The organism is Corynebacterium pelargi (genome assembly GCF_014635485.1).
Classification (GTDB): domain Bacteria; phylum Actinomycetota; class Actinomycetes; order Mycobacteriales; family Mycobacteriaceae; genus Corynebacterium; species Corynebacterium pelargi.
Map to the genome: position 1 here is coordinate 488,075 of NZ_BMCX01000002.1, position 57,179 is coordinate 545,253.

The following is a 57,179-nucleotide window of genomic DNA, read 5'->3' on the forward strand; positions in this document are numbered from 1 at the left end:
TTTATTCTTGGCCTGCGTGGCAGGGGAGAAGAAGATATTAGGGAAATCGCCGCAGGCCTACTTGAGCAGGTAGAAAGCGATGAAGACCTCGATGGCTATATTGAGGCTCTAAGCTAGAGCAGAAAACATCGCATCCCATAGACAAAGGAAACCAAGGTTTTGACTGACTACCGCATCCGTGACATTCACCTGGCCGATGCTGGCCGCCACCAGATTCGTCTCGCCGAACACGAGATGCCGGGGCTGATGCAACTGCGCGAAATGTACCGCGAAGAGCAGCCCCTGAAGGGCGCACGCATCGCCGGATCGATCCATATGACGGTACAAACTGCTGTGTTGATCGAAACCCTCGTCGCCCTTGGCGCAGAGGTGCGCTGGGCATCCTGCAATATCTTCTCCACCCAAGACGAAGCGGCAGCCGCCGTGGTGGTGGGCAAAGGTACTCCCGAAGATCCCCAGGGTGTTCCCGTATTCGCCTGGAAGGGCGAAACCCTTGAAGAGTATTGGGATTGCGTCAATGAAATCTTCTCCTGGGGCGATCGCCTGCCCAATATGATCCTCGACGACGGCGGCGACGCCACCATGGCCGTGATCCGCGGCCGCGAGTATGAACAGGCCGGTGTAGTACCACCGAATGATGAGCAGGATTCCGATGAAGCTCAGGCCTTCAAGGCCATGCTGCGTCGAGTGCTTGAAAGCGAGCCTGGCAAGTGGGGCAAGATCGCCGAGTCGGTCAAGGGCGTGACGGAAGAAACCACCACTGGTGTGCACCGCCTCTACCACTTCGCAGAAGCCGGCGAGCTGCCTTTCCCCGCCATGAACGTCAATGACGCGGTGACCAAGTCGAAGTTCGACAATAAATACGGCACCCGCCACTCCCTGCTCGATGGCATCAACCGCGCAACCGACGCCCTCATGGGCGGCAAGAGCGTGCTGATCTGCGGCTATGGCGACGTGGGCAAGGGCTGCGCCGAGGCCATGGACGGCCAAGGTGCTCGCGTGAAGGTCACTGAGGCTGACCCCATTAACGCCCTGCAGGCACTCATGGATGGCTTCCCCGTCGTGCACGTCGACGACGCCATCGCCGATGCCGATATCGTGATCACCGCGACCGGTAACCGCGACATCATCTCCTTCGAGCAGATGCTCAAGATGAAAGATCACGCCATTTTGGGCAATATCGGACACTTCGACAACGAGATCGACGTTGCCTCTTTGCTGCACCGTGACGATGTCACCCGTGTGAATATCAAGCCGCAGGTCGATGAATTCACCTTGCCCAATGGCCGCAGCATCATCCTGCTTTCGGAAGGTCGCCTGCTCAACCTCGGCAACGCCACCGGCCACCCGAGCTTTGTCATGTCCACCTCCTTTGCAGACCAAACCCTGGCGCAAATCGAGCTCTTTAATAACGACGGCTCCTACGTCAATGAGGTCTACCGCCTGCCCAAGGTGCTTGACGAGTTGGTCGCGCGCATCCACGTCGAGGCCCTCGGCGGAACCATCACCGAGCTCACCAAGGAGCAGGCAGAATACATCGGTGTGGACGTCGCAGGCCCCTATAAGCCGGAGCACTACCGCTACTAATGATTGTTGCGATTGAGGGAATCGACGGCGCGGGCAAAAACACCCTCGTTCAAGCCCTGCGCGAACAGGTCGATGCCGAATACCTGGCATTTCCGCGCTATGAAGATTCCGTGCATGCAAAGCTCGCCCAGGCAGCCCTCTATGGGCGCATGGGCGATCTCAGCGACTCGATTTATGGCATGGCCACGCTTTTTGCACTCGATCGCCTTGGCGCACGAGAGCAACTCGAACAAGCAGCACAAAGCTCAGAGATCCTATTGCTGGATCGCTACGTGGCGTCCAATGCCGCCTACTCCGTGGCGCGTGCTCAAGATCCAAGCCTTGCCCAGTGGGTAGCGGATTTGGAATTCGGGCAGTTCGAGCTACCGCGTCCAACGCTGCAAGTACTGCTTGGCACCGATGTTGATTTGGCAGCGCAGCGCGCTGCGGCGCGGGAGATCCACGATGCAAGCCGAGTGCGCGATCAGTACGAATCCGATTCCGGGCTCCAGCTTCGCACCGCCGAGGCCTATGCCAACCTGGCACAACAGCAGTGGTTCTCGCCGTGGATGGTGGTGGATCCTGCTCAGCAACCAAGCGCGGTGGCCACAGCAGTGCTGCAAGCATTGGGCCAATAAAGCTCACAACCCAGCCTGTTGTAGCGGGAGCACTCATTGGCATCGCGCATAGCAGCGATTGCAAAACAGTGACAGTGTGTTTTGCCTGGCATGTGCGCACGGTAGGCTAAGAGGGTCTGAGCAACGCAGAAAAGAAGAAAGGGTGGCCGTTAAATCCATGCCCCCAAAAATCCTCGTCGTCGATGATGATCCTGGCATCTCTGAGATGCTGACCTTGGTGCTCCAGGCCGAGGGCTATCAAACGGTAGCTGTATCCGATGGTGCCCAAGCCGTGCCGGTATTTCAGCGCGAGCAGCCGGACTTGGTGCTGCTCGACTTGATGCTGCCAGGGGTCAATGGCATCGACATCTGCCGTATGATCCGTCGGGAATCCTCGGTGCCCATTGTCATGCTCACCGCAAAGACGGACACCGTCGATGTGGTGCTTGGCCTTGAATCGGGCGCCGATGACTATATTTCCAAGCCTTTCAAGCACAAAGAACTCATCGCTCGTATGCGTGCGCGCTTGCGTCGAAGCGAAGACGAGCACCACGATGTGTTAGAAGCAGGGGATTTGCGCATCGACGTCCCCGGCCACCAGGTCACCCGCAATGGTGAGGAAATTCAGCTCACCCCGCTCGAATTCCAACTGCTCGTGGAGCTGGCTTCGCGCCCAGGCCAAGTATTTAGCCGAGAAGAACTGCTGCAGAAGGTGTGGGGATACCGCAACCCCGCCGATACTCGCCTGGTCAACGTCCACGTGCAGCGTCTTCGTTCCAAGATTGAAAAAGACCCAGATAATCCGCAGATCGTCTTAACTATCCGCGGTGTGGGTTACAAGATCGGCTAAGGAGCACAAGGCCATTTCTGGGCTGATTCACCGAGTACGCCACGCACTAGTAGAGCGCTGGCAAACCAGCGTTCAATACCGCGTGTTGGGCACGATTATTCTTGCCTCCGCTTTTGTGCTGCTTATTTTGGCCATGTTCGTTACCAACTTCCTGGTTGGTCGGTTCATGGACGCCAAAGAAGAAATCGCGGCACAAGAGATCGACCGCGCGCGTGTGGCCGTGGAGGAACAAATCGCTGCCACGGGTGCATCAAGCCCCTTGGATGTTCGACTCAAAACTGCCCGTGCCGCCATTGTCTCGCGGGCGGTAGAAGGCCAGGAGCAGGCCGTCTACGAGCCGGTGATCTTGGTCAATGATCCAGGCGGTGAGGTGATCTCCGCCCCCGAGGGCTACCGCATCCCTGAGCGTTTGCGCAGCTTTGTCGCCCAGGGGCAGGTAGCAAGCCAATACGCCACGATCAGAAGAAGCGACGATTCCAGCTACAAGGCCTTAATCATCGGCACACCGACCGACGCCGAGGTGCCCAACCTCCAGGTGTATCTGGTGATGTCGATGGAAAACGACGAGGCCACATTGGCCATGCTGCGCGGTTCCTTCGCAGGTGCGGCCATCTTGTTGATTGTGCTCTTCGTGATCATCGTCTGGGTGGCCACCAATCAGCTCATTACCCCGGTGCGCTCAGCCAGCCGCATTGCGGAACGTTTCGCCGATGGGCATCTGCGAGAAAGAATGGTCGTCGATGGCCGAGACGAAATAGCGCGCCTTGCCATGAGCTTTAACTCCATGGCCGATAGCCTGTCTAAGAAGATTCAGCAGCTCGAAGAATACGGCAATTTCCAGCGTCAATTTACCTCCGATGTCTCCCATGAGCTGCGCACACCTTTGACCACGGTGCGTTTGGCCGCCGATATGATCAACTCCGAATCGGAGGAGTTTGCACCGCACACCAAGCGTGCCTCCCAGTTGCTTGTTCAGCAGCTCGATCTCTTTGAAGACCTGCTCAATGATTTGCTGGAGATTTCGCGTTACGACGCCGGCGCTACGGAACTTTCACCGACCCAACTCGATATGCGCGAATGCATCCACTCTGCCTGGGATCAGGTACGCGCCCTGGCCAAGGAACTCGGTGTGCAAGTCACCTTCGTGCCAGAAGACGATCCGTTGCCAATGGTGGGCGACGCCCGGCGTATCGAGAGAATTCTGCGCAACCTCTTTGCCAACGCTGTGGACCACTCGGAAGGTAACCCAGTGGAAATCCGTACCGCCATGAGCGCGGATGCCATTGCCGTGACTGTGACTGACCATGGCGTTGGTTTGAAACCGGAACAAGAAGAGCTCGTCTTCGAACGTTTTTGGCGCGCAGATCCCTCGCGCGAACGCCACTCCGGCGGCACCGGTTTGGGCCTTGCCATCGCGCTCGAAGATGCCCACCTGCACGGCGGCACCATTGAAGCTCGCGGCAATATCGGCGTGGGTTCCACCTTCAGGGTGCTGCTGCCTCGCACACCGGGTGGCGAGATCAACCAACCTCCCTTGCCGCTGCATGCGCCTGAGAGCAAGGAACGCCCCAGCGAGGGCATTAACCTCAGCGAGGAGGATCAATGATGAAGCGAATTCCGATGCTCTGCGTAGCTACTGCTGCCGCCATGGCGCTGAGTGCGTGTATTTCTGTGCCTTCAGAAACTGATCCGCAGGCGATTAGGAGTTTTGAACAAGAACAACCCTCTAGCTTTGAAGGGCCAAAAGAAGGCGAAGCACCAGACCTTTTGCTTCGTGATTTCTATAGCGCCAATGCTTTAGCCGAACAGCAATACCGGGCGGCGAAAAGCTATATGAGCAAAGAAAAAGCCGAGTCGTGGGCGCCAAGGCCAGACATTCTCGTGCTTGATCGCATCGATGTGAATTCCGCACCCCAAGACGATGAAGAGCCGGGGCGCACCTATGAGGTCACCGGCACTATCGTCGGTGAGGTAAGCAAAGCGGGAGCCTATCAGCCCCGCAAGATGCCGTTTAGGCAAAACGTTCGGCTTGAAGAAATTGATGGTGAGTGGCGCATCGTCGACCTGCCAAATCAAATCATGGTGGAGCGCAATGCGTTTCGTAACCACTACACCATGCGCAATGTTTATTTCTTTGATCCCAGTGGCAGCCGTTTAGTAGCAGATCAACGATGGATCTATAACCGAACGGGCTCGCTCGACTCAGCACTGCTGTCACTGCTCATTGAAGGCCCCTCCGAGTGGCTTGCCCCCGGCGTCATGGATGAGCTGCCAGCGGATGCCACCTACGCCGGTAGGCGCGAGGGTGTGTATGAATTTAGTGGCCTGACTAATCTCAGCTCAGACGCGATGCGCAGGCTTGCGGCCAGTATCGTCTGGACCTTGGGCATGGCAGAAATCGGCGGCCCCTACCACCTGGCATTTGATGGCAATCCGGTGCGCTCCAGAGACACCGAGGATCCCGACCTCACCGTGGATAATTTCGCCGAATACAACCCCCAGGCCACCGGCAACAGCTTCGATACTGCCTACGCGCTACTCGGTGGCCAATTGGTCAATATCAATGGCGGCAGAATCAACCCGGTAAATAAGCCGATTGGTGAAATTGACGCTATTGAATCCATCAGCATCTCCGGCAAGAGCGATGCTGTTGGTGTGGTGCGAAGCTTTGGCCAGGGCGATGATCGTGAATCTGAGCTGCTGATCGGCACCATGAATACGCCTTTAGAAAGTAAGCTTCGCGCGCGAACCCTGACCAAGCCCACCTTTGAGCCAACGGCGTCCTCGCTGTGGACTGTGATTGATGGGCAAAAGATCGCCCGCGTGGCGCGTTCGAGCGATAATGGCGAAATCGTCCAAACTGAAGTTGATTCGGAGTCTTTGGGCGAGCACAGCGATATCTCGGTGTTGCAGCTTTCTCATGCCGGATCCAGGGTTGCCATCGTGATGAACGGCAAGGTCTATGTGGGCGTGGTGGCTAGGCCGAACGTTGGTGAACGCAAAGTGACCAACGTGATCGATCTTCTGCCTGGTTTTGAAGACACGATCATCTCCTTGGACTGGCAAGCAGATGGCACCCTATTGATCGGTACCGCCAACCCAGAAGCACCAGTGTGGATCGCAGCCCCAGACGGATCAAGTGCCACACCGCTGCCCGGAGCCAACCTTGATGCTCCGGTGGTGTCGGTGACGTCTAATAGCTCCACGATCTTCGCCACCGATGCCAGAGCGACGATGCAGATTCCGAAGGATCTGCAGGAGGCGAATTTCTGGCGCGAGGTGGCCGGCATCGAAGGCGTGCGCGCACCTGTGGTGGTTCCGAACTAGTACTGCCTTCCTCTTGCAGGTGCCACTGAGTGGCCTTAACCTCAAACTGAGCTTGGGTGCCGATGGGGTATCGGCACCGTGGCAAGCACGTTCGATGCCTGTGGGGGTGGGGGTTATGAATATCCGAGGTGTGCGCGCAGCGTTGTTGGCACTGGGGGAGTTGTGCCTGCCGCGGTGCTGCGCAGGATGTGCGGCACCTGGGGTGTCCTTGTGCGCGCAATGCAAACAGCACCTCAGGCACCCACCGCAGCGGGTGAGCACCAGGGTGTTACAGCATGTGCCGGTGTATTCCCTCGGTGCCTACGGTGGTGTGCGTTGCGCGATGATCCTTGGCATGAAAGAGCGCGGGCGTATGGATATGTGCGCGGTATTCGGTGCGGTGCTGGCTGCTGCGGTTGGCACCTTGGAGGCTCAAGGGCGCGTGCCCGAGGGGGTGTGTTTGGTGCCTGCTCCAACCACCGCGAGCAATGAGCGAGCAAGGGGTGGGGATCCGGTATTTCTTTCCTGCAAGGCCAGTGGTATTCCAAGTGCGCAACTGCTGAGGCACACCAAGACGGTGCGTGATTCCGCCGGGTTAAGCGCTGTGCAAAGAAGAATAAATATTTCCGGTGCTGTGCAGCTTTTGGGCACCGTTGATGCGCCGGTGCTGCTGGTAGATGACGTGATTACCACCGGTGCAACCCTGTCTACTTCCGTGGCCGTGCTGCAAAGCGCAGGGGTAAAAGTATCTGCCTGCCTGGGGTTTTCTCATGCTTGAAGGTGGTGGGCCTTTTTGGCGCTAGCACCAAGTGCTTGGATTTGGTGGCTGTAGCAAAGAATCTGCCAACGCTGAGAGCGAACAACATTCTATGGCGATGGGTGCAAAACTACGGGTATCCTTAATGGTGAAAGTTCACCCCGCCCGGAGGGGGTCTGTCAGAGGTTTTCTCCAAGGGCGGACAACATAAGGGAGGTACGTGATTATGACCACGCCTGATGGCTCCAACGAGGTGTTGAGCCCGGACGTCAAGGTGTCAATCACCGGCCGCAACGTCGAGGTTCCCGAGCATTTCGCGGAACGAGTCAATTCCAAGCTTGCCAAGATTGCGCGTTTGGATCCTACGCTGACGTTCTTCCACGTCGAGTTGCAGCACGAGCCGAACCCTCGCCGTGCAGATAACTCTGATCGCATTCAGATCACCGCTACCGGCAAGGGCCACATTGCCCGTTCTGAGGCCAAGGAAGACAGCTTCTACGCAGCGCTTGAAACCGCGCTGTCTCGTATGGAGCGTTCGCTGCGTAAGGTCAAGGCTCGTCGGTCCATCTCCCTGTCCGGCCACCGTGCTCCAAAGAGCACCGGCGAGGCCGCCGCGGAGTTGGTGCGTGAGGCCGAGCAGGCTCGCGCCAAGGATCAATACGATGAAGATCCCTATGCTGATTCCGTCGAAGATGTGCTGCCCGGTCAGATCGTGCGCACCAAGGAACACTCCGCCACCCCGATGAGCGTGGATGATGCGCTATCTGAGATGGAGCTCGTGGGTCACGACTTCTACCTCTTTGTCAATGAAGAGACTGGTCAGCCTTCGGTGGTGTACCGTCGTCACGCCTATGACTATGGCTTGATCTCTTTGAGCAACGACAAGGCATAAGGTCATCTGACGCTTGCTTTGAAGCCGCACCCGGATTGCTTTTCTGAGTTAGAAGATGCTCAGAGGTATCCGGGTGTTCGTGCTTTTCACAGACCCAAAACGTACAATACCTACGTTGATCGCAATTACCTTGCAAAAATTAGCCAATAGTTAAAGGAACTGTGCACGTGCTTGGACTTTCTAAAATGCTTCGCGTCGGTGAAGGGCGTGCGGTAAAGCGCCTGAAAAAGATCGCCGAAAGCGTGCTCGAGCTCGACGAAGAGTATTCGGCTCTGAGCGATGAGGAACTCAAAGCCAAAACTCCTGAGTTCCAGCGCCGCATTCAAGAAGGCGAATCCCTTGATGATTTGCTGCTCGAAGCCTTCGCCACCGCCCGCGAAGCCTCCTATCGTGTGCTGGGCCAGAAGCACTATTTGGTGCAGGTGATGGGCGGTGCCGCCTTGCACTTTGGCAACGTAGCCGAGATGCGCACCGGTGAGGGTAAAACCCTGACCTGTGTGCTGCCCGCCTACCTCAATGCCCTAGAGGGCAAGGGTGTGCACGTGGTGACGGTGAATGATTACCTGGCCAAGCGTGACGCAGAGTGGATGGGTCGTGTGCACCGTTGGCTCGGCCTGGACGTGGGCGTCATTTTGTCTGAGATGCGCCCGGAGGAACGTCGACAAGCGTATAACGCCGATATCACCTACGGCACCAACAACGAGCTGGGCTTTGACTACCTGCGTGACAATATGGTCCGCTCGCTGGACGATCTGGTGCAGCGCGGTCACCACTACGCCATCGTGGATGAGGTCGACTCGATCCTGATCGACGAGGCACGTACCCCGCTGATTATCTCCGGCCCGGTGGACGGCTCATCGCAGTGGTACTCGGTATTTGCCCAGCTTGCGCCGCTGATGAAGAAGGACATTCACTATGAAGTGGATGAACGCAAGCGCACCATTGGCATTAAAGAAGAAGGCGTTGGTTTTGTAGAAGACCAGCTTGGCATCGATAACCTTTATGCCCCCGAGCACTCCCAATTGGTGAGCTACCTGAATAACTCTTTGAAGGCCAAGGAGTTGTTCACCCGCGATAAGGACTACATCGTGCGCAAGGGCGAGGTGCTCATCGTGGATGACTTCACCGGCCGTGTGCTGGCTGGGCGTCGCTATAACGAGGGCATGCACCAGGCGATTGAGGCCAAAGAGTCGGTGGAGATCAAAAACGAAAACCAGACCCTGGCCACGATCACCCTGCAGAACTACTTCCGCCTCTACGACAAGCTCGCCGGCATGACCGGTACCGCTGAGACTGAGGCAAGCGAGCTGCACCAGGTGTACAAGCTCAACGTGATGGCTATTCCTACCAACCGCGAAAATCAGCGCGAGGACATGACCGACCTGGTGTACAAGACCCAGGAAGCCAAGTTCGAGGCCGTGGTGGAAGATATTGCCGAGCGTGTGGCCAAAGGCCAGCCGGTGTTGGTGGGTACCACCTCGGTGGAGCGTTCGGAGTACCTGTCCAAGCTGCTGCAGCGTCGCGGCATTAAGCACAATGTGCTCAATGCGAAATTCCACGAGCAAGAAGCCCAGATCGTAGCTCAGGCAGGTCTGCCGGGTGCCGTGACCGTGGCTACCAACATGGCCGGCCGTGGTACCGACATCGTGCTCGGTGGCAACCCCGATATCATCGCGGACCTGAACCTGCGTGAGCGTGGCCTCGATCCCGTGGATACCCCGGAAGAGTACGAGGCTGCGTGGGATGAGGAGCTCGCCCGAGTCAAGGCTCGTGGAGCAAAGCTTGCCGACGAAGTGCGTGAAGCAGGCGGGCTGTACGTCCTTGGTACCGAGCGCCATGAATCCCGACGCATCGATAACCAGCTTCGTGGTCGTGCCGGCCGCCAGGGTGACCCGGGAACCACGCGTTTTTACCTCTCCATGCGTGACGACCTCATGGTGCGCTTCGTTGGCCAGTCCATGGAAAACATGATGAATCGCCTGAACGTGCCGGACAATGTGCCGATCGAGGCCAAGATGGTGACGAACTCCATCAAGGGTGTGCAAACCCAGGTGGAGAACCAGAACTTTGAGATGCGTAAGAACGTGCTCAAGTACGACGAGGTGATGAACGAGCAGCGCAAGGTGATCTACCGCGAGCGCCGCGAGATCCTTGAGGCTGCCGATATTGCCGATAACGTCCAGCACATGATCGACGACACCATCAATGCCTACGTCGATGGTGCTACCGCCAATGGCTACGTGGAGGACTGGGATCTGGATTCACTCTGGCATGCCCTTGAGTCGCTCTACGGCCCGCGCGTGAGCAGCGAGGAATTGATTGAGGGCAGCGAGTACGGTGCTCCCGGCGAGCTCGGCGCTGAGGATTTGCGTGAAGCGTTGCTTGACGACGCCCACGCCCAATACAAGGAGCTCGAAACCATGGTGACTTCTGTCGGTGGTGACGCCCAGATGCGCAACCTTGAGCGCATGGTGATCCTGCCGGTGATCGACCAGAAGTGGCGCGAGCACCTCTACGAGATGGACTACCTCAAAGAGGGCATTGGTTTGCGTGCGATGGCGCAGCGCGACCCGCTGGTGGAATACCAAAAAGAAGGCGGCGACATGTTTAACGCCATGAAAGACGGCATCAAGGAAGAAACGGTGCGTCAGTTGTTCATGGTGCGTAAGCAATTCGAGCAGCAGGAGCAGCCCACCTCCGCCGAGTAATCGCGGCTGAGCTGCTAGAGCACCCTCAGGCTTCGCATGCGAAGTCCGGGGGTGTTTCCCATTGCGGGCTCAAATTGGGCGAGGTAGCCAAAGCAGCGTTGCTGGCTTGTGGCACTGCCCACCGCATCGATTCTTTGGCCTTGGATGCGCAGGTGTAAGGATTCGAGCTTCACGGAGCTATCGATGCGTTGCCCACCCACTAAGCGGGCGGTGATATGCCTGCGCACCTGTTCTGCGAAGTGTCGCTGCTTCAAGCTGGCCACCGCCCGCATGCCCGCGGCCACCTCAAGCGCGTGCTGCAACATGCTGCTGGCTTGTTGGCGAAGTGCAGGGTCAATTGCGGGCACGGGGTGGCTGATGGCCTCATGGGGCTTCAGCGGCGCTGGTGGGAGTTTCTTTAAAAGATTCCTGCCGGGGATCGCGACCAGCATGTAACCTGAGTCTCCTTAGGGTCGGTGACATGAGCTTTGGCAACGAATCCGCTTGACGGCGCGTGGGCAGGCGCTGGCAAGGAGTGATATGTGCAAGAATAACGGCAAAACTAGGAACAATCTATCCCAAGGTGTGATGACTTACGATGCGTGGACTCATCGTTGATTATGTGGGCGTGCTCGACGGCTCAGAAGAGTCGCAGCGACGTTGGCAGCAACTGCTCAGTGCGCTCAAGGCCGCCGGTATCGGCATTGCCATTTTGTCCAATGATCCAGGCGGCCCCGGTGCTGCTCCGATCCGTGCCTTCAAAGACCGTGGGCTTGTCGACGCTGTCGTGCTCTCCGGGGAGATCGGCGTGGAAAAGCCCGAGGCAGGTGCCTTCGAGTTTGCAGCCGAGGCCATCGAGCTGCCCATGAAGGACTGCGTGATGGTTGATGATTCCATCCTCAATGTGCGCGCTGCGGTAGACAATGGCTTGGTTGGCGTCTACTACCAGCAATTTGACCGTGCCGTGGTGGAAATTACCGGCCTGTTCGGTATTCAAGGGGAGTTCTAGTGCGCGTCTATATTCCCGCCACCTTCGAGCTTCTACGCACCCTTGCCGAGGAAGGCGAGGTGCCCGTGCGTTCCGGCTATGCCTTTGGCGTAACCCCTGCGCTGCGGGAGTTTTATACCTCCGGTGACGAAGAAGAAATCGCGCATTCTGCCTTCGAGGATGCTGCCTTGGCATCTATTCGGCTGCTGGCCATTGGCGATGAGATGCACCCTCATCGCCGCGCGGTGATTTCGGCGGATATCCCCGATGCTGCCATCACCTTTGTTCCTGACCTAGGGGAGTCGGTAATGCAGGTGGATCCGGCCGTGATCTCCTTTGATCAGGTGGCCGCTATCCACGTGGATACCCAAGGCAATGAGCAGAGCACTGCTGCTGCCATCGAGGTGATTGATCAAGCCGATCTTGGTGTAGAAGATGCAGAACTGTGCGTGGGCGATGCCCTGGATCAGTTCATGGCGTGGTACGACCCAAGTGAACTTTCTGCACTGGTGCAGCTAGCCTAGCCCCATTGACATCTTTGCGCAGCTTGCGTAGGGTTACGGCATCGTAACTATTTCGCTTGCAAAGCAAAGGTGAATCTTTCATGGCGGTTTCTCGCACACGCGACCGTCTCGCTGCAATGCGAGGCCTCCTCAAGCGTTTCACTACGCCCTTGCTGCCAGATGATTACTCGGCAGTGCTCAATCCCTTATGGTCCACCAGGGAACTGCGCGGGCGAATTGAAGAGGTCCGCCGTCATGGCGATGTCGTCCTTTTAGACATCACTCCCGGTTGGGGAGTGCCCACGGACTTTCAACCCGGACAATATATCGGCATCGGTGTCGAAATAGCGGGCCGATATATCTGGCGTAGCTACTCTTTAACCAACGCGCCCAATAGCAACCAGGGTCGTTTTTCCATCGCCGTGAAGGCGGTAGAAAAAGGCAAACTCTCCAATCACCTCATTGGCTCTGCAAGCCCAGGCACGGCCATTCGGATCGCAGCACCCGCCGGGGATTTCTACCTACCCCATCCCGTGCCTGAGAAAATTGCCTTCATCACCGCAGGCACCGGCATCACCCCGGTGATCAGCATGCTTCGAGGCATGCAAGAACGAAAAGAATTCGCATCAAGTGACGTGGTGCTGCACCACAGCGTGCGAAGCCGCGATGATCACGTCTTTGGCGAGGTCCTTGAGCAGTTCGCACAAGATATCCGCATCATTATTCGCGAAACCTCCACCGAAGGCAGGGCGAAGGCTGAAGATCTTGAACAGCTCGTGCCAGATCTGCGCCAGAGGGAAATCTTTGCCTGCGGGCCTGCAGAAATGCTGGACCACTGGCACCAGTGGGCTGGCGAGGACGTGGCCTTGCACAGTGAGCGCTTTAGCCTCCAGCGCACAAGTGACGCCGAAGGTGGGCGGATTGAGTTTTCCAATGGCTCCCAACACACCGCAGCAAGCGGCACCACCATCTTGGAAGCAGGAGAAGCAGCAGGAGTGCCCATGCCCTTTGGCTGCCGCATGGGAATCTGCCACACCTGCGTGCGACAACTCGAAGAAGGCGAAGTGATCGACCTGGTCAGCGGTGAAACCCATGAATCAGGCGAGCGGGTGCGCACCTGCGTGAGCGTTCCCAAAGGCGATATTCGCATCCAGGCCTAACACACCCCAAGAAGCTGCACACAAGAATCAGAGACGGAGCAACCCATGGCGATTGACAACATCAGAGCCTATTCACACCTCAGCGATGAGGATATTCAAGAAATCGGCAGGCGCCTCGATGCCATTAAGGCCGAAGTGACCCAAGATCTAGGCGAGCGCGATGCGGCCTATATTAAAAACCTCATTCGCTTCCAACGCACCCTCGAAGTAGCCGGACGCGGCGTGCTGCTGTTAAGCGGCAAGAAGAAGGCCTGGGTGGCTGGCACCACCTTGTTGTCATTGTCGAAGATCCTTGAAAATCTTGAGATCGGCCACAACGTGCTGCATGGCCAATGGGACTGGATGAATGATCCCGTGATCCACTCCAGCACCTGGGAATGGGATCTGGTGTGCCCATCGTCGCAGTGGATGCATTCGCACAACTACGTCCACCACACCTATACCAACGTCATTGGTATGGACAACGACGTGGGATATGGCGTGTTGCGCGTGACCCGCGATCGCACCTGGACTCCAATGCACGCCTTCCAGCCTGTGATCAACACCGTGCTGGCGAGCCTCTTTCAGTGGGCAGTGGGCTACTACGATGTCGAGCTTGGCAAGTACTTCGCAGGCCGGAAATCCTGGGATGAAACAGCCGAGAAGTTTTGGGAGACCACCAAGAAGGCAGGCCGGCAATCAGCCCGCGACTACCTGCTCTTCCCAGCACTTTCAGGGAAGAACTTCGTTCATACCCTCAGCGCCAATGCCACCGCGAATTTCGTGCGCTCACTGTGGGCCTATGCCGTCATCTTCTGTGGGCACTTCCCCGATGAGGCAGAAACCTTTAGCAAGGAGCAGTTTAAAAACGAAGACCACAACGAGTGGTATCTGCGCCAAATGCTTGGCTCTGCCAACTTCCACGGCGGGAAAATCCTCACCATCTTGTCGGGCAATCTGAACTACCAGATCGAACACCACCTCTTTCCCGACATGCCCTCAAACCGCCTTGCCCAGGTGGGGCGCAAGGTGCAGGCATTATGCGTGGAATTTGATCTGCCCTATAACGTGGATAGCTTTCCCAAACAGCTCGCCAAGGTGCAAAGAACCTTGCTCAAACTCAGCTTGCCCAATAAATACCTGCGAGCAAGCCCGGATAATGCCCCCGAGGTGCGCTCAAATAAGGCCTTTGAGCCCATTGAGCATCAATTATGGGTAGGCGCTAAGCACGGCGTGCGCAAGGGCTTAAAAACTGGCCTGAAGCTGCTCAAAGAGCTAAGAAAGCGCGTTTAGTAAGTCTCATTGGATCGCAGTGCCACCAGAAGTTTTCGCACTGCTTCCACGCGCCTGCCGGTGGGGGAGTCCGCCTCAAAGTCATCGAGTGCGCACTGTGGATCCGCCGGTGGGCCAATATGCGTACAGCCGCGAGGGCACGCCTCAATCGCCTCTCGAAGATCATCGAATACCTCAACCACGGTATCGGCCTCCACATGGGCAAGACCGAAGGATCGAATACCAGGGGTATCAATGATCCATCCACCCTGAGCAAGCTCAAGAGCCACCGCCTGGGTGGAGGTGTGGCGGCCTTTGCCTACTCCTGAAACCTCACCAGTTTCACGTTGCGCCTCTGGAATAAGGCGATTGACCAAGGTGGATTTACCCACACCCGAGTGCCCAATCAGTGCCGTGCGTTTGCCCGCCACCTGCTGCATCACAGGCTCCAAAGGATCATCGACACCGCAGAGCAGCACCGGCACATCAAGGGTTTCGAATTCGGCGGCAAAGGCAGCGGGATCGGCAAGATCGGATTTGGTCAGCCCAATGATGGGCTGAAGGTTGCCTACGAACGCGGCCACCAAAGCACGCTCGATAAAACCAGCGCGTGGCTCGGGATCGGCCACCGCAGACACAATGAGCAACTGATCGGCATTAGCCACCACGATGCGCTCATAAGGGTCGGTGTCATCGGCGGTGCGCCTGAGCACGGAGGTACGTGGGGCGAGTTTGACGATCCTGGCCAGGGAACCGGGGCGACCAGAGGTATCGCCCACAATGCCAACCCTGTCACCCACTTCAACGGGGGTGCGGCCCATCTCGCGGGCCCGCATCGACACCACCGGCTGATGCTGCCCATCGAGAACAACACCCCACCTGCCGCGGTCTTTGCTCACCACCATCCCGAATTTTGCATCCTTATGTTGGGGACGGTCCTTGGTGCGAGGGCGCGAGCCTTTGCCGGGGCGGATTTTCACATCGCTTTCATCCCAACGCCTGGCCATTTAGCACTCCCTCGAATCGATCATCGCCTGCCACATCTGTGCAAAACCAGGCAGGGTCTTGGCGGTGGTTTCAATATTTTCAACCTCCACACCTGCAACCCGCAAGCCGATAATCGCCCCGGCGGTAGCCATTCGGTGATCGGCATAGGAATGCCACTGACCTTGATGCAAGGCCGCTGGTTGGATCTCCAGGGCATCCGGGTGCTCGATGCATCGCCCCCCTAGCCGGTTGATCTCGGTGGCAAGGGCAGAAAGTCGATCTGTTTCATGCCCGCGTAGGTGCGCAATATTGCTTAAACGGCTAGGGGTTTGAGCCAAAGCAGCCAGCGCAGCCACCGTGGGGGTGAGCTCGCCGATTTCCCCCATATCTTTTTCAATACCCAAAAGGGCCCCACGCTCTGGTCCAGTGACGCACAGGTTTCTGCCACGACGTTCGATCTGGCAGCCCATTGCTTCTAAAATTCCGCGGATCTGATCGCCAGGCTGGGTGGTGCTCTCAGGCCAATTGGCAATGCAAACCTGCCCACCGCTAACCGCGGCTGCAGCCATAAAGGGCGTGGCATTGGAGAGGTCTGGTTCAATCAACCACTCCCGCGCCTGGATCGCTCCGGGCTGCACTTCCCAGACATGCGGCTCGGGTTGGGCTACCTCCACTCCCGCCTCGCGCAGCATGGCAATGGTCATATCGATATGCGGCATGCTCGGTAGGTGCGAGCCGATGTGGCGGATGCGCATTCCTTGGGCAAAGCGTGCTGCGGAAAGCAGCAGCCCGGAAAGAAATTGTGAGGAACTTGAGGCATCAATGTGTACCTCGCCGCCTTGGGGTTGGCCATCACCATGAACCGAAAACGGCAAGGTGTTGCCGTCTACTTGCACACCGAGGCTTCTCAAGGCGTTCAAAATGGTGTCCATCGGGCGGGATTTCGCCTGCTCGTCGCCGTCGAAAAGCACGGTGCCTTGAGCAAGGGCTGCCACCGGCGGTAGAAAGCGCATGACGGTGCCGGCAAGGCCACAGTCCACGGTGCCGCCGTGGAAGGGTGCCGGGCTCACGCGGATGACGTCGCCTTCCTCGATGTCGGTGCCCATCGCTTGAAGGCCAGCGCACATCAGGGAGGAATCTCGGCTTTGGAGTGCGCCACGGATCGTTGAAGGCCCATCAGCTAAGGCGGCAAGCACCAGGGCACGGTTGCTCATTGACTTCGAACCAGGCACAGCAACCGTGGCGCGAATGGGGGTCTGAACATGCGGTGCATTCCAAAACTTCGGCATTGTTCCATAATAAAGGCTATGTGCGGACGCTTCGTGTTATTTACCACCGAGGATGCCCTCATCCAGGCTGCCGGTGATGCCTCAGGCTTTGCAAGGATCACGGCACCCCAAGGATTACCTCGTGCGCGCTATAACGTTGCTCCAACAACGCCGATCCCCATCTTGAGGGCACAAAGCGCCCAAGAGGCGAGCCTGGAACCTGCGCGTTGGGGATTGATTCCGCACTGGAAACAGGACGACTCAGGGCCTGCACTCTTTAACGCGCGGGCAGAAACCGTGCGAGAAAAGCCGAGCTTTCGATCTGCATTCCGCCATGGTCGCTGTGCCATCCCCATGGACGGCTATTACGAATGGCATAACAAGCAGCCCTATTGGATCAGCACCGGGGAGCTGATTTGGGTGGCGGGATTGTATGAAGACAACGATGGGCAAGTCAGTGCCACGATGATCACGACCGAGGCGCGCGAACCACTGGATTGGATTCACCACCGAATGCCGCGCTTTTTAGCTGCCGAGCAGATCCAGCAGTGGATGCTTGGCAGTGACGAGGAAGCCGCCCAACTGCTAATACCGGGGCCAACCCAAGGCTTTGAGGCTCAACCGGCCGATCCGGCGGTGGGCAATGTGCGAAACGACTACCCGGAGTTACTCCAGCCAGCCGGGCTGTTTTAGGCAAGAATGTCGGCGACTTTGGCGTCTAAGACCTTGAGAAAGTCCTGAGGCGTAAGCCCAATATCAAGGCCGCGTTTCCCACCTGAGACATAGATGCGCTCGAAGTCGAGGGCACGGGAATCTAATACCGTGGGCAGGCGACGCTTTTGGCCAAATGGTGAAATGCCACCGGGGATATAGCCGGTGCTGAGCTGAGCTTGGTGGGGATCGGCCATCGTGGCTTTAGAGGCGCCGAGGGCTTTGGCCATCGCCTTGAGGTTCAAGCTATTGGCCACTGGCAGGCATGCAACCGCCAACCCCGAGGTTGATTTACCGGAAAGCTCCACGATGAGGGTCTTAAACACCTGTGTTTCGGGGAGGTTGAGCTCTTGGGCTGCTTGGGCGCCGAAGTTAGTGGTGCCGGCTTTGAAGTGGTGCACCGTATGGGCAATATCGGCTTTGATAAGCGCATTGAGCGCCGGAGTTGGTGCATGTTGTCGTTTCGCCATGGAGCCATTGTTACACCTAGACTCGAAAGAGATTCGAACACCTAAGGGAGAACTGTGGCTGAAAACACCAAAGAGCTACACGAGCGCTTTGAAGCTGAGGCGTTGCCGTTGCTCGACCAACTCTATGGCGGTGCGCTGCGCATGACTCGGAATCCGGCCGATGCCGAAGACCTGGTGCAAGAAACCTATATCAAGGCGTTTCAGGCTTTCGGGAGCTTTCAGCCTGGCACCAACCTCAAGGCATGGCTGTACCGAATCATGACCAACACCTACATCAACTCCTATCGCAAAAAGCAGCGCCAGCCTTCTCAATCTTCGGCCGAAGAAATTAGCGATCACCAACTATTTGCCACGTCTTCGCACGATTCCACCGGATTGGAATCTGCCGAGGTGGAGGCGCTGAAGAACCTGCCCGATAAAGACATCGCAGAGGCGATGAACAATCTTTCGGAGGATTACCGCATGGTGGTGTATTACGCCGATGTGGAAGGCCTTGCCTATAAGGAGATCGCTGAAATCATGGGTACTCCTCTAGGAACGGTGATGAGCAGACTGCACCGTGGAAGAAAGCAGCTCCGTGAAGCGTTGAAGGACGTAGCAGCAGAACACGGCATTGGTGTTGCAAGTGCATCAGGTAGTGCCAACGGCAAGGGAGTGAAGTAAATGAACGGCATGCACCGAGATTGCAATTGTGCAGAGATTCACGCCTCTATGTTTGCGCTCTTAGATGAAGAACTCAGCGCCGAGGACTGCGCGCGTTTGCGTGCTCACCTTGAGGCATGTCCGGGATGCGCTGAGCGAGTGGCCGCCGAGGTGGAGTTGCGCTCCCTGCTGCGACAATGCTGTTGCGCACCGGCGCCTTCGCGCCTCAGGCAAAAGATTACGTACTCCATCCGTGTGGAACGGCGAGAATACTAAAAACAAGTGATGCCCCCAGCGAAAGGCTGGGGGCATCACTGCGCTTGTCGGCTTATTAAGCGTTGGGGCGCTTGCCGTGGTTTGCGCTCTTCTTGCGACGATCCTTGCGCTTACGTCCACGCTTGCTCATGGGTACATCCTTTGCGTTTTTCTGCGGAAAAAGTAACAGCTCACTAGTGTACCGGCTGGCACATCGGCTAAGAAATTTAAAACCCCACTACCTTGCATCCGTGGTGCAGGCAGTGGGGTAGTGGCCTGTATTTAGGCGGAGATGCGGGCGCGACGACCGCGGTTCTTGCGGCGCTTGAGTGCGCGGCGCTCATCTTCGCTCATGCCGCCCCACACGCCGGCGTCCTGGCCGGTTTCGAGTGCCCAAGCCAGGCACTGGGAGGTGACGGGGCAGCGGTTGCAAACAACCTTCGCTGCGGCGACCTGAGCCAGCGCGGGGCCGGAGTTGCCAACAGGGAAGAACAGCTCGGGGTCTTCGTCGCGGCAGATTGCTTCGTGGCGCCAATCCATTGAAAGTCTCCTTGGGGTGGTAGCAGTGTTGTCACTCTAGGCAGGCTCCACGGGGTGAAGCGGCGCTGTTGAGCGCCTGCCTTTGGGCACAAAAAAGCGGCGAAGCCGCAGGTTGCCCTAGAGTTTCGGGCGAGAGCATCGTGTGGGCTCGCCTCAAGTACCCAGAAAGCATGACATGTGAAGCTTCACTTGACTAGAGCTAAAGCCCAAAAAGTGTGCAAGCTCACAAAAATAAGGCGCTTTTATGCGGTTTTTTGGCTTGGGGGTGTGGCGAGCTTCGCAATCTTTAGAGGGTTATGCAGTGCTTTTGTAACAAAACAGAGATGCATGTGAAGTCGAGATGGTCAAATCTTGCCACAATCTTGGGGGTACACAGAGGCTTGCAGGTGGGCAAAATGGCATGAAAGCCTGGGCGTCGAAAAGGTAAACAAAGCGCTAATCAGAGCTAAAATCCACCCCAGATCACCCCAGATCACAGCCGCGCCACCATATGTCATATACGGCGCAATCACCCCAAGCATGTCGGCTTCGGCGCTACCCCGATCAGTGCACCGCCTGAGGGGCAACGATGAGCCTGGCAAAGAACTTCGCATCCGGATTCAAAAGCGCTAGAACAGCGAGGCGCTACACTAATGTGCTGTGAATAAAGCCCAACCTCAGCCCATGCCCCCAGCACAGGTTCGTAGTGCCGCCCTCATCGCAGCAGTGCAGTCACTGATCGGCCTTGGCTACGCAATCGTGTTGATCGTCCGTGGAATGATGGGCAAACGCGACGCCTCCATCGTCTATGAAAGTGATCAGGCCAATACCGCCGTGGGCTACGGCACCGCGATCTTTTTCATCATCGTCTTCGGCACCGTCATCTTCGCTGCCTGGCGTATGTCTCAGGGCAAGCGCTGGGGCCGCGGCCCGGTGCTCATGCTCGAACTACTCCTGGTTCCCATCACCATCTACATGTTCAAAGCGGGTGCCTGGCTGCTCGGCATCCTGGTGGGAATTAGCGCCCTGGCAGGTTTGGCCATGCTCTTTTCCGCCCCTGCCGTGCAGTGGGCTTCGGCGCGGTTTCGTCGATAAGCAAAAAGCCACGAAGCCCAAGCGGTCTAGGGATCCCTAGTCCTTAGTGCCGAGCCCCACGAGGCGGTCATCTCGCTGCTCAAGCAGGACCCCGCCCGAGACGGCCAAGGCCACCTTAGAAGCAGTGCCCTTTCGGTCCACACGGATGCTTCGCTGGGGTTTTTCTTCAATCGCGGTCTTATCCACCCCGTAGAGCTCCACGCCCGTATCGGTGGGAATAGCAAGCTGAGAACCGACCATGGTGCCCGTGCCGATCGCCTGATCAAAGATGCGAACAGGGACCAGGGTTTTGGCGTTGAGCACGTATAAGCGCGTGCCATCAAACCACTGCGTCAATCTGCCAGCGGGAGCCACCTGCGGCTGAAACACCTCGCCTTCTTGCCAAGCCTCAACCTGAGCAGAAGGCGCTACCTCCTCACTGTGCTGCTGCTTGCCCTCGCTATTGAACACATAGAAGTGCGCAGGTGATCCGGGCTCATACACGGCCACGGCCCCGCCGGCGATCCCTACCACCTGGCTGCCCTTGGCAAATTCCACCGAGGCATCAACCTCCGGCACGGAGGATTCCTCAGGATCAGGGCTTTGTAGGCGCACAAACGTATGCTCCTTGCAGGTCTCTGCCACCGCCAACAACGTCGAGCGCGTCAGCGCAGAGGAGATCACGCACTCGGGATGTGGCTGCTCATTGGGCTCTTGCTGGATATCAATTTCTCCATACACCACGGTGCGAACCAGATCCGAACGCCATAAATCAACACGCTCAGCAGATACGATCCCGGCGCGCTCCTTGGAACTAATGGGCACAACCGTGTCAGAGGCGTGCGCTGCGCGGGTGGCTTGATAGGTGCCATCGAGGCCATGAATCGCCACCACCTCACCACAGCCGCGCCCGGAGGCATAACTCAACACCGCCGCATCCCATGCGCTGGCCATCGAGCACAGCGCAGCATCGCGGGTATAGCTCCACCTGGGCTGCCCGGTAGCAGGATCGATGGATTGGACTGTCTTGCCGGTGGAATCCAGCACCACGGGATAGCCTGCGGCCAACACGGGAGCGTTGACCATCGGCGGCAGTGCTGCCTCCCATAGCGGCTCAAGGGTTGAAGGCAGTGCCATCGCTGCTTGCAGTGGCGCCGCGGGAGGCTGCTCTACGGGTTCAAGATGCGAGTCGCGGATGGGGGCTGCCCACCACACCCCGGCGACAAAAAGCACACTGGCCAGGCTGAGTGCGCCGGTGGCGAGGAGATCTCGGCGTCGTCTTCGCAGTGGTTTCATGATCGCTTCGTGGTGCGGGATCGCCGCGCCTTCGAGCGAGCACCGCCGCGCTGGCTGTCCCTGCCGCCGCGCTGTCCATCCCTGCCACCGCGCTGGCTGTCCCTGCGTTTGCCTTGGCCACGCAAAGCGGTGGTGCCGCCGCCAAGGCTGCGTTTGGGTGCGCCGATGCGGTCCTTGGCGTCTTCGGGAATATCCAGCGCCTGGAAAAGCTCAGGTGAGGTGGAAAACCACTGCGGAGGCTCAGGTGTATCGAGGCCGAGTTCATCATTGATGGCCTGCCATTTAGCCAGCTCGTCATATCCCACGAGCGTGACTGCGGTTCCGCTGTGTCCTGCGCGACCGGTGCGACCAATGCGGTGCACGTAGGTCATCGGATCATCGGGGGTCTGGTAGTTGATGACGTGGGTGACATCGTCCACGTCGATGCCGCGGGCTGCCACGTCGGTGGCCACGAGGATCTCCACGCGCCCTTCGCGGAAGGCTTTAAGTGATTGCTCGCGTGCGCCTTGGCCTAGGTCGCCGTGCACGCCTGCAACCCGGAAGCCTCGCTGTGCAAGATCTTCGGCCAGTTGCGCGGTGGAGCGTTTGGTGCGGCAGAAGATGATCGTTTTTCCGCGGCCATCGGCCTGCAGGATCCTGGCCGTAATATCGTCTTTATTCATCCGGTGGGCCTGGAATACCACCTGCTTGGTGCTGCTGTGGGTTTGAGATGCCCCAACTTCTTCTGCGCGGATATGCACCGGCTTATCTAAAAATGTGCGAGCCAGGGTGAGCACCGGCCCTGGCATGGTGGCCGAGAAGAGCATGGTTTGGTGCTGGTGGGTGAGTGCTTCGAGCAGCTTTTCAATATCGGGGAAGAATCCAAGATCCAGCATCTCGTCTGCCTCATCGAGCACGAGGATGGCGACCTGGCTGAGGTCCAGGTGGCCACGTTTATGCAGATCCAGAAGCCGTCCCGGGGTGCCCACCACCACGTCGACGCCGCGTTCGAGGGCCTTGATTTGTTCTTCGAAGGGGCGTCCACCGTAGATCGTCGTGATGCGCACGGGGGTGTAGGTGGCTGCTTTGGTGAGGTCCTCGGAGACTTGGGAGGCCAATTCGCGGGTGGGTGCTACCACGAGTGCGCGCGGGGTGCCGTCGAGTTCGGCTACGTCGGCTGCATCAAAGACCCTATCGAGCAGGGGAATGCCAAATCCGTAGGTTTTACCCATGCCGGTTCGTGCCTGGCCAATGAGGTCGCGGCCGTCTAGGGCGATGGGCAAGGTGAGCTCTTGGATGGCGAAGGTTCGGTCGATTCCGGCTTCGCGGAGGGCGTCGCATAGTTCGGCGGCCACACCGAGCTCTTCAAAGGTTGGTTGTTGGCGTTCGGCAGTCACCCTTCCGATACTATCGGGCTTGCTGCATTCAGGGATTACACTGGGTGCGTCCGAGGTTCTCTTGAGTAGTTCTGGCAACGGTTTTGCTTCGGCATACACGCTGCCTTTACAAGAGCTCCTCAAGGTATCCGATACTGACAACAATCTGGGAAGGAAATACTGCCAATGGACATCAAGATTGGCTTCAACGACTCTCCTCGCGAGCTCATCATCGCTTCGAAAGAGGATCAGGAAGCAATTGCACAGCGCGTGTCCGAGGCGCTGAGCGCCGAGCATGGCGTATTAGATCTCACCGATGAGCAGGGACGTCGCGTGTTGGTGCGCAATGCTTCTATTGCCTATGTAGAGGTCGGCACCAGCACCACCCGCACTGTCGGTTTCGCTGGAGTATAAGCAGTGGGAACCCACGGTTCGCGCCCTCATGCTCGGCGCCCGCACCCCGAGGATGCAGCGTCATATGAGCATCGTGGGGCGTCGGAAAGCCCCTTTGTGCGCTTTGCCCGCAACTACGGTTGGCGTGCCTACGCCATTCCCGTGCTGTTGGTGATCACCATTTGGGTGCTTGTCGACGTCTTCCGTGCTGAACCCGAATCGCCCACACCAGGGCAAGCCTCGGTCACTTCATCGGAATCCGAAGGGCTCGTGGGGCCAAAACCCGCTGATCAGACCGCCAAGGAAATTCCGAATACCGAACTTCCTGCCGGGGCGAAGTACACAGAAAATGGTGAAGGGACCTACCGTGTGGTGGGCAAACCCGGAGCCGAGGCCGGCGGCGACCACAAGAAGGTGTTTAAGTACATCGTGGAAGTAGAAAACGGCCTGGATTCTTCCGTCTACGGCGGTGATGATGCGTTTGCGGCGATGGTGGATGCCACCTTGTTTAACCCCAAAGGTTGGACGCACGATAAAGACTTCGGTTTCAAACACATCGACGCCAAGGGTGGGGAAGAGCCGGATCTGCGCATCCAACTCACCAGTGTCGGAACCACCCACGCACTTTGCGGCCACGACATTGAGATGGAAACGAGCTGCTTCTACTCCGATGGCGACCGCGTGATCCTGAACGAATCGCGCTGGATTCGCGGGGCAACACCCTTCCAAGGTGACCTCGGTGCCTACCGCCAGTACCTCATCAACCACGAAGTTGGCCACGGAATCGGCTACGCCAACCATGTGCCCTGCACCGGCGATGGTGATTTGGCGCCGATTATGATGCAGCAAACGCTGAGCCTTTCTAATAGCGAACTGCAAAAGATCAACAGCAAAGAGGTCTACAAAGACGACGGTGCAGTCTGCGCCTACAATCCCTGGCCTTATCCGCACGCCTAGGAAAGATCCCCATGGAAGCCCCAATCACTCAGCTCCCGGAGCATATCCGCAACGCCTTCCACGCCCCCGATGAAGAGCCCCAGCGACTCGGGGCATGGTGGGACTATGGCTGGAAAGTGGGCTCCGTGGTGTTTGCTCAGGCCCCAAGCCCGAATCGCGCCGTCTGGTCTGCCAGGGTGCGCGAAAAGCTTGAAGTAGAACACCTGCGCATCTCCCGTCCGATTCGCTCCACCGATAGCCGCTTTATCAATGCCGGTTGGCGAGCCACCACCTTCATCGAAGGTGAACCAGCCGCGCGTGCCGATGAGGTGGTGGCAGCAGCGCTGCGCCTCGATGCCGCCTTGGCTCACGTTGCCCTCAGCGATGCCCTGCGCGACGTGGACGCCAGCGATCCTTTTTCAGTGGCAGACCATGCAGCGTGGTCGCGCGATCCCGCTGCAGCGGTGATGGCGCTGTTTGGCCAAGGTGCTGGCGAGCGTGGCTTTGAAGCCACCCAACGTCGCACCCGGCGTTCGATGGCGATGCGCATGGTGGATCAGCTTGCTCCCAGATTGGTGGAACTCGATGCTGAGGTGCAGGTTTGTCACGCCGATATGCTTGCCACCACGGTGTTCCAAGGCGCCCAAGTGCCAGGTGTGTGCGACATCGTGGGCGTGGCCAGGCCCTATGGCTACTCGGCTGCCCTCGCTGCCTTCGATTCCATGGTGATGCAAGCCAGCGGTGAGGCGATTGTCCAACGTTTTGCCCATGTTGAGCACTTTGCCCAGATGGTGGCGCGAGCGGCGATCTATCGTTTGGTGCTGCACGGTATCCACCCAGAAGCTAATTCGAACAGCAGTTCTAAATTGGAGCAGACCTGTACTTCGCTGATCCGGGGTGGTTTGCCACAATAGGGCACATGCCAGAACCTAGTCCCGCCCCTTCTCCACTTTCTCTCAGGGCTGAAGTATCGGGTGCATTCAAACCACCAGCTACCCCGGAAGTCACGCTGGTCAATAGCCATAGCAGCACCGCAATCAGGGACTGGGATCTGCCGTTTTTTCAGCAACCCCGCGGCACGTGGAGGCTGCAAGGTCCAGCCGGTTCGGGGCTAAGCACCGCCTTAATCGACTTCGTGGCAACGCAAATTCTCCAAGGCACCCCGGCTCGCGAGATCCTGGTGATCACCGCATCTAAACAAGCCGCCGGTCGATTCCGCAGCGCAGTCGCCGATCGGCTCGCCCACGCCGGCCACAGCGACTATGTTGCCGATGCCACCATGGTGCGCTCAATTCACTCCCTGGCCTTTGCGCTGCTTCGCCACAGCACCGACCAAGACATCCGGCTGATTACTGGTGCCGAGCAAGATAGCGTGATCCGTGAGCTGCTGCTAGGCCAACTCGATGCAGGACCTGCAGCACTGGCCATATGGCCACCTGCGTATCGCGAAGCAGTGGGATTTTTAGGCTTCGCCCGCGATCTGCGCGATTTCCTCCTGCGCGCAGCAGAACGCGACCTCTCACCGGAAAAGCTGCAGGCACTCGGCCAACAATATGGCCAAGCAATTTGGACTTCTGCCGGTGCCTTCCTAGACGAATACGAGCAGGTGATGAGCCTTGGATCGCCGCACAACTACAGTGCCTCGGAGCTGGTAGCCAAGGTTCCGCGCGAAAGCCTTGAACAGCACCCCTGGTCGATCATTGTGGTTGAAGATGCCCAGCACCTCGACCCACGTTCAGCCGAGCTGATTCAAACCCTCATGGCGCAGGCCGATAGCGCCATTATCGCCGGGGACCCAGAACAATCGGTGTTTAGCTTCCGCGGTGCCTCGGCACTGTGGTTATCCAACCTCCCAGTGCCACCAAGCCACGACCTCGTGCTCGAGGCATCCCACCGCAACCCCGCACGCCAAAAGGTGCTGTGCAGCAACCTTGCGCGCGAACACACCTTTATTGCCAACACGCTGCGAAGAGCACACCTGATCCACGACACCCCCTGGCAAGACATGGCAGTGATCGTGCGCGAAGCAGGTGCCATCGCCCCGATTAGGCGAGCGCTCCTGGCAGCCGGTGTGCCGGCGGCCGTCGATGCCACAGATGTGGTGTTAAGCGAAGAACACATCGTGGTGGCGATGCTGCTTGCGCTCGAAGCCTTGGACACCAAACTCATGCTCAGCGATGTCGAAGCACTGGTCCAAGGCCCCATCGGTGGCGCCGATGCCATCACCATGCGCCGCCTGCTCCGCGGGCTCCGCCGCGCCGAAATGGGTGCCGGGGGCTCACGTCGCGCCATCGAGATGCTGGCGCAACTGCTGCAGCCGCAGTGCTACCCCGATAATGAAGACCTCCACTGGGCTACTGCCTACCTTGGGCCGCGAGAGGTAGAAATCCTCGAAAGGATCCAAGCGGTACTGCATGCCGGCGCTCAAGCCGAGGGAGTAGAACAAACCCTCTGGGCCATTTGGGAGGCCACCGGTTTAGGCGAGCACCTCATGGCCCAAAGTTTGCGCGGGGGTGCCATCGGCGCGCAGGCCGACCGTGATCTCGACGCCATGCTTGCGCTTTTCGACGCCGCCGGCGACTGGGTAGAACGCCGACCACAGGGCAGCGTAAGAGGCTTTGTTCGGCACATCCAAGAACAAACGCTGCCCACAGGGGTGCGCGATCGCCGCATCGAAGCCCCAAAGGCGGTGCAAATTCTGACAGCCCACGGTGCAGTAGGCCAACAGTGGGACCTCGTTGTCGTGGCAGGCATCCAAGAAGGCACGTGGCCTGCCCTGGAACAAAGCGACACCATCTTCAAACAAGCAGCGCTTATGGACCTCATCGATCGCGGCATCGAACCAGGGCTGCCCACCTCAAGGCTGAAAGAACAATTAGATGAAGAAGGCCGCCTATTCCACCTCGCCTGCACTAGAGCGAGCAAGCAGCTTATCTGCACCGCAGTAGAAGACCCAGATGCAGCAAACGGCGAGCCCTCACAATTCTTCGAGTCCTTCGATGCACCCCTACTGCACCATCAACCTATGCTCCAAGCCGAAGGCGCCCACGATCACGCAGGAGAAGGCGCTGCATTGGCGCGCAATAACCGGCTGCTTAGCGTGCCGGGCTTGGTAGCAGAATTACGTCGCGTGCTCGGCTCCCCTGATGCCTCACAGCGCCAGCGGCAGCAGGCCGCACGCCAACTCGCACGCCTTGCCCAGGCCGGAGTGCCCGGTGCCCACCCCGGGCACTGGTGGGGGATCGGCGGTGGGTCGTCGAAAAGCCCGCTGGAGGTGCATACACTTTCGCCCTCCACACTCGAAACGGCACTGCTGTGCCCACTCAAAGCCCAGCTTGGCAACGTTGATGGAAATTCTGCCGCCTTGCAAACCGGCACGCTCGTACACGCCTATGCAGAGGCCGTGTCTACCGGGGCTGATCCTGTGCAGGCGCGTGAACTCATCGCGCAGGCCCACGCAGCACAACTCGAAGGGCCTGATTGGGCACGGGAATCCAGCGAAGCCACCTTCAACCAGATGCTCGATCGCCTCGATGCCTGGCTTGAGGTGCACAATGCCGGCGATACGCTCCAAGGCGTAGAAGTGCCGGTGAATGTCGAGGTGGAACCGGACTTGAGAATCAAAGGCAAGATTGACCGGCTTGAACGCGAAGGCGATGGCCTTTTGATCGTGGACTTTAAAACGGGAAAGACACCCCCTGCAGCCAAAGCGGTAGAAGAGATGCCGCAGCTTCTGGCTTATCAACTAGCCCTTAGCCGGGGAAGCTTCGAGGAAGGGCAGGTGCGCACGGCCGAAGGCGGTGGAGAAGAAGTCGAAGGTGCGGTGCTGGTGTATCCAAAAAATACATCGGGTCGCATGACTCGCGAACAATCCAAACAAACACCAGAGACGCTGGAAGCATTCGCACAACGGCTACCAGCGGTGCTCGAATCGCTGCGCGGGCCTTTGCTTGTAGCGCGAGAAAACCGCTTGTGTACTAGCTGTGCCCTGGCTAGCATTTGCCCAGTACAGAACCCAGAAAGTGGCGTTGCGTCATGATCAACCCAGTGCAACTTTCCCAATACCTCGGCCAACCATACCCACCCACCAAGCAGCAGGCCGCCGTGATCGGTGCGCCTTTGGCATCATCACTGGTGGTTGCTGGAGCAGGTGCGGGCAAAACCGAAACTATGGCGGCACGAGTGGTGTGGCTGGTGGCCAATGGGCTTGTGGCACCCGAGCAGGTATTAGGGCTGACCTTTACCAATAAAGCCGCGCAGCAACTCGCACAACGCATCAGTGGTCGATTGACCACCCTTCGGCATTCGGCGTACTTTGATGAGCTCGACGCACTCCTAGGGGATGAACAATCCTTAAGAGCAGCGCTCGAGGTGATCGCGCCGACGGTAGCAACCTATGACTCCTTTGCCGGGCGCTTGGTGCGGGAATTTGGTTTGCTCCTGCCCGTTGAACCTTCGGCACGCATAATCAGCCGCACCGAGTTAATGCTGATCGCCCAACGCGTGCTCAAAGAGTATCGCGGTCCGATCAATAGCAACCTGACCTTTAATATCTTGGTATCGCGTCTGGTTGATCTCAACGCCGAAATGGAAGCCAACCTCGTTGAGCCGCAGGCGATTCGGGAAGAAACACACGCCTTGTTTGCCGAAGCCGATGCTGTTCCCACCGGCCGGGAATCTATCAACAAAACAGCCACGGGGTATCTGCAAAAGCAGGAAGTCCGGCTCCAGCTCCTACCGGTAGTGGAGCAATTCCGCAGCTATCTGCGCGAAGAAAAGCTCATGACCTTCAACCAACAAATGGCGCTGGCTGCCCGCCTAGCCTCCGAACACCCCGAGGTGGGTGCTGCGATGCGGGAGCGCTTCTCGGTGGTGCTGCTTGATGAATACCAAGACACCAGCTACGCCCAAAGGGTGCTGTTATCTGCCCTTTTTGCAGAGAGCAACGTCACTGCCGTGGGTGATCCCATGCAGTCGATCTATGGCTGGCGAGGTGGATCTGCATCGAACCTCGAACGCTTCCCAGAGGACTTTCCGCACGAGGGGAAACCTGCAAAGAAATACGAGCTCACCACCAGTTTTAGAAACCCTAGCAGTGTGCTCACCTTGGCAAACCAGGTAGCGGCCAGCATCTTGGGCTCTGCCCACAACCCCAAGCGCTTGGTGCAGCCGCTCGAACCACTGCCCAACCAAGGTCCAGGCTCAGTGGCGCTCGGGGCGTTTCCTACCAGGGAAGAAGAAATCACTGTCGTGGCCGATGCGCTGGCGCAACGCTATTACCAGCGCGAAAGCGACGAGCCTTTTACTGCTGCGGTGCTCATGCGCAAGCAGCGAGACTTCGGGCCTATGGAACAAGCACTGCGTGAACGTGGCGTTCCTGTAGAAGTGGTCGGGCTTTCCGGCTTACTCACCATCCCAGAGGTGGCCGATATGCTCGCCATCGCCACCATGCTGGTGGATCCCGCAGATGATCGCGCCAGCATCCATGTGCTTGGTTCAGCGGCCGTCGGCCTTGATGCCGCCGATATCAAAGCACTACAACGCCGAGCCGCTGAGCTTGGTGGCAGCAAAGAAATCAGTAGCGAAGGCATTGCAGATCCCCTAGAAAAACTCAAAGCCCAAGTCCAGCAGGTGCTGCAATCCGATCAGGACAACCTGGCAGGTCTTGCCGATGCCGTTGCCGATATCGGTAGCGCCGAACGCATCGGTTTAAGCCCCGAAGGCGAACTAAGGGTGCGTGATCTTGCCGCGAAATTGCGATTCTTGCGCACAACTGCCACCAATGTGGCGCTGCCTGATGTCTTTGCCAATATCGAGCGAGTATTCAATATCCGCACCGAGGTGCTCCAACGCCCCGAAGAAGCCGGCCGCGTTGTAGGAACCACCCACCTTGACCGCTTTGCCGAAGTAGTAGAGGAATACTCCAGGCTCAAAGGGGCTACGCTGCCACAATTTCTGCAGTACGTGCGCATGGCCATCGAGCACGATAAAGGCCTTGAGCCCGGAGAAGTGGAAGTGCATGCCGATCGTGTGCAGATTCTTACCGTCCATAAGTCCAAGGGTTTGGAGTGGCAACACGTTGCGGTGATGCACTGCGATCACAAAACCTATGAATCTCGCACCGAAACGTGGTTGAAGCAGGAACACCGGATTCCTTCGGCATTGCTTGGTGATGCTGATGAAGACGACGAGAGCATGTTCGGCTCTCCGGTGCTCAGCGAGGTCGATACCGAAACCAAAGCGGCGTTTGCCCGAAGCCTCGAAAGGCATCGTGAGGCGTTTAAACAGAAAAACGCTGCCGAGGCGATTCGCCTCTTTTATGTAGCGATGACTCGCGCAGAAACCTCGCTGCTGCTGACCTGCTCAGAAAAGCCACCCTTCGAAGCCTTCGAACAGCTCCACGATGTGGTGGAACCAGACGCTATCCTGCGTTGGGAGTGGACCGCCGAAGACGCCAAGGAGCAAGAGGATCCCCCAAGCGCTGTGTTTCCTCAACACCGGGAGCCCAAGGGCGCTGATGAAGTAATGGCTGCTTTGGAGGCATTGCCTGAGCTCATTGAAGACGGCGACTTATTCCAGACCTGGGAACAAGACGTCAGCGCCATCATCCAAGAACACGAGGCGCTCGATGCCCCCAGCGTGGAGGTGGCATTGCCGCGCGAACTGACCGCCACCGATCTGGTGAGCCTGCGGGATAATCCCGAACGATTTGCCAGGCGAAAGCGCAGGCCAGTGCCTTTTAAGCCCAATGAGTACGCCAAGCGTGGCACCGCATTCCACGAGTGGATCGAACGTCAATTTGGCCAGGCTGCACTGCTTGACGAGCAGGAACTGGCCCTCGGCCAGGAATTTGCCGAGGAAAACCTCGACCAGCTCAAAGAACACTTCTTAGCCTCCGAGTGGCTCAACCGCACCCCGGTGGCGGTGGAGCAACCCTTTGAAGTGGCCATCGGCCGCCATGTGCTGCGAGGACGCATGGATGCGGTTTTTGCCCAAGACGACGGCTACCTGGTCGTGGACTGGAAAACCGGGCAGCTTCCCACCGCCCAGGAGCGAAAAGCCGTGGAAATGCAGTTGGCCGTCTACCGGCTTGCCTGGGCTAAGCTGCAGGGTATTGATCCAGAAGCAGTGCAAGCGGCTTTCTATTATGTGACCAAACATGAGCTTCTTGCTCCCCAAGATCTACCCGGTGCCCATGAGCTTGAGCAGCTCTTGGAAGCACAGAATCCAAAACGGTAGGGTTTGCCAAGGGGCAAGTGAATAGTGACCACCCGATCAATGGAGCGAAGCCAAGCAGATGACTCAGCGTGACCAGGAGCGTTTCCGCACGGAAGTGGAGTTAAATGAGCTCCCCGAGCACACCTTGCTCAATGTGATTCGCATGCCCGGCAACGCGGCAATGAGTCCGGTGCGCCTGATTGCCCGCCGTTTTGGTTATGCCCTCGGCCTGATCATCATGGTGGCCCTGGTGGTTTACTTTGATAAAGACGGCTACTCAGAGCACCTCACGTTTGTCGATGCCCTGTACTATTCGGCAGTCTCACTATCCACCACCGGCTATGGCGACATCACCCCTGTCACGCAAGTCGCCCGCCTGATCAACATCATCATCGTCACCCCGATCCGCCTAGCCTTCGTGATCCTCTTGGTGGGCACCACCTTGTCTGTGCTCACAGAAGAATCACGCATGGCCTGGAAGATCCAGCGTTGGAGGAAGAATATGCGCAACCACACCGTAGTCATCGGCTACGGCACCAAGGGACGTTCTGCCGTGGCAGCCTTGCTTGCCGACGGCGTGTCTCCCAATGAAATTGTGGTAGTTGATACCGACCCAACGGCCCTGGAGATGGCCAATAATGCCGGTTTGGTGAGCGTGAATGGCACTGCCACAAAGTCTGAGGTGCTCAAACTCGCCGGCGTGCCCAAAGCCAAAGCTGTGGTGGTTGCCCCAAGCATCGACGACACCGCCGTGCTGGTAACCCTCACCGTGCGCGAACTCTCACCCCATGCCTGGATCGTGGCCAGCGTGCGCGAATCGGAAAACCAGCACCTGCTTGAACAATCCGGTGCAGATTCCGTGGTGATCTCCTCCGAAACCGCCGGCCGAATGCTTGGTCTTGCCACTGTCACCCCCTCGGTGGTGGAAATGATGGAGGATCTGCTTTCACCGGGCGAGGGCTTCTCCGTGGCTGAGCGCCCCGTTGGCGAAGACGAAGTCGGAGCCAACCCACGTCACCTTGCAGATATCGTGCTGGGTGTGGTGCGATCGGGCGAGCTGTACCGCATTGATTCCCCCGAGGCAGAAACAGTAGAACCCGGCGACCGTCTGCTGTATGTGCGTCGTGTCTTTAGCGACGATATCCAGCAATAATGCCCCAGAAACAGTGGATAGTAGGCCCTGCTGGAGAGCTACCAGTCGATGCCGATGGACAACCTGTAGCAAGCTATAGCGATCAGCCAGCCCAACCACACCCGAAGGTTCGCCGCGTCAGCGCCGAAGAAGTACGTGCGCTCACCGGCAGGGCTCAGCGCTGCTTTGATCCCGAATCCTTAAAAGTGGTGGCCCACTTAACCAATGAGGAAAACCTCCAATTTGATCCGCTCAGTGGTCTGCCGCTGCAAGCACATCCCACCCGCGCGGGAGTCAGACGCACTGCCGAGGGAGCCATGGTGTTTCCGCGCATCGACCCGGCGGTGATTGGCCGGGTGCAGTTAGCAGATAGCAACTACATCCTGCTTGGGCGCAATGCTCAGCGATCGGAGTATTTCTCCCTGATCGCCGGATATGTGGATCTAGGCGAAACCTTTGAGCAGGCCTTTGCTAGGGAAGTGCTCGAAGAATCCGGCCGCAGGCTCACCCAGGTGCAGTATCTGCGCAGCCAGCCCTGGCCTTTTAGCTCCTCAATCATGGTGGGGATGCACGCGATTACTGAGGATGAAGATCCGATACGCAGCACCGATGGGGAGTTACTAGAAACCCGTTGGCTTAGCCCAGATGAACTTCGCCGCGGGGTGGTGCCCTTGCCGGCTGAAGGTTCTATTGCCCATGCCCTAATCCAGGAGTGGTGTTTGTGATCGACTTAAGCCAATTAGATGCTGATCAAAGAACGGCTGCCGAAGCTCCCCGCGGGCCGGTGGCAATTCTTGCCGGTGCCGGCACGGGTAAAACTCGAACCATCACCTACCGCATTGCGCACTTATGCGATCAAGGACTCACCAGCCCACAGCGCGTCCTTGCCGTTACCTTTACCAACCGCGCTGCCAATGAGATGCGACACCGCCTGCATCTTATGGGCATTGGCGGGGTACAAGCACGCACCTTCCACGCAGCAGCAATGAAACAACTGGGATACTTTTGGCCCCAAGTTGCCGGCACTATGCCGTGGAAATTGTTGGACAATAAATTCCCCCTGGTAGCGCGAGCAATGCGGTCGGTGGGCCTAGATTCCTCCACCGAACAAGTCCGCGATGTGTTATCCGAGGTGGAGTGGGCAAAAGCCGCCCTGGTTACCCCGGAACGCTATGTAGAAGCAGCATCAAGCAGAAGCACCCCGGTAGCCAAAGAAAAAATTGCCGATGTCTACGCCAAATACGAGCAATCAAAGGTCACCGACCAAGGGATGCTGCTCGACTTCAACGACATCATCATCCAAGCCGCAGGCGCTATTGAGCACTCACCGGCCATCGCCGAGGAATTCCGTGCCCAATATCGCACCTTCGTCGTCGACGAATACCAGGACGTCACACCCCTGCAGCAGCGCCTACTTGATGCCTGGTTAGGAGACAGAGACGACCTCACCGTGGTAGGCGACGCCAACCAGACCATCTACTCCTTTACCGGCGCTACCCCCGACTACCTGCTGGATTTCTCCAGGAAATACAGCAACGCCGTGGTGGTGAAGCTGCAGCGCGACTACCGCTCAACCAAGGAAGTAACCGATCTTGCCAACCAAGTCATCGGCAAAGCCACCGGCCGCGTAGCCGGCACGCGCCTCGAACTTCGCGGCATGCGCCCGAGCGTGAACCACCAGCCGGAATTCGATCAATACCCAGATGATCCATCCGAAGCACGCGCTGTGGCAGCGAAAGTAAAGCAACTGCTTGCCCAAGGCACCCCTGCGTCTGAAATCGCGGTGCTCTACCGCATTAATGCCCTCTCTGAACAATTTGAGCAGGCGTTTAGCGAAGCAGGCATCGATTACGAAGTCCGTGGTGGCACCGAGTTTTTCAAGCGCCGAGAAATCAGAGAAGCCCTCGCGGCACTTGCTAAAGCAGCACAGCGGCCAGAACTCGCCCAAGAACCACTGCTGCAAACAGTGCGCAACCTGCTGTTTCCTCTTGGTTTGGAACAGCACGAGCCAACTGGTGCCCAGGCCCGTGAACGCTGGCAATCGCTGCGCGCATTGGCGGATCTTGCAGAAGAATTCGTCCAAGCCGATGCCTCACTCGACTTGCAAGGCCTTTTGCTGAAATTCCAGCAGCGCGCCGAAGCGAAAAACCCGCCGAGCATGCAACGGGTGACCCTTACCTCCCTGCACTCCGCCAAGGGTTTGGAATGGGACGTGGTATTTCTCACCGGGCTATATGAGTCAATGGTGCCGATCCGCCAAGCCATCAAGGCTGGCGAAGACGCCATCGAAGAAGAACGCAGGTTGCTGTACGTAGGCGTTACCCGCGCCCGCGAGCGCCTGTACTGCTCGTGGAGTCTTGCACGCCAAGAAGGCGGCAAAGCCAATAGGCAGCGCAGCCGATTCCTTGATGGCATCGCACCAGAGAACAACCCCGCGGCGGTGCCGGGGCGCGCACAGCGAAGGAAAACCTGCCGGGTTTGCGGCAGCGTGTTGGTCACCGCCCAGTCGATGATTATTGGGCGCTGCGATGATTGCCCCGGCGGCAATGAGGAATTGTTCCAAGCCTTAAGAACTTGGCGCCGCGAAGTGGCCATGGAGATACAAAAGCCAGCCTATGTGGTCTTTAGCGATGCCACCTTAAGGGCCATTGCAGAAAAAGCCCCCAGCAATGCCGTAGAGCTTGGCAGCGTATCTGGTGTAGGAGAGGTCAAACTTGAACGCTTCGGGCGCGAAATCCTAGCGATTGTCGATGACTTCTCCTAAGCCCTGCGTGCCGTGGACATCGTGCGGATGCTGCCGGGCCCAGCACAGTGGGCACAGTGGGTACTGCTCTACTACGCGCCGGCGAACCTCAAACCCAGTACAGGACAGCTCCAACCCGGGAGCAGCCGTCATGCCGCTTTGGCCGGGGGAGGGGTTGGGTATTTCTAATCCGCGAATCAGCGCGAGCAGTGCCGCTGCGGTGGCCAAACGCGCCGGGGCTTCGAGGCCTGCCAGGCTCACAGTGTTGCGCAGGCGAGCCCAAAGAGGATCCACGGCGGTGCGTAAAAGATCGGCACACAGGATGCAAGGGCCATGCCCACGCACGCGCAGTGGCCCAATCACACCGGCGCCATCGATGGACTGAACAGGAAACACGGTGCTTTTCGTGGCCAGCAGTGGCACCAACTCAGGTGATTCATGCGGAGCCAACACCACGATGGGTGTATCGGCTGATGCCGATGCAACCAGGTCGGCACTTTGTGTTGAGTGGGTGCGGATACGCCCGCGCAATTCGCGTCCTAATACCCGGCCGATTCCCGCTAGCTCGCCGACGACAACGATGGGGCCTTCTCTCGGTGTGGGCCTCAAGATGCCGTGGACGAGGAGATCGTCGATAAGCCCATAAGCCTCGCTGAGGCTATAGCCAACGTGCTGGATTCTTTGGGCTAATTGCTGGTGCGTGGCGGGCTGTTCGAGGACCTCGCCAAGTTCTCGGGCTCGACCAGGTAGAGTTTCCACGATGCCAGCGCGTGTGGCGTCGAGGCCGAATTGTAATTCGTGTGCGCTGCGGCGCAATAGCGATGCCGATGGACTTAAACGCAAAACACGTTGCGATGTATTGGCTCCCCCCGAAGTCATACGCCCTACCCTAATCCCTAATCCAGGAGGCCGCAGCATGGAAGTAGACATCATTCGATCCAAGCGGCGCAAAAAGACGGTGGCGGCACGGGTCGTTGATGGGCGCATCCAGGTGCGCGTGCCCTACGGGATGAAGCCCGATGAAGAAGCCGCGGTGGTTGAACAATTGCGGCGGAAATTGGAAAGCCGGCAGGATCACGAAAGCCTGCAGCACAAGGCAGAGGAATTAAACCGCCGATACCTCCAATCCCGCGCGCAGTGGAGTGCCATACGGTGGGTGAGTAATCAGCAGCACCGCTGGGGCTCCTACTCGCCACAAAGCGGAGAAATCCGCATTTCAGATCGGCTATATGGCGTACCCGAATATGTGCTGGACTCAGTGATCGTGCACGAATTAGCCCATAGCATCGAGCCCAACCACTCCAAGGCTTTTTGGGATTTAGCCGGGCGTGTGGCTCATGCCGAACGCGCCCGGGGTTTTCTTGAAGGACTGCAATACCGCCAGCGTTAAGCCGGTTGCTTAATTGGCCTGGGGGTCGTCCTTATCCTCTGGATCCTTTGAATCTTCGGTGCTCTTGGAGTCTTGATCCTTCTGGCCTTCTTGCTCGAGCAACTTCTCTAGTTCGTTGATCTCTGCAATGGGGTCGAAGTCGTCACCGAGGAGACCGTCGATAAATTCGGCGGAGGATTCCAGGTCCTTGGCCTCTGGCAGCAGGTCCGGGTGATCCCAAATATGATCGCGACGCTCAGTACCGACGGCCACATCGACTCGACGCCACAACTCGGCTGCCTGGCTCACGTTTGGCGCGGCGATATCAATGCTGACCACCTGGGAAAGCACCTTATCGGCTGAGCCTCCGGTTACACGGCGCCTACGCCAAGCCTCTGCAAGTGCACCGGCTGCCGGCATCCGTTCGCTTAAGGCCGTGGCGGTGACGTGATCCACCCACCCCTCGATCAAGGCGAGCAGCGTCTCCAGTCGGGCAGTGGCTACTTGGTTGATGGAGGTAATCCGCGGGCTTAGATCCATGCCCTGAAGCTGTGCCATGGCATCTTGGATGGCTGCGGGATCGCCTGAGTCGAGGTTGAGTTCACGCACTGTTTCTTCGATATGCGAAGTATCAATGCTCAACCCGGCGGCGTATTCCTCCACGCTGGTCACAATCTGCTCAACCAACCAGGGAACGTGGCGGAAGAGGCGTTGCCTGGCGGCCTCGCGTGCACTGAGGTACACCATTACGTCCTGGGGTTTTTGGCCGAGAGCGGAAGTAAGCGCACTTAAATTCTTCGGCAACACCGCCGTGGTGCCCGCAGGGGCAACAGGAAGGGCAAAATCAGATCCCGCGATGGTTTGGGTGGCAAGATCGCCAAGGGCATTGCCCAATTGCATGCCAAAGTTCATCGAAGACATCTGGTTCATCACCTGCAGCATGGGCCCAACCATCTCGCGGGCTTCTTCCGGCATGGAATCAAGCTGTGCTTGGTTCATTTGCTCGGCAACAGGGGTGACCAGGCGCTTCCACATGGGCAAGCTCTGTTCGAGCCAATCAGTAGCATTCCACGCCTGCACCTTATTGCCAGAGGCAGGAAGAATCGTGGCGTCGTCTAACCACAGCTCCGCCAAAGCGATGGATTCCTCCACGGCGCGCTCATCGCTGCTGCTGATGGGCGCTACTTTGCCGAGTTGCTGCCGGGCGATTCTTTCTGCCAGGGCGTAGTTCACGGCTCCCTGCCCCTCGGGGGAATTCATGGTCGATCCCATGCCAGAGAGCATCTGGCCAAACTGGTTGAGCATATCGCCCAGTCCACCCATGGGGTTGTTCTGGTTACGGTCATCATCGTTATCGCCGATGTTGAAAGAGAAACCAAAGCCGTTATTCTTCATGGTCTTTAGGCTACCGCCTTGAGCGCGCCAGGTGGCAACGCTGAGAGCGAACAAAGCACCAGGCATTGCCCGGGAGTAAGCCTATGGCACCTAGCAGGTACGCTGTGATGCTGTGAAACGTCGCGCACGAACTCTGCTTCTCGGTGCTTTGCCCATGGCTGCGCTTAGCGCCCTGCTCGTCATGCCGAATATCCCCGGCACAGACGTGCATTTCCTAGTGCCCTACGCCATCGAAGCGCCAGGGCCTACCTTTAATACGCTCGGCACGGTTGAGGGCAAAGAGGTCGTAGAGATCGAAGGCGCACCCACCGATGCCACCAACGGGAAATTGAATATGACCACCGTGGCGGTCAGCAGCGGCATCACCTTGACCCAAGCCATCGCCGAGGGACTGTGGTCGAGCAACACCATGGTGCCGATCGAGCAGATCTTCCCCCAGAACGTCACCCCGGAGGAACAACGCGAGGTCAATAGCGCAGATTTTGCTGCCTCTGAGGCCTCCGCAACGGCAGCGGCGATGCACTACCTTGATCGCCCGCTGGCGGTGGAAGTAGCCCAGGTAGTACCCGATGGGCCAGCAGCCGAAAAGCTTGAACAAGGCGATGTGATCGTTGCAGTTGACGGTCAAAAGATCTCAAGCCCCAAGCAGGTGAAAGAAGCGGTTTCTGCTCACAAGCCTGGCCAGGACCTAGAGGTGAAGGTAAAGCGCAAGGGTAAAGAAACAGCGCTGAAGATCACGCTAGGAACGCATCCCAAAGATGACGCGGCCTTCTTAGGCATCCTCATGGCGCAGGTGCCGGCCGATGGGATGAAGGTGACCTATAACCTCAAGGATATTGGCGGTCCTTCTGCTGGGTTGATCTTCTCACTCGCTGTGGTAGATAAGCTCGATCCAGCCGATATCACCGGGGGTGCGTTCGTGGCGGGAACCGGCACGATTGATGAAGACGGCAAGGTCGGTCCGATTGGCGGTATTCGCCATAAGATCGAGGCCTCCAAAAATGCCGGTGCCGAGGTGTTCTTAGCACCCAAGGGCAACTGTGCAGACATTGATGCGAAAACAAGCGAGGGCATCGAGGTTGCTGCAGTGGGCAGCCTTGAAGAAGCCGTCGATGCACTCAGCGCGCATCAGCGTGGCGAGGCCATGCCAACCTGCGGCTAGGCAGAAAAAGAAAGGAAGGGGTGAGCCTGGAATGAGGCTCACCCCTTTGTCGGGTTTGAGAAGTTAGGAATCCGAAGCGGTGTCGTTTTGATCAGCACCATCGTTTTGATCATCGGCGTCGTTTTGATCCGAGGCATCGGCTTCTTCGGATTCAACAGCAGCAGAGCTTGATGCCGCAGAGCTTGAGGGCTGCTCCTTTTCGCTTTCAACTACTGCAGGTGCCTGCAGCAAGTTGAGTTCTTCAATGCGCTCTTCCGGATCCTTTTGATCGGTTGAGGTCATTTGCTGCAACACGGTGCCCTCTTCGTTATCCACCACCGTGATCACGGCGGTAGAGCCCAGAGTGTTCCAACCAACCACGGCGCGGCCGGTGTCTTTTACCACGCGGGCGCTTCGCAGCTCGGTGAGCAATTGCGTCATCGAGGCCGCCTTGCTCTCAGAGCGGGAGAACTGGAACTGGCCAACATTCGGCCCTGAGCAATCCATGGCGTTTTTCACGCCGGCGGGCTCGCAAGACTCGAAATCTTCAAAAACCGACTCCGGAGCCAAAGAACCAAAGGCCTCCTTTGCTTCTGCCACACCTTCCTTTTCCTTTTCTTCCGTGGATTCGGTGCTGCTGGCTGCAGTGGAGGTGGCCTGGCTCGAGGTTTCGCTCGTGCTGGATTGCTCAGTGGCATCCTCATTCGTATTTGCGCAGGCAGCAAGCGGCAACGCAGCCGTCATGGCAAGAGCGATGAGGGGACGGGCAAGGGTTTTCACGAAGCGTTCTCCTTGAAGTCATTGGGCAATATTTACCGATGGGTATATCAGGTCAAGCCTATACGAGCGTTCTAGGCCAACGTAGTAAATCCTGCCAAGATTACTGGGCAAAGGATGCCTGCAGCGCAGCAATCACGCCGGGCGCAACACCAGGGCCACCGCGCAATTCCACCTCGTCTTCGGCAAAAGCGCCCTGGGCTTCAAGCTCTTCTTCGCTCGGTCGTAGCTGCAGCAGGGTCAGTTCGAGGCCTTCTTCGCTTGCAGCTTGGCTGATCACACCGGAAAAGAGGCGCGCCGGGGCTGGTTCGGAGCCTTCCACCGAGGCATCGCGGAACATGATCTCCTGGGCAAGCACGGCACCGACTACCCCCTGGGGCCATTCGATCCGGGTGATGTATTCGCCCAATTCCTCGGAGCCTGGCTGGATGTGCTCGGGCAAATTATCTTGCACCACCAAGGCAAGGGGAGCGTCATCTGCTTCAAGGAGTTCCTCGCCGATGAGTTCGCGGGGGACAAGGGCAAAGAGTGTGGGTGGGGCGTCCCAGCCTTCGGCGTGGATGAAGTCGACGGCCTCAAGCATCGCTTTGTTCAGTGCTTGTTGTGGGTAGTTTGGTATCTCCATAGTTTTCCTTTTCTTCCTCCTTCGACCCCACCGCATAAAGGCTGGTGAATGCCGTGGTAGATGATCGCGTGGGGCGTCGAAAAGCTAGCGAACGCTGCGGATCATCCTAAAGGTGGACTCTGCGTGATCGTCCCGTAAACTGGGGCACCACTATTACATCTAGATTGTTCCACGCCTCGGGGATTCATCGTGGCTGGAACACACCTGGCATCGATACAAGGAGTTGGCGTTGGCGCCTCGGCAAAACAAAGCGAACGCGAAGAAGCGACCTTCGCGCAAAGTGGCGAATCTGATCGCCTTCGTGGTGATCCTATTCGCACTCGTACCGCTTTTTATTGGCCTGTACACCGACTGGCTGTGGTTCGGGGAGGTGAACTTCCGCAACGTCTTTTCCAAGGTGCTGATCACCCGCATCGGGCTCTTTGTCGCCTTCGGCCTGCTTGGAGCAGGAATTACCTGGCTGGCAGGGATGCTGACCTACCGTGGCCGCCCCGATGAGTTAGAAGTACTCGGCGCTGACGGCCCGGTAGGGGAGTACCGCAAGGTCATTGATCAAAGCGTGCACCGCCTGCTGCTGGTCTTACCCCTGGTGGTTGGCGTGATTAGCGGCTTTTTGGGTCAAAGGAACTGGCAAACCGTCCAACTGTTTTTCAACCGCCAAAACTTCGGCGTGCAAGATCCCCAGTTCCACATGGACTACGGCTTCTACGCCTTCACCTTGCCCATGCTGTGGATGATCGTTGGCACCCTCTCGGTGCTGGTGGCTTTGGCCTTCTTCATCGCTTTGGTGGGCCACTACTTACTTGGCGGCATCCGCATCGGCAATCAGTCCACCGGAGTCAAGGGGCATGTAAGCAACTACGCCCGCGTGCAATTGGGTGTGACCGCAGGCATTTGGATGCTGCTGCGCGTGGCCTACTACTGGCTGGATCGCTACGGCCTGCTGGAGCGCAAGCACGACACCTTCACCGGCGGTAGCTACACCGACATCAACGCGATGCTGCCGGCCAAGATCATCTTGATGGTGATTGCTGCGGTGGTGGCCTTCTCCTTCTTCTCTGTGATCGTGCTCAAGGATCTGCGCATCCCCGCGGCCTCGACCGTGCTGATGGTGTTAAGCGCCGTGGTCATCGGCTCCGTGTGGCCGATGATGATGGAGCGCTTCTCCGTGCAGCCCAACCGTGCGGAAAAAGAATCCGAGTACATCTCTCGCAATATTGATGCCACCCGCTTTGCCTATGGCATCACCGATGATCAGGTGACCTACCTGGATAACTGGGGTGCTGATGGAGCAAGTGCAGAAGCCGTTGCCTCTGATGAGGCCACCGTATCGAATATCCGCCTGCTTGACCCTGAGATTATTTCCCCCACCTTCACTCAGCAGCAGCAGTTGCGTAACTTCTATGGCTTCCCCAAATCGCTGCAGGTAGACCGCTACACCGTTGATGGTGAATTGCGCGACTTCGTGGTGGCAGCCCGCGAGCTGGACCCCCAAGCGCTGAAAGAAAACCAGCGTGACTGGATCAACCGCCACACCGTGTACACCCACGGCAATGGCATCGTGGCCGCCCCTGCCAACCAGGTAGACGAGGTTGCACGCGATGTGGGATCCGCTCGTGGTGGTTACCCGGTCTACACCGTCTCGGATCTACAAAAGACCAATGATGAGGCCAAGAAGATCGGTCTGGCCCTAGATCAGCCGCGCACCTACTTCGGTCCGGTGATTGCCAACGCCCCCGATGGCGCCGATTACGCAGTGGTGGGTTCTGCCGATGGCAATTCGGTGGAATACGACACGGATGCTGAGACCTACACCTATGAGGGTGAAGGTGGCGTGAACATTGGCAATATCTTCAACCGTGCCGCCTACGCGGTGCAGTACCAGGAGCTGAACCTGGTGCTTTCAGAGCGCGTCAATGAGAACTCCAAGATCATCTACAACCGCGATCCCCGCGAGCGCGTGCACAAGGTGGCCCCTTGGCTGACCACCGATAAGACCACCTACCCGGCCGTGATCGATGGCCGCATCAAGTGGATCGTGGATGGCTACACCACCTTGTCCAGCCTGCCGTATGCCGAGCGCACCTCGCTGACTGAATCCACCAACGATTCCTCCGAGGCCGTAGGCGATGGCCAGCAGCGCTTGGTGACTGATCAGGTGGGCTATATCCGCAACTCCGTCAAGGCAGTGGTGGACTCCTACGATGGCTCCGTTGAGCTCTACGCCTTTGATGAAAATGACCCGGTGCTCAAGGCATGGGAAGGCGTATTCCCCGGCACGGTGAAGCCGAAGTCGGATATCTCCGAGCAGTTGATGAACCACCTGCGTTACCCGGAGGATATGTTCAAGGTGCAGCGTGAGATGCTTGCGCGCTACCACGTCAGCGATGCTCGCGAGTTCTTCACCAACGACCGCTTCTGGTCTGTGCCGAATGATCCTTCCGCTAAGGAAGGCAAGAACGAAAAGGCTCAGCCTCCGTACTATGTGGTGGCCTCTGATCCTGAGAGCAAGAAGGCTTCCTTCCAGCTCATCACCCCCTTCCGTGGCTTGCAGCGTGAGTACTTGGCCGCGCACATGACGGTGACGTCGGATCCCGATAACTACGGCAAGATCACCGTGCGCGTGCTGCCTACCAACACCTTGACTCAAGGCCCGAAGCAGGCGCAGGACACGATGATGTCTTCCGACCAGATTGCCTCCGACCGCACCCTGTGGAAGGACACCAACGATCTGTATAACGGCAACCTGCTGACCCTGCCGGTAGGCGGCGGCGAGATCCTTTATGTAGAGCCTTTGTACTCGCAGCGCAAGGGACAGGAATCGGCCTTCCCGAAGCTGCTGCGCGTGCTGGTGTCGTATCAGGGCAAGGTTGGTTATGCGCCCACCATCTCCGAGGCTTTGAGCCAGGTGGGTATCGACCCGAAGGCAGCCCAGGACCTCAGCGAAGCCGAAAAGCTTGAAGATACGTCTAGTGCTTCTTCCTCCGATGAGGAAACGGATGCGAAGTCTGAGCAGAAGCCCTCTGCGCCCGCCAGCGGCTCCGGTAGCGAAGGCGAGGCCATTGGCAAGATCAACAGCGCTTTGGACAATCTGCGCAAGGCCCGCGGCGGCAGCAATGAGGAATATGGTCGCGCCCTTGACGAGCTAGACAAGGCCGTCGAGGAGTATCAAAAGGTAGCCGGCCAGCAATAAGCAGCTTTTCGACGCCAACCCCACGCACTTCCAGCGTCTGAGCAGGGAGTTTGCGTGGGGTGTGGTGTTCTGTGTAGTGTTATCACACGTTGCACAGGGCAGTAATGCTCACAGCAATGCGGCGCGGGGTGGAGCAGCTCGGTAGCTCGCTGGGCTCATAACCCAGAGGTCGTAGGTTCGAATCCTGCCCCCGCTACTAATCCGGAACCCTCGGTTTGCGAAAGTGAACCGGGGGTTTCTTGCTGTGCACTTACTTTTCGGGGGAGTAGATGTCGCCAACACTGGCGAGTAACAGTGTTAGTCCATCTCCTGCATCCGCTTGATACGGATCGGTTCTAAGAACATCTCGTTGGCCGCGAGCTCCTTCGCTTGGCGCAAGATCCGCTCGTGCATCGCCATCCACTCGTCCCAGTTGTCGAACAACTTCTTGCCTGGATGGGCTTGCTCCCAACTCTGTGTGTACTCGATCTGTAGTTCCCCTCGGATCTCTGCCGCTCGATCGATCAGCGCTTCCCAGTGTTCCTCGACGTTATCCTCCGTCGCTGGAATCCCCAGTACTTCCAACCATTGACTCACTAGTCCGGGTGATAGGTACATGATCTGTTGTCATCCTTACACGTTGCTTTTCCAAAAAGTGCCTGGTCACCGGCTGCCCGTAGGCGCAAACTCGATTGGCTTGATCCTAACCAAGTAGGGCGCCCAACGTTGCGCTTTTCAGCCGCCGGATTCTTGCTGAACTGAGCGGCAGAAAATATTGCGCATGTGGGCAGTGCCTCGATGTTCAAGCCCGGCGCATTGGTGGCGTTGGCCGTCGAAAAGCGATGCTGTTCGCGCATGAAAGAAGCCCCCGCACTTTTGGTGCAGAGGCCTGAAGATGCTGGGTTGTTGCGGGTGTTACTTCACAGTGGTGGAGCCGATAGCGGGGAATACGGTGCAGACCTCGCCGTTTCGGTAGGCGGTCTTACCTGCGATGGCGGCGATTACGGGGCCTTGGCCGGTCTTGACCAGCTTGGAGGTCTGTGCGTTGATGCCTACACCGAGGACAGAATCATCAAGATCATCGATGCCACCCTTGAAGGTCTTCAGGTTGAGCCATGCCACCTTCATGTCGGTGCCCTTAGGTACGGGCGCGAGCTGCTCGTCGACTACGAAGATGTGGAAGAAGGCATGGCCGTGGGGGATGTATGGATGGAGCAGGTTGTTCTTGCCCAGCACTGGCCCTGTGCCATTGTTGGGTCCAGGCTGGACGGTTGCCTTCGCGCCGGTGACTTTGAGATTGCCGATTCCGCAGCCGAACACTGGAGCAGGGGTCCAGAACTCCTTCTTTTGGCTCTCGTCGCCCCACTTGGCGGCGGCGAATTCATCTTCTGATTCTGCATAGGGCAAGGCAGGAACTTTTGCTTGTTCGAGCAGTGCCTTTACTGCCTCCTGGACTTCAGGGGACTGGGTTTGGGCGAGTTCGAGCAGTTGCTCAACGCTCAAGCCGGGTGCCTCGGAGGATACGGCGGTGGGTTCGGCCTGTGCCGGTTGCACGGTGCCGAATGCAAGGGCTGCTGCCGATGCGATTGCGAGCAGGGTCTTTTTCATAGCTAACACTCCTATTTAAGGGGAAGAGATGGAGGTATCTGAATTAAATATTGTCACAGAAGTAAACATCCGTAACATCAGCACCAACCTTCGGGGGTAGAAGTACTGCTACCCCCATCTCGATGCTCAAAGAGCAGGTAGCCCCTTGAAAAGCGCAACAACCCCCTCGAAGCACGATGGCTCGAAGGGGTTGCAGATGCAGTGTTTAGCGCAAGGACAGCGGCACAGTCACAGTGCTGCCATCAATGTTGGTATAAGCAATGCAGCCGGTGAGGGTTTGGAAATCCCCTGCGAAACCGGCCTGGCCTTCGCATACCACTGGGGTGGTGCCGTCGATATGCACCATGGTGTTCGGGCCTGCAATGCCGATGGCAAGACCAGGGTTCACGCCGTGGGCCTCAACATGAGCACCTTCGCCAACGGCAATAGCAGCAGGGCCAGAAAGGTTGCTGGCATGAGCATTGGCCTTGCCGCCAAGGGCTGCGACGCTCAACGCGATGGCATCTTCGGCCTTTGCTCCGGCGTGGCCGTTCTCAATGTGCCAGTCAGGCAGTGCGCCAGCGACGTCTACTCCCGGTGCGCTGGGTTGGATCCATGCATCCCAAGTGGCGGCCTGTGCAGCAGCGGGGGTCAGGATTGCTGCGCCGAAGATGGAAAGAGCGGCGATCTTGGTGGAACGGTTCATGATGGTGTCTCCTTGTAGAAGGGAAGTGTGGGGATTATTCGGCGGGGATGAGCACGGAGTCGATCAGGTACACCTGGGCATTTTCGGTAGGCACATTGCCGCAGCCGATGGTGGCGTCATTGACCTTCATCGGATCGCCGTCGGTGACTTCGAGGGTGGTGCCCTCAACGGTGGTGTGCTCGCCAACTACAGCGGAAAGATCTGCCTTGCCGTCAACGACGTGGTAGGTGAGGATCTTGCTGAGCAACTCAGGGTCGTTCTTGAGCTGCTCGATGGTTTCGGCGTCGAGCTTTTCAAATGCTGCGTTGATAGGCGCAAAGATGGTCCACTGGCCATCTTTGATGGTGGCAATCAAATTCACATCGGGGTTCAGCTCCCCAGCAAGAGCCGAGGTAAGCGTGGAAAGCTCGGGGATATTGGGCAAGGCATCCACCACGTTTTGGGCGGAAATCACTTCAAGCGAAGCCGGGCCATCGGGGTGCGCATCGGCGTATGCCTGGCACAAAGGCCCCTTGGGGCTATCTCCTGCCACTGCTTCCGTAGAGGTTGCGGCAGCGCTGGTTGAGCTCATCACAGCGGAGGTAGTGGCCTCAGAAGAAGCCGTGCTGTCCTCATCGCTGTTTGAACAAGCAGAAAGCAAGAGGGTCGATGCGGCCACAATGGCGGCTGCCGTCTTGGCGGTGCGTCGGTGTAGGTGCATGATGCTCCGATCAAATGTGGTCGAAATAAAGCAGCGGAGTGCTGCCTTCACACAGTGTTCGGAGCCGCCCGGTGGGGTGGGTGGGTGTGTGGGAGAAAAAATTTTTTCTGTGTACTGTTGTGCCCGTGCCTAGCCTTCAACTCGACGCAACTGAGCTGCTGCTCGCCACCGCCGCTGGTGACGTAGCAGCCTTTGAGCAGCTCTTCGGGCTGTTGCACAAGCGCGTCTATGGGTTGGCGCTGCGAGTGGTAGTCGATCCTGCGCTGGCAGAAGACGTTGCCCACGAGGCTTTTTTATCGGTCTGGCACAGTGCTCATAGTTTTGATCCAGACAAAGGCTCGGCCGAGGGTTGGGTGCTGGCGATGGCGCATCGAAGGGCAGTGGATCTGCTTCGAAGCCGCCAATCTCAAAACCGCAGAACCGATACATTTACCCAACAAATGCAATCGACCGGGGCAGAAGAACCGGCAGATTCCAGGGCGCTGCAACTCGACGAGCACGCAGCGCTTGCCCAGTGCTTTGAAGGGCTTACGCTCAAACAACGTGAAGCTGTTACCTTGGCCTATTTCCAGGGCCTGAGCTACAAGCAGGTGGCAGAGCGCCTTGGCGCAACACATTCGGCAATTAAGACTCGACTACGAGACGCGATGGCGTCGCTAAGGAGGTGCATGGGCTCGTGAATAATCCACAACCTTCGCGTGAGGAGCTGGAGATGCTCGCGGCGCTTTCCGCCTTCGGGGCGCTGCCGGATGAGGAAGCGCGCGACGTCGAAAAGCTAAAAGACCCAGAATTTGAGCGCATGCGCGGCCAATTCCGCGATGTTGCTGCCGGGTTGAGCTCGGAGGCAGACATGCCTGATAGTGACGCTGCGTGGCGCAAACTCAAAGCCGACTTAACGCCCCAAGAAGTGCCTTCGATTAACCGACGTAGAAAGCCCTGGTTTGCAGCAATTGCCGCTGCGGCTGCGCTTGTGGTGGGAGCCGTGGTGGTCGTGCCGCAGCTTGGCAATGACGCCGAGCAGCAGCAATCCGTGCAGGCCGAAAAGGCTGTAGAAGTGCCCGTTGCCGGAGGTACCGTCACCCTGGAGTACGCGCCGGGCTCGAATCAAGCCAAGGTGTCCTTGCACAATGTTCCTGCTCCTCCCGCCGATCAGGCCTATCAGATGTGGTTGGTGGATGATCAGGGTGCGCAATCGGCAGGCGTGATGGAATCTGAGGAAATTGAGCCGGAGATGGAAGCCGAAATCAGCGGCGTGCGCCAGGCCAAGGCGTTTATGATCACCCAGGAACCCGCGGGTGGGTCCACCACGCCTTCCCAAGCCTTGCTAGAGGTGCCACTAGAGGCCTAAGGGGTGCGAAGACCTCAGGCGCAAAAGGGCCAATGCGCCCAAAGGCCTAGGGGCTCAACGGTCTAGGGGAGGGGCCGGTGAGTGGGCGCAAGGAGGGGCGGAAGACATGAAGGCAAGCCCTGCGCACCCTCGGCACGATGCCCTCACGGCGGTGCTGCCGCCCGCTGAGAAGCCCTTAAGAGTGTCTGCTGCCGCCCGTTGAGATGCCCTCACGGCGGTGCTGCCGCCCGCTGAGATGCCCTTAAAAGTGTCCGCTTCGGCGCCGCCAAGGCACTCGGGTACACAGATGTCTGCCCGGAAGTCCGCCCGGATGTCTGCCTCGATGCGATCCCCGATGACCGTTTTTGGGTTTATGTCCGAACGGGCGTGAGCAAACTCATATACGCCCGATTCTGTGAGTAGTCGGTCATGTTCAGACATTAAATTGCGTGTTCACGGGCGTAAAACAACATTCCCGAACAGTGTTCAATTCCCACATTTTCTAGGAATGTGACCTGAGCTGTAGCCTTCGCGAGCTGCAGTTAGCATCACATCCGCCTACATTTGATAAGCATGAGCCCACGAAAAATTGGAGTGACCGAAGTCGCTCTGCGCGACGCGCACCAGAGCCTATTCGCAACCCGCATGGCCATGGAAGACATGGTGGATGCCTGTGAGGATATTGATAAGGCCGGATTCTGGTCCGTGGAGTGCTGGGGCGGCGCCACCTTCGACGCCTGCATTCGCTTCCTCAACGAGGATCCCTGGGAGCGACTGCGCACCTTCCGCAAACTCATGCCGAATTCCAAGCTGCAGATGCTGCTTCGCGGCCAGAACCTCCTTGGCTACCGCCACTACGAAGACATGGTGGTAGACAAGTTCGCCGAGAAGTCCAAAGAAAACGGCATGGACGTCTTCCGTGTATTCGATGCACTGAATGATCCCCGCAACCTCGAGCGCGCCATGAACGCCGTGACCAAGGTAGATGGCCATGCCCAGGGCACCATCTGCTACACCGTTTCACCGCTGCACGACGTAGAAGGCTACGTCAAGCAAGCCGGACGCCTGCTGGACATGGGCGCATCTTCCATCGCGCTCAAAGACATGGCAGCCCTGCTCAAGCCGCAGCCTGCCTACGACATCGTCCGTGGCATCAAGGAAACCTACGGCGAAGATACGCAAATCAACGTCCACTGCCACTCCACCACCGGCGTGACGCTGGTGACGCTGATGAAGGCCATCGAGGCCGGCGCCGACGTAGTCGATACCGCCATCTCTTCGATGTCGCTTGGCCCAGGCCACAATCCCACCGAGTCCTTGGTGGAGATGCTTGAAGGCACCGACTACACCACCGATATTGATATGGAGCGTTTGATCCATATCCGCGATCACTTCAAGCAGGTGCGCCCGAAGTACAAGGAATTCGAGTCGAAGACCTTGGTGGACACCAACATCTTCCTCTCCCAGATCCCCGGCGGCATGCTCTCCAACATGGAAAGCCAGCTCAACGCCCAGGGTGCAGGCGACCGTATCGACGAGGTGATGGAAGAAGTGCCTCGCGTGCGCAAGGACGCAGGCTACCCACCGCTGGTGACTCCCTCTTCGCAGATCGTGGGCACCCAGGCCGTGTTCAACGTGCTCATGGGTCGCTACAAGGTTATGACCGCCGAATTTGCCGACCTCATGCTCGGCTACTACGGCGAGACGATCGGCGAGCGTGACCCAGAGCTGATCAAGCAGGCCCAGGAGCAAACCAAGAAGGAAGCCATCACCGTTCGCCCGGCTGATCTGCTTGAGCCCGAGTGGGATCACCTGGTTGAAGAGGCCTCCAAGCTCGAAGGCTTCAATGGCACCGACGAGGACGTGCTCACCAACGCCTTGTTCCCCGGTGTTGCACCGAACTTCTTTAAGACCCGCGACGAAGGTCCAAAGAACGTGGGCAAGGATCCCGCAAAGCAGAAGAAGCGCGAAAACGAAGCCGTGCTTGAGCCCATCACCTACAAGGTCACCGTTGGTGGCCGTAGCCAGACCGTCAAGGTCGAGCCAGCCGAATAAGGAATATGACACGACATGAGTAACGAACCCACAATGTCCGATCGCCTTGAGCAACTGGCCGAGGCTCGCCACAAGGTTGAGCTCGGCGGTGGCCAGGCAAAGATCGACAAGCAGCACGAAAAAGGCAAGCTCACCGCCCGTGAGCGCATCGAGGCGCTTGTCGACGAAGGCACCTTCTACGAAACCGGCATGTTTGCCAAGCACCGCACCACGCACTTCGGCATGGACAAAGCCGATGCGCCTGCCGATGGTGTGGTCACAGGTTCCGGCGCCGTCTTCGGCCGCCCCCTGCACATTGCTTCCCAAGACTTCACCGTCATGGGTGGTTCCGCAGGCGAAACCCAGTCCAACAAGGTAGCGGCCATGATGCAGGCATCTGCTACCACCGGCACCCCCTTCGTGTTCATCAACGACTCAGGCGGAGCCCGCGTCCAGGAAGGCATTGATTCCCTGTCCGGCTACGGCAAGGTCTTCTACCAAAACGTGCTGCTGTCTGGTCTGGTGCCGCAGATCTCCATCATCGCAGGCCCTTGCGCCGGCGGTGCCGCGTACTCCCCGGCGCTCACGGACTTCATCATCCAAACCCGCAAGGCCAACATGTTCATCACCGGCCCCGGTGTGATCAAGTCGGTCACCGGCGAGGATGTCACCTCAGAGCAGCTCGGTGGTGCCGATGCGCACATGACCAAGGCTGGCAATATCCACTTCGTTGCCGAAGACGATGAGCAAGCGGTGCTCATTGCCCAGAAGCTGCTGAGCTTCCTTCCTCAGAACAACACCGAGGAACCCCCGGTGGTCAATCCCGATCCGATCGTCGAGCCCGATGAGTCTTTGCGCGACATCGTTCCCGTGGAAGGCAAGAAGGGCTACGACATCCGCGAGATCATCTCTCGCGTGGTCGACCGCGGCGACTTCCTCGAGGTGCAAGCAGGTTATGCCCAAAACCTCGTGGTTGGTTTCGGCCGTATCGTTGGCCGCACCGTCGGCATCATCGCCAACCAGCCCAATGTGATGTCCGGTGTGCTCGACATTAACTCCTCCGATAAGGGCAGCCAGTTCATCCGCTTCTGCAACGCCTTTAATATCCCGCTGGTGACCTTCGTGGACGTCCCAGGCTTTATGCCAGGCGTTGCCCAGGAACACGGTGGCATCATCCGCCACGGCGCGAAGATGCTCTACGCCTACTCGGCAGCATCGGTGCCGAAGGTGACCATCGAGCTGCGTAAGTCTTATGGTGGCGCGCACCTGGCCATGTGCTCCAAGGATCTTGGTGCAGACCGCGTCTATGCATGGCCTACCGCAGAGATCGCCGTCATGGGTGCCGAAGGCGCTGTCAATGTGGTCTTCCGCAAGGAGATTGAGGCCGCCGAGGATAAGGAAGCCAAGCGCCAAGAGCTCATCGAGCTGTATCGCGAGACTTTCTCTACCCCCTATATGGCCGCCTCGCGCGGGCTTGTCGACGACATCATCGACCCCGCCGAAACCCGCATGCACATCGCCAATGCCCTCGAAGTGCTGAGCAATAAGCGCGTGACGCGCCCCGCGAAGAAGCACGGCCTGGGTCCGGTGTAAGGAGCAGCCATGGAAATGAGCAACGAGCAACTGCTCGAATTGGTGCAAGGTCTGAGCCAGCGTTTGGATGTGGCAGAAAAAGAAATTGCCGAACTACGCAAGCGTTCAGACGCCTCCATTCCCGAAGACGTCGTGCTGGCCATCTCGGCTGCAGTCAGCGCCTTCTTGGGTAATAGGGGCAAGATCAAGGCCGTGAAGTACTCGCGTCACCGCACGTGGGCGGCTCAGGGCCGACAGAACGTTCAGCTCCACATTCCGCAGCTCTAAGCGGAATCGGCGAAACTTCAACACAAGGAAGAACATGAAACTTAATGTGACAGTCAATGGCATTGCCTACTCTGTCGAAGTCGAGGTCGAAGAGGAGCAGCGTCAACTCGGATCGATCGTCTTCGGCGGCTCTAGCCAAACGCACAGCGAGCCCTCCAACGCCTCCGTGCAAGGTGTTTCCGCCAACTCCGTGGTGGCTCCGCTTGCCGGCTCCGTATTCAAGGTGCTGGTCAATGAGGGCGACACCATTGAAGCCGGCCAGGTCCTGTTGATCCTCGAAGCCATGAAGATGGAAACAGAGATCACCGCACCTTCCGGTGGCACCGTCGGCGCCATCCACGTGGAGGTAGGCGACTCGGTTCAAGGCGGCCAAGCGCTCGTCGAAATCGACTAAGCCAACCTGCAACACACAAAGCCGCACCTTGAAGGTGCGGCTTTTGCCTTGAGCTACCCACCCCCGCGGCAACTATCGCAGTCGTCCTTGGTGGCGTAGCATGAGTATGACTGCTTTCTCATCCAAAGGAAAAGGATTCCCTTTATGGCTTCACGCTTGATGCGTCGCATCGCTATCGCCTGCGGCACCCTGGCACTGGCTGGCACTCTGGCAGCACCAAACGCCACGGCACAGTCCAGCGATCAGCTCAGCCAAGAAGTGCTGGCACCACTGGCTCAACTCAACCCCGAGGTGGCAGACCAAGTTCAGGCAGCCTTGGACCAAGCCCACCTTGGATCTTCTGCCTCCCTGCAGGAGCAGATTGCCGCCTTGGCAGAGCAATTCCCGGTCAAAACCCCCTTTGAACTGGAGCCTTTGCCCAATGGCCCCTTCTATGAGTGGACCAATGATCCTTTCTCACAGGTGATGGCGTTAAAGGCCGGCCCGGTACTGCACCGCGTGACCGGATCCTTCTTCCACGGCCCTGATGTGCCACAGGCAGCTCGTGATGCGCATGCCCGCGGCAAGACCCTCTACGGTCCAGGTACTCCGATCCTGGTCAATGAAGAAAGCATGTGCACCGTCGCCGTCACAGGCACTGATGCTCAAGGTCGCAAGCTTGCCATCACCGCTGGCCACTGCGGTGAGGTGGGGCAGACCGTTAAGGGCTTCGATGCTGTGCACCTTGGCAATAACGCCCCCTCTGGCACCATCGTGCGCAAGGGCCAAGACCTTGATTACGCAGTGATTGAGCTTGGTCCCAACACCGAGATCACCAGCGAATACTATCCGGGTGTTGCCGTGCATGCCGTGGGCCCAGAACCGCGCTCCCTTGACACTGCCTGCAAGCAAGGACTTGCCAGCAATAACTCCTGTGGCCCGGTGCTGCTTTCTGACGCCGAGTACGCCATCTCGCATGTATGCGCACGCCCCGGTGACTCCGGCGGCCCGCTGATCGAGGGCGACCGCGTAGTCGGCATCATCTCTGGTGGCATCGTCCCCACCGAGCTCGCTGCCTGCAACACCCCGCTGCAAGGCCCGCTGCATTCGCCCACTGCCACGGTGAACATGGAAGCCGTGCTGCGTGACCTCAACAACGGTGGAGTAGGCGTAGGTTTCCAACCCGCCTAAGTGCTCTCCAAACAAGAACAATGCCCTGCCTTCCGGCAGGGCATTTTCGCTATGGGTTCACAACATTCAGGCTTGCTTGGTGCAAGAGGCCATTGCTAGCAATCGCATCTCCACCATGTGGCCCGGGCTCACCACCAAGCGAGCTAAAGGTGCCACCAGCTTCTTCTACTAGCACTGCCAAGGGAGCCAGATCCCACAGGGATACTTCCGGTTCTGCTGCGATGTCCACAGCACCTTCTGCCACGAGGCAGTAGCTAAAGAAATCGCCGAAGCCACGCAAACGCCACGTCTCGCGCGAAAGCTGCTCAATATTGCCCAGCAAGCCGCGAGCCTCCCAACCTTCCAAGGAGGAAAGCGAGACGGAGGCATCTTCAAGCTTGGCCACCTTGGATACACCAAGGCGCTTGGGTGAGCCTCCAGCAAAGCTGCGCCAAGCACCTGCATCTTCAGCAGCCCACCACCTGCGCGCAAGTGCCGGTGCAGACACCACACCGGCAACGGGGCGGCCATCTTCAAGCAACGCAATCAGCGTTGCCCACACCGGCACACCGCGCACAAAGTTCTTGGTGCCATCGATAGGGTCAATCACCCATTGGCGCCCCTTAAAGGACACGTCGCCGCCAAATTCCTCTCCAAGCACGGCATCGGCTGGGCGCTGTTCCTGCAAAAGGCCACGCAGTTTTTCTTCTACCGCGAGATCGGCATCGCTTACCGGCGTCATGTCCGGCTTGGAGTCGATGCGCAGATCCGAGGCTTCGAAGCGCTCCATGGTGATGGCATCGGCTGCGTCGGCAAGCTCTAAAGCAAAGGCAAGATCATCGGCAAAATTGCTCATAGAGGCCATCCTATCTGTGCCCAAACGTGATCGCGGGCGAACGGGTGCCTAGCGTGCCTGACAAAATTCATGGGCAATCCATGACGAATGGCCTATGTGGCCATGCTGCCTGCCAGGTTGGATCAACGGCATGGACACAGCAATTTCTCTTCTTAGAGTAAGCAAGTGCTTCCGCGCTGGGAAAACTCGGCATAAGAAGCAGCAGACGCAGGCGCTTGACAACGTCACCCTCAAGATAGGGCGCGGGGAAATCGTGGCACTGCTCGGCGCCAATGGCGCTGGCAAAAGCACACTCATCGACATCATGTTGGGCCTGACCACCCCTACCAGCGGCCAAGTGGAGGTCTTTGGCGTGAGCCCCCGCGAGGCGGTGCTGGACACAAAGGTCGGCGCGGTGCTGCAAAACGGCGGGCTGCTTCCGGACCTGAAGATCCAGGACACGATCGAGCTGATCGCCTCGACCTATTCCAACCCGCTGCCGGTAGAAGAGGTTTTAAGCCGTGCCAACCTCAGCGAGATCCGAAAGCGCAAAGTACAGGCATGCTCCGGCGGCGAGCAGCAACGCCTCCGCTTCGCCCTTGCGCTCTTAGGATCCCCGGAACTGCTCATTCTGGATGAACCCACCGCTGGCATGGATCCCACTGCGCGCAGGCATTTCTGGGAGCAGATGCAGCGCGAAGCAGAGCGAGGAGCCACGATCCTTTTTGCCACGCACTATCTGCGCGAAGCCGAGCAATTCGCCCACCGAGCGTTGTTACTCAACCACGGTGAGCTGGTCGCAGACACCCCGGTAGCGGCACTACTGCGCGAATACTCCAGCCTTGACCAAGCATTTAGCACCCTGATGAAGGAGCCATCATGCGATTCCTCGTTCTAAACCTGCGTCGCTCACTATCCGATCGAGGCTTTTTGTTTTTCTCCATCGCCTTGCCGGTGTTCTTGTACATCATCTTCGGCGCCACCCAAAGCTATGGTGATCAGCAGCTTTTCGACGGCAACGTCAACGCATTCGTCATGATTAGCATGGCCTGGTACGCAGGTGCTGTCGGGGCGGTGGGCAGCGCGGGCGACACGGTTGGAGAACTAAACAGTGGTTGGAACCGTCAGCTTGCCTTAACCCCGGTGCGCACTTCCCAACTCGCGCTGGCAAGGATCATCGGCTTATTGGTGCATGCGGCTTTGCCGGTGGCCGCGGTCTATATAGCTGGTGCCATTGGAGGCGCAAAGATGCCTCCTGGTGAATGGCTTGCAAGCGCAGTGCTGTGCGTGCTGATGTCGGTGCCCTTCGGCATCTATGGCATCGCGTGGGCGAAGCTGCTTCGCAGCCCCAGTGCCGTTTCAATTGCGGGCAGTTCCGTGGTGGTGCTGGCCTTTGCCGGCAATGTCTTCACCGCCTTGCCCGAATCCTTCTTGAGCTTCGCGCGATTTACACCGGCCTATGGCCCGGCAGCGCTTGCACGTTATCCACTCGCTGAAGGAATGCAGATAATCTCGACTGAGCCCTACTCGCTGAGCGACCCCTTGTCTTATGCTGTGATGAACACGCTGGCGTGGACGCTGCTCTTCGTGCTGGTGGTGGTAGTGCTCGGCCGAAAAGACAAAGCAAGGGCGTGATCTCAACAGCATGTTCAGCGCCAAGGCGTTTGCACGCCCCTTGAAGGGTTTTTCCTTCATCAACTCCGCATATGCAAGTGTGTGGCTTGGATTCCTGGCCTTTCAGCTCTGGTTTTTGCTGCGCGGAGAAGCTTCTGCGTACACGAAAACTGCAGGTGTTGTTCTCACCTTCGCGTTCGCATTGATCTATAGCTTTGGCTTTGGTGCCATCAAGTACTATCCGCGCGGCTGGTCCCCACATCAGCGCTTCTGGGGCTTCTTCGGCCTACTGTCGTGCCTTGCAGTGATCGCGATTCCCGTGTTTGGTGTGTTCGCGGCCTCTTTTGTCACCTTCCTCGTGGCGGTTGTGGCCTTCACCCGCCCGAGCCCGCGCTTGATGTGGCTAGTCCCAGTGATCTGTGCGCTTGGATGCCTAGTGCTGCTTGTCTTTGGAGCTGCCTGGGAATATCTCTCCCTCACGGTGTTTTACCCCTTGCTGGCGGTGGCGATTAGTTGGGTGACAGGGGCAGAACAAAAACGCAATGATCTCCAAGCAGCACTCGATCGAGCCAATCAACGTGAAAAGATCGCCTCCGATGTGCACGACCTACTCGGCCATTCGCTCACGGTGATCAACCTCAAAGCGGAGGTGGCCGCGCGCTATCTCGACCGCGATCCTGAGCTGGCTAAAAAAGAAATGCAGGCCGTAGCCGAATTGGCCAAACGCGGCCTGGCAGAGGTGCGCGTGAGCGTGGCGCAACAACTGGGACTGGATTTGGACACCGAGGTGGATCTTGCCCGCGATGCACTGGCAAGCGCCGGGGTGCGCTGCGAGATGGCCGTAGATGCACCTCAAGATACTGATTTATCCCAAGTCTTTGCATGGATTGTGCGCGAAGCTGTGACCAACGTGATCCG

At 58.2% G+C, this 57,179-nt stretch carries 55 protein-coding genes and 1 tRNA gene (2 of these 56 running past the window's edge); 39 read left to right on the plus strand and 17 right to left on the minus strand.

Going from position 1 to position 57,179, the window contains the following annotated elements; all coding sequences use genetic code 11:
* The 9 genes from IEU99_RS06005 to secA all read left to right on the plus strand — a co-directional run.
* Positions 1-117: the 3' end of a DUF4259 domain-containing protein gene (locus IEU99_RS06005; RefSeq protein WP_128890310.1), read on the plus strand. It extends 234 nt beyond the left edge of the window; the window shows 117 of its 351 coding nt (coding positions 235-351); its start codon lies off the left edge, out of view; its stop codon occupies positions 115-117.
* Positions 118-159: 42 nt separating this feature from the next.
* The gene (gene ahcY / locus IEU99_RS06010) at positions 160-1,587 is read left to right on the plus strand and encodes an adenosylhomocysteinase (protein ID WP_128890309.1); all 1,428 of its coding nucleotides are present in this window, start codon (positions 160-162) and stop codon (positions 1,585-1,587) included.
* Positions 1,587-2,204, plus strand: a complete 618-nt coding sequence (locus tag IEU99_RS06015) for a dTMP kinase (protein ID WP_128890308.1) — start codon at positions 1,587-1,589, stop codon at positions 2,202-2,204. The genes ahcY and IEU99_RS06015 overlap by 1 nt, the downstream gene beginning before the upstream one ends.
* A gap of 157 nt (positions 2,205-2,361) precedes the next feature.
* Entirely contained in the window at positions 2,362-3,033 is a 672-nt protein-coding gene (gene mtrA, locus IEU99_RS06020) for an MtrAB system response regulator MtrA (RefSeq protein WP_128890307.1), read from the plus strand.
* Positions 3,011-4,639, plus strand: a complete 1,629-nt coding sequence (gene mtrB / locus IEU99_RS06025; RefSeq protein ID WP_229718400.1) for an MtrAB system histidine kinase MtrB — start codon at positions 3,011-3,013, stop codon at positions 4,637-4,639. Before mtrA ends, mtrB begins: the two co-directional genes overlap by 23 nt.
* The gene (locus IEU99_RS06030) at positions 4,636-6,360 is read left to right on the plus strand and encodes an LpqB family beta-propeller domain-containing protein (RefSeq protein ID WP_128890306.1); all 1,725 of its coding nucleotides are present in this window, start codon (positions 4,636-4,638) and stop codon (positions 6,358-6,360) included. The genes mtrB and IEU99_RS06030 overlap by 4 nt, the downstream gene beginning before the upstream one ends.
* 253 nt (positions 6,361-6,613) lie before the next feature.
* Positions 6,614-7,117, plus strand: coding sequence for a ComF family protein (locus tag IEU99_RS06035; protein WP_229718401.1), 504 nt, complete (start codon positions 6,614-6,616; stop codon positions 7,115-7,117).
* 205 nt (positions 7,118-7,322) lie between these two features.
* The gene (gene hpf, locus IEU99_RS06040; RefSeq protein ID WP_128890304.1) at positions 7,323-7,988 is read left to right on the plus strand and encodes a ribosome hibernation-promoting factor, HPF/YfiA family; all 666 of its coding nucleotides are present in this window, start codon (positions 7,323-7,325) and stop codon (positions 7,986-7,988) included.
* A 167-nt stretch (positions 7,989-8,155) separates the two neighbouring features.
* Positions 8,156-10,696, plus strand: coding sequence for a preprotein translocase subunit SecA (gene secA / locus IEU99_RS06045; protein WP_128890303.1), 2,541 nt, complete (start codon positions 8,156-8,158; stop codon positions 10,694-10,696).
* Positions 10,697-10,710: 14 nt separating this feature from the next.
* On the opposite strand, the gene IEU99_RS06050 is transcribed toward secA, so the two are convergent.
* Positions 10,711-11,127, minus strand: coding sequence for a hypothetical protein (locus tag IEU99_RS06050; RefSeq protein WP_128890302.1), 417 nt, complete (start codon positions 11,125-11,127; stop codon positions 10,711-10,713).
* A gap of 146 nt (positions 11,128-11,273) precedes the next feature.
* On the opposite strand from IEU99_RS06050, the gene IEU99_RS06055 reads away from it, so the two are divergent.
* The 4 genes from IEU99_RS06055 (at position 11,274) to IEU99_RS06070 (ending at position 14,598) form a co-directional block, all read left to right on the plus strand.
* The gene (locus IEU99_RS06055) at positions 11,274-11,684 is read left to right on the plus strand and encodes an HAD family hydrolase (protein WP_128890301.1); all 411 of its coding nucleotides are present in this window, start codon (positions 11,274-11,276) and stop codon (positions 11,682-11,684) included.
* Positions 11,684-12,187, plus strand: a complete 504-nt coding sequence (locus IEU99_RS06060; RefSeq protein WP_128890300.1) for a DUF6912 family protein — start codon at positions 11,684-11,686, stop codon at positions 12,185-12,187. The genes IEU99_RS06055 and IEU99_RS06060 overlap by 1 nt, the downstream gene beginning before the upstream one ends.
* 80 nt (positions 12,188-12,267) lie before the next feature.
* Positions 12,268-13,326 (plus strand): ferredoxin reductase, encoded by a 1,059-nt coding sequence (locus IEU99_RS06065; RefSeq protein WP_128890299.1) that lies wholly within the window; start codon positions 12,268-12,270, stop codon positions 13,324-13,326.
* 45 nt (positions 13,327-13,371) lie between these two features.
* Complete coding sequence (locus IEU99_RS06070; protein WP_128890298.1) at positions 13,372-14,598, plus strand: fatty acid desaturase family protein; 1,227 nt, start codon at positions 13,372-13,374, stop codon at positions 14,596-14,598.
* Here the strand turns inward: IEU99_RS06070 and rsgA are convergent.
* Together rsgA and aroA are read right to left on the minus strand one after the other, a co-directional pair.
* On the minus strand, positions 14,595-15,584 hold the full coding sequence (gene rsgA, locus IEU99_RS06075) for a ribosome small subunit-dependent GTPase A (RefSeq protein WP_128890297.1): 990 nt from the start codon (positions 15,582-15,584) through the stop codon (positions 14,595-14,597). The genes IEU99_RS06070 and rsgA overlap by 4 nt on opposite strands.
* Positions 15,585-16,853: a 3-phosphoshikimate 1-carboxyvinyltransferase gene (aroA, locus tag IEU99_RS06080; protein WP_128890296.1), complete on the minus strand. Its 1,269-nt coding sequence runs from the start codon at positions 16,851-16,853 to the stop codon at positions 15,585-15,587.
* Between the two features lie 18 nt (positions 16,854-16,871).
* Here aroA and IEU99_RS06085 point away from each other — a divergent pair, with 18 nt between their 5' ends.
* Positions 16,872-17,525 carry an SOS response-associated peptidase gene (locus IEU99_RS06085; protein ID WP_128890295.1) on the plus strand — a complete coding sequence of 218 codons (654 nt, stop codon included), beginning with the start codon at positions 16,872-16,874 and terminating at the stop codon, positions 17,523-17,525.
* Here the strand turns inward: IEU99_RS06085 and ybaK are convergent.
* Positions 17,522-18,013: a Cys-tRNA(Pro) deacylase gene (ybaK, locus tag IEU99_RS06090; RefSeq protein ID WP_128890294.1), complete on the minus strand. Its 492-nt coding sequence runs from the start codon at positions 18,011-18,013 to the stop codon at positions 17,522-17,524. The two genes, IEU99_RS06085 and ybaK, sit on opposite strands and share 4 nt — an antisense overlap.
* Positions 18,014-18,067: 54 nt before the next feature.
* Between ybaK and IEU99_RS06095 the strand changes: the two genes are divergently transcribed.
* Positions 18,068-18,676 carry a sigma-70 family RNA polymerase sigma factor gene (locus IEU99_RS06095; RefSeq protein ID WP_128890293.1) on the plus strand — a complete coding sequence of 203 codons (609 nt, stop codon included), beginning with the start codon at positions 18,068-18,070 and terminating at the stop codon, positions 18,674-18,676.
* The gene (rsrA, locus tag IEU99_RS06100; protein ID WP_188358291.1) at positions 18,677-18,931 is read left to right on the plus strand and encodes a mycothiol system anti-sigma-R factor; all 255 of its coding nucleotides are present in this window, start codon (positions 18,677-18,679) and stop codon (positions 18,929-18,931) included. It begins immediately after the preceding gene.
* Positions 18,932-18,986: 55 nt separating this feature from the next.
* On the opposite strand, the gene IEU99_RS11065 is transcribed toward rsrA, so the two are convergent.
* Both IEU99_RS11065 and IEU99_RS06105 read right to left on the minus strand, forming a co-directional pair.
* On the minus strand, positions 18,987-19,061 hold the full coding sequence (locus tag IEU99_RS11065; RefSeq protein ID WP_012714902.1) for a 50S ribosomal protein bL37: 75 nt from the start codon (positions 19,059-19,061) through the stop codon (positions 18,987-18,989).
* A 131-nt stretch (positions 19,062-19,192) separates the two neighbouring features.
* Positions 19,193-19,450, minus strand: coding sequence for a WhiB family transcriptional regulator (locus tag IEU99_RS06105; protein ID WP_123960686.1), 258 nt, complete (start codon positions 19,448-19,450; stop codon positions 19,193-19,195).
* Positions 19,451-20,113: 663 nt separating this feature from the next.
* On the opposite strand from IEU99_RS06105, the gene IEU99_RS06110 reads away from it, so the two are divergent.
* Positions 20,114-20,524, plus strand: coding sequence for a hypothetical protein (locus IEU99_RS06110; RefSeq protein ID WP_128890865.1), 411 nt, complete (start codon positions 20,114-20,116; stop codon positions 20,522-20,524).
* 36 nt (positions 20,525-20,560) lie between these two features.
* Here IEU99_RS06110 and IEU99_RS06115 read toward each other — a convergent pair whose 3' ends face one another.
* The gene (locus IEU99_RS06115) at positions 20,561-21,799 is read right to left on the minus strand and encodes an Rv3212 family protein (protein WP_128890292.1); all 1,239 of its coding nucleotides are present in this window, start codon (positions 21,797-21,799) and stop codon (positions 20,561-20,563) included.
* Positions 21,796-23,175: a DEAD/DEAH box helicase gene (locus tag IEU99_RS06120; RefSeq protein ID WP_128890291.1), complete on the minus strand. Its 1,380-nt coding sequence runs from the start codon at positions 23,173-23,175 to the stop codon at positions 21,796-21,798. The genes IEU99_RS06115 and IEU99_RS06120 overlap by 4 nt, the downstream gene beginning before the upstream one ends.
* Before the next feature lie 165 nt (positions 23,176-23,340).
* Between IEU99_RS06120 and IEU99_RS06125 the strand changes: the two genes are divergently transcribed.
* The 8 genes from IEU99_RS06125 to IEU99_RS06160 all read left to right on the plus strand — a co-directional run bounded on the left by IEU99_RS06125 (position 23,341) and on the right by IEU99_RS06160 (position 35,597).
* The gene (locus IEU99_RS06125) at positions 23,341-23,568 is read left to right on the plus strand and encodes a DUF3107 domain-containing protein (protein ID WP_128890290.1); all 228 of its coding nucleotides are present in this window, start codon (positions 23,341-23,343) and stop codon (positions 23,566-23,568) included.
* Positions 23,569-23,664: 96 nt separating this feature from the next.
* Positions 23,665-24,504, plus strand: a complete 840-nt coding sequence (locus IEU99_RS06130; RefSeq protein WP_229718410.1) for a DUF3152 domain-containing protein — start codon at positions 23,665-23,667, stop codon at positions 24,502-24,504.
* 11 nt (positions 24,505-24,515) lie between these two features.
* Positions 24,516-25,397, plus strand: a complete 882-nt coding sequence (locus IEU99_RS06135; protein ID WP_128890288.1) for a TIGR02569 family protein — start codon at positions 24,516-24,518, stop codon at positions 25,395-25,397.
* A 5-nt stretch (positions 25,398-25,402) separates the two neighbouring features.
* A complete protein-coding gene (locus IEU99_RS06140) occupies positions 25,403-28,522 on the plus strand; it encodes an ATP-dependent DNA helicase (protein ID WP_128890287.1) in 3,120 nt (1,039 codons plus the stop codon).
* On the plus strand, positions 28,519-31,722 hold the full coding sequence (locus IEU99_RS06145; protein ID WP_128890286.1) for an ATP-dependent helicase: 3,204 nt from the start codon (positions 28,519-28,521) through the stop codon (positions 31,720-31,722). Before IEU99_RS06140 ends, IEU99_RS06145 begins: the two co-directional genes overlap by 4 nt.
* Before the next feature lie 58 nt (positions 31,723-31,780).
* Positions 31,781-32,854 carry a potassium channel family protein gene (locus tag IEU99_RS06150; protein WP_128890285.1) on the plus strand — a complete coding sequence of 358 codons (1,074 nt, stop codon included), beginning with the start codon at positions 31,781-31,783 and terminating at the stop codon, positions 32,852-32,854.
* Entirely contained in the window at positions 32,854-33,558 is a 705-nt protein-coding gene (locus IEU99_RS06155) for an NAD(+) diphosphatase (protein ID WP_128890284.1), read from the plus strand. The genes IEU99_RS06150 and IEU99_RS06155 overlap by 1 nt, the downstream gene beginning before the upstream one ends.
* The gene (locus IEU99_RS06160) at positions 33,555-35,597 is read left to right on the plus strand and encodes an ATP-dependent DNA helicase UvrD2 (protein ID WP_128890283.1); all 2,043 of its coding nucleotides are present in this window, start codon (positions 33,555-33,557) and stop codon (positions 35,595-35,597) included. The genes IEU99_RS06155 and IEU99_RS06160 overlap by 4 nt, the downstream gene beginning before the upstream one ends.
* On the opposite strand, the gene IEU99_RS06165 is transcribed toward IEU99_RS06160, so the two are convergent.
* Positions 35,571-36,455, minus strand: coding sequence for a hypothetical protein (locus IEU99_RS06165; protein ID WP_128890282.1), 885 nt, complete (start codon positions 36,453-36,455; stop codon positions 35,571-35,573). The two genes, IEU99_RS06160 and IEU99_RS06165, sit on opposite strands and share 27 nt — an antisense overlap.
* 37 nt (positions 36,456-36,492) lie before the next feature.
* On the opposite strand from IEU99_RS06165, the gene IEU99_RS06170 reads away from it, so the two are divergent.
* Positions 36,493-36,966, plus strand: a complete 474-nt coding sequence (locus tag IEU99_RS06170) for a M48 metallopeptidase family protein (protein WP_128890281.1) — start codon at positions 36,493-36,495, stop codon at positions 36,964-36,966.
* Positions 36,967-36,975: 9 nt separating this feature from the next.
* On the opposite strand, the gene IEU99_RS06175 is transcribed toward IEU99_RS06170, so the two are convergent.
* A complete protein-coding gene (locus IEU99_RS06175) occupies positions 36,976-38,340 on the minus strand; it encodes a zinc-dependent metalloprotease (RefSeq protein WP_128890280.1) in 1,365 nt (454 codons plus the stop codon).
* A 112-nt stretch (positions 38,341-38,452) separates the two neighbouring features.
* On the opposite strand from IEU99_RS06175, the gene IEU99_RS06180 reads away from it, so the two are divergent.
* Positions 38,453-39,502 (plus strand): YlbL family protein, encoded by a 1,050-nt coding sequence (locus IEU99_RS06180; RefSeq protein ID WP_188358292.1) that lies wholly within the window; start codon positions 38,453-38,455, stop codon positions 39,500-39,502.
* A 63-nt stretch (positions 39,503-39,565) separates the two neighbouring features.
* Here the strand turns inward: IEU99_RS06180 and IEU99_RS06185 are convergent, their stop codons facing one another.
* Both IEU99_RS06185 and IEU99_RS06190 read right to left on the minus strand, forming a co-directional pair.
* Positions 39,566-40,225 (minus strand): hypothetical protein, encoded by a 660-nt coding sequence (locus tag IEU99_RS06185; RefSeq protein ID WP_128890863.1) that lies wholly within the window; start codon positions 40,223-40,225, stop codon positions 39,566-39,568.
* 136 nt (positions 40,226-40,361) lie between these two features.
* Positions 40,362-40,883, minus strand: coding sequence for a PPA1309 family protein (locus IEU99_RS06190; RefSeq protein WP_128890279.1), 522 nt, complete (start codon positions 40,881-40,883; stop codon positions 40,362-40,364).
* Positions 40,884-41,112: 229 nt separating this feature from the next.
* On the opposite strand from IEU99_RS06190, the gene IEU99_RS06195 reads away from it, so the two are divergent.
* Together IEU99_RS06195 and IEU99_RS06200 are read left to right on the plus strand one after the other, a co-directional pair.
* Complete coding sequence (locus IEU99_RS06195) at positions 41,113-44,076, plus strand: UPF0182 family protein (protein WP_128890278.1); 2,964 nt, start codon at positions 41,113-41,115, stop codon at positions 44,074-44,076.
* Between the two features lie 122 nt (positions 44,077-44,198).
* Positions 44,199-44,272, plus strand: a tRNA-Met gene (locus tag IEU99_RS06200).
* A 101-nt stretch (positions 44,273-44,373) separates the two neighbouring features.
* Here the strand turns inward: IEU99_RS06200 and IEU99_RS06205 are convergent.
* The 4 genes from IEU99_RS06205 to IEU99_RS06220 all read right to left on the minus strand — a co-directional run bounded on the left by IEU99_RS06205 (position 44,374) and on the right by IEU99_RS06220 (position 47,048).
* Complete coding sequence (locus IEU99_RS06205; RefSeq protein ID WP_128890277.1) at positions 44,374-44,652, minus strand: hypothetical protein; 279 nt, start codon at positions 44,650-44,652, stop codon at positions 44,374-44,376.
* A gap of 318 nt (positions 44,653-44,970) precedes the next feature.
* Complete coding sequence (locus IEU99_RS06210; protein WP_128890276.1) at positions 44,971-45,663, minus strand: hypothetical protein; 693 nt, start codon at positions 45,661-45,663, stop codon at positions 44,971-44,973.
* A gap of 205 nt (positions 45,664-45,868) precedes the next feature.
* Complete coding sequence (locus IEU99_RS06215) at positions 45,869-46,348, minus strand: hypothetical protein (RefSeq protein WP_128890275.1); 480 nt, start codon at positions 46,346-46,348, stop codon at positions 45,869-45,871.
* 34 nt (positions 46,349-46,382) lie between these two features.
* Positions 46,383-47,048, minus strand: coding sequence for a fasciclin domain-containing protein (locus IEU99_RS06220; RefSeq protein ID WP_128890274.1), 666 nt, complete (start codon positions 47,046-47,048; stop codon positions 46,383-46,385).
* A 125-nt stretch (positions 47,049-47,173) separates the two neighbouring features.
* Here IEU99_RS06220 and IEU99_RS06225 point away from each other — a divergent pair, with 125 nt between their 5' ends.
* The 7 genes from IEU99_RS06225 to IEU99_RS06255 all read left to right on the plus strand — a co-directional run bounded on the left by IEU99_RS06225 (position 47,174) and on the right by IEU99_RS06255 (position 53,833).
* Positions 47,174-47,728 carry a sigma-70 family RNA polymerase sigma factor gene (locus IEU99_RS06225; protein WP_164931178.1) on the plus strand — a complete coding sequence of 185 codons (555 nt, stop codon included), beginning with the start codon at positions 47,174-47,176 and terminating at the stop codon, positions 47,726-47,728.
* A complete protein-coding gene (locus IEU99_RS06230; protein WP_128890272.1) occupies positions 47,725-48,396 on the plus strand; it encodes an anti-sigma factor in 672 nt (223 codons plus the stop codon). The genes IEU99_RS06225 and IEU99_RS06230 overlap by 4 nt, the downstream gene beginning before the upstream one ends.
* A 552-nt stretch (positions 48,397-48,948) precedes the next feature.
* Complete coding sequence (locus IEU99_RS06235) at positions 48,949-50,430, plus strand: methylmalonyl-CoA carboxytransferase subunit 5S (protein WP_128890271.1); 1,482 nt, start codon at positions 48,949-48,951, stop codon at positions 50,428-50,430.
* A gap of 15 nt (positions 50,431-50,445) precedes the next feature.
* Positions 50,446-52,002 (plus strand): acyl-CoA carboxylase subunit beta, encoded by a 1,557-nt coding sequence (locus tag IEU99_RS06240; RefSeq protein WP_128890270.1) that lies wholly within the window; start codon positions 50,446-50,448, stop codon positions 52,000-52,002.
* A gap of 9 nt (positions 52,003-52,011) precedes the next feature.
* Positions 52,012-52,269: a hypothetical protein gene (locus IEU99_RS06245; protein ID WP_188358293.1), complete on the plus strand. Its 258-nt coding sequence runs from the start codon at positions 52,012-52,014 to the stop codon at positions 52,267-52,269.
* Positions 52,270-52,303: 34 nt separating this feature from the next.
* A complete protein-coding gene (locus IEU99_RS06250) occupies positions 52,304-52,663 on the plus strand; it encodes a biotin/lipoyl-containing protein (RefSeq protein ID WP_128890269.1) in 360 nt (119 codons plus the stop codon).
* A gap of 144 nt (positions 52,664-52,807) precedes the next feature.
* The gene (locus tag IEU99_RS06255) at positions 52,808-53,833 is read left to right on the plus strand and encodes a S1 family peptidase (protein WP_229718403.1); all 1,026 of its coding nucleotides are present in this window, start codon (positions 52,808-52,810) and stop codon (positions 53,831-53,833) included.
* A gap of 49 nt (positions 53,834-53,882) precedes the next feature.
* Here IEU99_RS06255 and hisN read toward each other — a convergent pair whose 3' ends face one another.
* Complete coding sequence (gene hisN / locus IEU99_RS06260) at positions 53,883-54,668, minus strand: histidinol-phosphatase (protein WP_128890268.1); 786 nt, start codon at positions 54,666-54,668, stop codon at positions 53,883-53,885.
* Between the two features lie 130 nt (positions 54,669-54,798).
* Between hisN and IEU99_RS06265 the strand changes: the two genes are divergently transcribed.
* The 3 genes in view from IEU99_RS06265 to IEU99_RS06275 are tightly spaced (at most 40 nt apart) and all read left to right on the plus strand, a layout consistent with a single transcriptional unit that may run on beyond the window.
* Positions 54,799-55,545: an ABC transporter ATP-binding protein gene (locus tag IEU99_RS06265; protein WP_128890267.1), complete on the plus strand. Its 747-nt coding sequence runs from the start codon at positions 54,799-54,801 to the stop codon at positions 55,543-55,545.
* Positions 55,527-56,282 (plus strand): ABC transporter permease, encoded by a 756-nt coding sequence (locus IEU99_RS06270; RefSeq protein ID WP_128890266.1) that lies wholly within the window; start codon positions 55,527-55,529, stop codon positions 56,280-56,282. Before IEU99_RS06265 ends, IEU99_RS06270 begins: the two co-directional genes overlap by 19 nt.
* Positions 56,283-56,322: 40 nt before the next feature.
* Positions 56,323-57,179 carry the 5' portion of a histidine kinase gene (locus IEU99_RS06275; protein ID WP_164931177.1) on the plus strand. It continues 193 nt past the right edge of the window, so 857 of the gene's 1,050 nt are visible here — the first part of the coding sequence; it begins with the start codon at positions 56,323-56,325; its stop codon lies beyond the right edge, outside the window.

Excerpts from the sequence above, each read along its gene's own strand:
- IEU99_RS06015 (WP_128890308.1), top strand. The coding sequence starts at position 1,587 with ATGATTGTTGCGATTGAGGGAATCGACGGCGCGGGCAAAAACACCCTC.
- mtrA (WP_128890307.1), top strand. The coding sequence starts at position 2,362 with ATGCCCCCAAAAATCCTCGTCGTCGATGATGATCCTGGCATCTCTGAG.
- IEU99_RS06030 (WP_128890306.1), top strand. The coding sequence starts at position 4,636 with ATGATGAAGCGAATTCCGATGCTCTGCGTAGCTACTGCTGCCGCCATG.
- hpf (WP_128890304.1), top strand. The coding sequence starts at position 7,323 with ATGACCACGCCTGATGGCTCCAACGAGGTGTTGAGCCCGGACGTCAAG.
- IEU99_RS06050 (WP_128890302.1), bottom strand. The coding sequence starts at position 11,127 with ATGCTGGTCGCGATCCCCGGCAGGAATCTTTTAAAGAAACTCCCACCA.
- IEU99_RS06055 (WP_128890301.1), top strand. The coding sequence starts at position 11,274 with ATGCGTGGACTCATCGTTGATTATGTGGGCGTGCTCGACGGCTCAGAA.
- IEU99_RS06065 (WP_128890299.1), top strand. The coding sequence starts at position 12,268 with ATGGCGGTTTCTCGCACACGCGACCGTCTCGCTGCAATGCGAGGCCTC.
- IEU99_RS06070 (WP_128890298.1), top strand. The coding sequence starts at position 13,372 with ATGGCGATTGACAACATCAGAGCCTATTCACACCTCAGCGATGAGGAT.
- rsgA (WP_128890297.1), bottom strand. The coding sequence starts at position 15,584 with ATGGCCAGGCGTTGGGATGAAAGCGATGTGAAAATCCGCCCCGGCAAA.
- aroA (WP_128890296.1), bottom strand. The coding sequence starts at position 16,853 with ATGCCGAAGTTTTGGAATGCACCGCATGTTCAGACCCCCATTCGCGCC.
- IEU99_RS06085 (WP_128890295.1), top strand. The coding sequence starts at position 16,872 with ATGTGCGGACGCTTCGTGTTATTTACCACCGAGGATGCCCTCATCCAG.
- ybaK (WP_128890294.1), bottom strand. The coding sequence starts at position 18,013 with ATGGCGAAACGACAACATGCACCAACTCCGGCGCTCAATGCGCTTATC.
- rsrA (WP_188358291.1), top strand. The coding sequence starts at position 18,677 with ATGAACGGCATGCACCGAGATTGCAATTGTGCAGAGATTCACGCCTCT.
- IEU99_RS06105 (WP_123960686.1), bottom strand. The coding sequence starts at position 19,450 with ATGGATTGGCGCCACGAAGCAATCTGCCGCGACGAAGACCCCGAGCTG.
- IEU99_RS06110 (WP_128890865.1), top strand. The coding sequence starts at position 20,114 with ATGCCCCCAGCACAGGTTCGTAGTGCCGCCCTCATCGCAGCAGTGCAG.
- IEU99_RS06115 (WP_128890292.1), bottom strand. The coding sequence starts at position 21,799 with ATGAAACCACTGCGAAGACGACGCCGAGATCTCCTCGCCACCGGCGCA.
- IEU99_RS06125 (WP_128890290.1), top strand. The coding sequence starts at position 23,341 with ATGGACATCAAGATTGGCTTCAACGACTCTCCTCGCGAGCTCATCATC.
- IEU99_RS06135 (WP_128890288.1), top strand. The coding sequence starts at position 24,516 with ATGGAAGCCCCAATCACTCAGCTCCCGGAGCATATCCGCAACGCCTTC.
- IEU99_RS06140 (WP_128890287.1), top strand. The coding sequence starts at position 25,403 with ATGCCAGAACCTAGTCCCGCCCCTTCTCCACTTTCTCTCAGGGCTGAA.
- IEU99_RS06145 (WP_128890286.1), top strand. The coding sequence starts at position 28,519 with ATGATCAACCCAGTGCAACTTTCCCAATACCTCGGCCAACCATACCCA.
- IEU99_RS06150 (WP_128890285.1), top strand. The coding sequence starts at position 31,781 with ATGACTCAGCGTGACCAGGAGCGTTTCCGCACGGAAGTGGAGTTAAAT.
- IEU99_RS06155 (WP_128890284.1), top strand. The coding sequence starts at position 32,854 with ATGCCCCAGAAACAGTGGATAGTAGGCCCTGCTGGAGAGCTACCAGTC.
- IEU99_RS06165 (WP_128890282.1), bottom strand. The coding sequence starts at position 36,455 with ATGACTTCGGGGGGAGCCAATACATCGCAACGTGTTTTGCGTTTAAGT.
- IEU99_RS06170 (WP_128890281.1), top strand. The coding sequence starts at position 36,493 with ATGGAAGTAGACATCATTCGATCCAAGCGGCGCAAAAAGACGGTGGCG.
- IEU99_RS06175 (WP_128890280.1), bottom strand. The coding sequence starts at position 38,340 with ATGAAGAATAACGGCTTTGGTTTCTCTTTCAACATCGGCGATAACGAT.
- IEU99_RS06185 (WP_128890863.1), bottom strand. The coding sequence starts at position 40,225 with ATGACGGCTGCGTTGCCGCTTGCTGCCTGCGCAAATACGAATGAGGAT.
- IEU99_RS06190 (WP_128890279.1), bottom strand. The coding sequence starts at position 40,883 with ATGGAGATACCAAACTACCCACAACAAGCACTGAACAAAGCGATGCTT.
- IEU99_RS06210 (WP_128890276.1), bottom strand. The coding sequence starts at position 45,663 with ATGAAAAAGACCCTGCTCGCAATCGCATCGGCAGCAGCCCTTGCATTC.
- IEU99_RS06215 (WP_128890275.1), bottom strand. The coding sequence starts at position 46,348 with ATGAACCGTTCCACCAAGATCGCCGCTCTTTCCATCTTCGGCGCAGCA.
- IEU99_RS06220 (WP_128890274.1), bottom strand. The coding sequence starts at position 47,048 with ATGCACCTACACCGACGCACCGCCAAGACGGCAGCCGCCATTGTGGCC.
- IEU99_RS06235 (WP_128890271.1), top strand. The coding sequence starts at position 48,949 with ATGAGCCCACGAAAAATTGGAGTGACCGAAGTCGCTCTGCGCGACGCG.
- IEU99_RS06240 (WP_128890270.1), top strand. The coding sequence starts at position 50,446 with ATGAGTAACGAACCCACAATGTCCGATCGCCTTGAGCAACTGGCCGAG.
- IEU99_RS06245 (WP_188358293.1), top strand. The coding sequence starts at position 52,012 with ATGGAAATGAGCAACGAGCAACTGCTCGAATTGGTGCAAGGTCTGAGC.
- IEU99_RS06250 (WP_128890269.1), top strand. The coding sequence starts at position 52,304 with ATGAAACTTAATGTGACAGTCAATGGCATTGCCTACTCTGTCGAAGTC.
- IEU99_RS06255 (WP_229718403.1), top strand. The coding sequence starts at position 52,808 with ATGGCTTCACGCTTGATGCGTCGCATCGCTATCGCCTGCGGCACCCTG.
- hisN (WP_128890268.1), bottom strand. The coding sequence starts at position 54,668 with ATGAGCAATTTTGCCGATGATCTTGCCTTTGCTTTAGAGCTTGCCGAC.
- IEU99_RS06265 (WP_128890267.1), top strand. The coding sequence starts at position 54,799 with ATGGACACAGCAATTTCTCTTCTTAGAGTAAGCAAGTGCTTCCGCGCT.
- IEU99_RS06270 (WP_128890266.1), top strand. The coding sequence starts at position 55,527 with ATGCGATTCCTCGTTCTAAACCTGCGTCGCTCACTATCCGATCGAGGC.